This is a genomic window from Achromobacter sp. 18P8.1.1, from assembly GCF_057799415.1.
Genome location: NZ_JBYOKH010000010.1, coordinates 56,401 through 113,101 on the forward strand (window position 1 = coordinate 56,401; position 56,701 = coordinate 113,101).

General features: G+C 66.7%; 49 protein-coding genes (2 of these 49 running past the window's edge). 23 read left to right on the top strand and 26 right to left on the bottom strand.

The annotated features are described in order from the left end of the window. Positions 1 to 2,801, top strand: the 3' portion of a protein-coding gene (cydC, locus tag AC27VE_RS09115; protein ID WP_488703658.1) for a thiol reductant ABC exporter subunit CydC. It extends 814 nt beyond the left edge of the window; 2,801 of the gene's 3,615 nt are visible here — the last part of the coding sequence; the start codon falls outside the window, past its left edge; the stop codon is at positions 2,799 to 2,801. Here cydC and AC27VE_RS09120 read toward each other — a convergent pair. Further along, complete coding sequence (locus tag AC27VE_RS09120; protein WP_488703659.1) at positions 2,773 to 5,352, bottom strand: penicillin G acylase; 2,580 nt, start codon at positions 5,350 to 5,352, stop codon at positions 2,773 to 2,775. The genes cydC and AC27VE_RS09120 overlap by 29 nt on opposite strands. A 153-nt stretch (positions 5,353 to 5,505) precedes the next feature. Here AC27VE_RS09120 and AC27VE_RS09125 point away from each other — a divergent pair, with 153 nt between their 5' ends. Beyond that, on the top strand, positions 5,506 to 6,483 hold the full coding sequence (locus AC27VE_RS09125; RefSeq protein ID WP_488703660.1) for a LysR family transcriptional regulator: 978 nt from the start codon (positions 5,506 to 5,508) through the stop codon (positions 6,481 to 6,483). Here the strand turns inward: AC27VE_RS09125 and AC27VE_RS09130 are convergent. The 9 genes from AC27VE_RS09130 to AC27VE_RS09170 are packed head-to-tail and all read right to left on the bottom strand — an operon-like array spanning position 6,413 to position 14,924. After that, entirely contained in the window at positions 6,413 to 7,183 is a 771-nt protein-coding gene (locus AC27VE_RS09130) for an SDR family NAD(P)-dependent oxidoreductase (protein ID WP_035212928.1), read from the bottom strand. The two genes, AC27VE_RS09125 and AC27VE_RS09130, sit on opposite strands and share 71 nt — an antisense overlap. 1 nt (position 7,184) lies before the next feature. Continuing rightward, on the bottom strand, positions 7,185 to 7,883 hold the full coding sequence (locus tag AC27VE_RS09135) for an ABC transporter ATP-binding protein (protein WP_280029396.1): 699 nt from the start codon (positions 7,881 to 7,883) through the stop codon (positions 7,185 to 7,187). A 10-nt stretch (positions 7,884 to 7,893) separates the two neighbouring features. After that, positions 7,894 to 8,667 carry an ABC transporter ATP-binding protein gene (locus tag AC27VE_RS09140; RefSeq protein ID WP_427959372.1) on the bottom strand — a complete coding sequence of 258 codons (774 nt, stop codon included), beginning with the start codon at positions 8,665 to 8,667 and terminating at the stop codon, positions 7,894 to 7,896. Then, entirely contained in the window at positions 8,664 to 9,665 is a 1,002-nt protein-coding gene (locus AC27VE_RS09145) for a branched-chain amino acid ABC transporter permease (RefSeq protein ID WP_488703661.1), read from the bottom strand. Before AC27VE_RS09145 ends, AC27VE_RS09140 begins: the two co-directional genes overlap by 4 nt. A gap of 31 nt (positions 9,666 to 9,696) precedes the next feature. Further along, positions 9,697 to 10,617: a branched-chain amino acid ABC transporter permease gene (locus AC27VE_RS09150; protein ID WP_006224125.1), complete on the bottom strand. Its 921-nt coding sequence runs from the start codon at positions 10,615 to 10,617 to the stop codon at positions 9,697 to 9,699. A gap of 28 nt (positions 10,618 to 10,645) precedes the next feature. Beyond that, the gene (locus AC27VE_RS09155; protein ID WP_488703662.1) at positions 10,646 to 11,827 is read right to left on the bottom strand and encodes an ABC transporter substrate-binding protein; all 1,182 of its coding nucleotides are present in this window, start codon (positions 11,825 to 11,827) and stop codon (positions 10,646 to 10,648) included. Between the two features lie 60 nt (positions 11,828 to 11,887). Next, on the bottom strand, positions 11,888 to 13,342 hold the full coding sequence (locus AC27VE_RS09160; protein ID WP_088588470.1) for a 2-hydroxymuconic semialdehyde dehydrogenase: 1,455 nt from the start codon (positions 13,340 to 13,342) through the stop codon (positions 11,888 to 11,890). Then, positions 13,339 to 14,064 carry a class II aldolase/adducin family protein gene (locus AC27VE_RS09165; protein ID WP_488703663.1) on the bottom strand — a complete coding sequence of 242 codons (726 nt, stop codon included), beginning with the start codon at positions 14,062 to 14,064 and terminating at the stop codon, positions 13,339 to 13,341. Before AC27VE_RS09165 ends, AC27VE_RS09160 begins: the two co-directional genes overlap by 4 nt. Then, positions 14,061 to 14,924 carry a VOC family protein gene (locus tag AC27VE_RS09170; protein ID WP_006224129.1) on the bottom strand — a complete coding sequence of 288 codons (864 nt, stop codon included), beginning with the start codon at positions 14,922 to 14,924 and terminating at the stop codon, positions 14,061 to 14,063. Before AC27VE_RS09170 ends, AC27VE_RS09165 begins: the two co-directional genes overlap by 4 nt. A gap of 150 nt (positions 14,925 to 15,074) precedes the next feature. Between AC27VE_RS09170 and AC27VE_RS09175 the strand changes: the two genes are divergently transcribed. After that, on the top strand, positions 15,075 to 15,788 hold the full coding sequence (locus AC27VE_RS09175) for a GntR family transcriptional regulator (protein ID WP_488703664.1): 714 nt from the start codon (positions 15,075 to 15,077) through the stop codon (positions 15,786 to 15,788). Between the two features lie 394 nt (positions 15,789 to 16,182). Further along, complete coding sequence (locus AC27VE_RS09180) at positions 16,183 to 18,069, top strand: ABC transporter ATP-binding protein (RefSeq protein WP_488703665.1); 1,887 nt, start codon at positions 16,183 to 16,185, stop codon at positions 18,067 to 18,069. 86 nt (positions 18,070 to 18,155) lie between these two features. On the opposite strand, the gene AC27VE_RS09185 is transcribed toward AC27VE_RS09180, so the two are convergent. Then, entirely contained in the window at positions 18,156 to 18,824 is a 669-nt protein-coding gene (locus tag AC27VE_RS09185; RefSeq protein WP_454676602.1) for a LysE family translocator, read from the bottom strand. Between the two features lie 97 nt (positions 18,825 to 18,921). Here AC27VE_RS09185 and AC27VE_RS09190 point away from each other — a divergent pair, with 97 nt between their 5' ends. Continuing rightward, entirely contained in the window at positions 18,922 to 19,404 is a 483-nt protein-coding gene (locus tag AC27VE_RS09190) for an Lrp/AsnC family transcriptional regulator (RefSeq protein ID WP_006224133.1), read from the top strand. A 6-nt stretch (positions 19,405 to 19,410) separates the two neighbouring features. On the opposite strand, the gene AC27VE_RS09195 is transcribed toward AC27VE_RS09190, so the two are convergent. Further along, on the bottom strand, positions 19,411 to 20,085 hold the full coding sequence (locus AC27VE_RS09195; protein WP_088588473.1) for a DJ-1/PfpI family protein: 675 nt from the start codon (positions 20,083 to 20,085) through the stop codon (positions 19,411 to 19,413). A 66-nt stretch (positions 20,086 to 20,151) separates the two neighbouring features. On the opposite strand from AC27VE_RS09195, the gene AC27VE_RS09200 reads away from it, so the two are divergent. After that, a complete protein-coding gene (locus tag AC27VE_RS09200) occupies positions 20,152 to 21,069 on the top strand; it encodes a GlxA family transcriptional regulator (protein WP_427957535.1) in 918 nt (305 codons plus the stop codon). A 1-nt stretch (position 21,070) separates the two neighbouring features. Continuing rightward, the gene (locus AC27VE_RS09205) at positions 21,071 to 21,451 is read left to right on the top strand and encodes a zinc ribbon domain-containing protein (protein WP_280029413.1); all 381 of its coding nucleotides are present in this window, start codon (positions 21,071 to 21,073) and stop codon (positions 21,449 to 21,451) included. On the opposite strand, the gene AC27VE_RS09210 is transcribed toward AC27VE_RS09205, so the two are convergent. Both AC27VE_RS09210 and AC27VE_RS09215 read right to left on the bottom strand, forming a co-directional pair. Next, on the bottom strand, positions 21,448 to 22,170 hold the full coding sequence (locus AC27VE_RS09210) for an SDR family oxidoreductase (RefSeq protein WP_006224137.1): 723 nt from the start codon (positions 22,168 to 22,170) through the stop codon (positions 21,448 to 21,450). The two genes, AC27VE_RS09205 and AC27VE_RS09210, sit on opposite strands and share 4 nt — an antisense overlap. Further along, on the bottom strand, positions 22,167 to 23,162 hold the full coding sequence (locus AC27VE_RS09215) for a Bug family tripartite tricarboxylate transporter substrate binding protein (RefSeq protein ID WP_488703666.1): 996 nt from the start codon (positions 23,160 to 23,162) through the stop codon (positions 22,167 to 22,169). Before AC27VE_RS09215 ends, AC27VE_RS09210 begins: the two co-directional genes overlap by 4 nt. A 123-nt stretch (positions 23,163 to 23,285) precedes the next feature. On the opposite strand from AC27VE_RS09215, the gene AC27VE_RS09220 reads away from it, so the two are divergent. The 4 genes from AC27VE_RS09220 (at position 23,286) to AC27VE_RS09235 (ending at position 28,110) form a co-directional block, all read left to right on the top strand. Next, positions 23,286 to 24,326: a cyclase family protein gene (locus AC27VE_RS09220; RefSeq protein ID WP_488703667.1), complete on the top strand. Its 1,041-nt coding sequence runs from the start codon at positions 23,286 to 23,288 to the stop codon at positions 24,324 to 24,326. Positions 24,327 to 24,329: 3 nt separating this feature from the next. After that, the gene (locus AC27VE_RS09225; RefSeq protein WP_488703668.1) at positions 24,330 to 25,946 is read left to right on the top strand and encodes an AMP-binding protein; all 1,617 of its coding nucleotides are present in this window, start codon (positions 24,330 to 24,332) and stop codon (positions 25,944 to 25,946) included. 2 nt (positions 25,947 to 25,948) lie between these two features. Next, positions 25,949 to 26,692 carry a GntR family transcriptional regulator gene (locus AC27VE_RS09230; RefSeq protein WP_280029415.1) on the top strand — a complete coding sequence of 248 codons (744 nt, stop codon included), beginning with the start codon at positions 25,949 to 25,951 and terminating at the stop codon, positions 26,690 to 26,692. Between the two features lie 146 nt (positions 26,693 to 26,838). Continuing rightward, positions 26,839 to 28,110 (top strand): ABC transporter substrate-binding protein, encoded by a 1,272-nt coding sequence (locus AC27VE_RS09235; RefSeq protein ID WP_488703669.1) that lies wholly within the window; start codon positions 26,839 to 26,841, stop codon positions 28,108 to 28,110. Positions 28,111 to 28,165: 55 nt separating this feature from the next. On the opposite strand, the gene AC27VE_RS09240 is transcribed toward AC27VE_RS09235, so the two are convergent. From AC27VE_RS09240 to AC27VE_RS09255, 4 genes are all read right to left on the bottom strand, one after another. Further along, positions 28,166 to 28,771, bottom strand: coding sequence for a 2-hydroxychromene-2-carboxylate isomerase (locus AC27VE_RS09240; protein WP_488703670.1), 606 nt, complete (start codon positions 28,769 to 28,771; stop codon positions 28,166 to 28,168). 7 nt (positions 28,772 to 28,778) lie between these two features. Continuing rightward, on the bottom strand, positions 28,779 to 30,107 hold the full coding sequence (locus AC27VE_RS09245) for an MFS transporter (protein ID WP_280027751.1): 1,329 nt from the start codon (positions 30,105 to 30,107) through the stop codon (positions 28,779 to 28,781). Positions 30,108 to 30,149: 42 nt separating this feature from the next. Next, the gene (locus AC27VE_RS09250; RefSeq protein ID WP_006224154.1) at positions 30,150 to 30,935 is read right to left on the bottom strand and encodes an aldolase; all 786 of its coding nucleotides are present in this window, start codon (positions 30,933 to 30,935) and stop codon (positions 30,150 to 30,152) included. 162 nt (positions 30,936 to 31,097) lie between these two features. Next, on the bottom strand, positions 31,098 to 31,973 hold the full coding sequence (locus AC27VE_RS09255; protein WP_006224155.1) for a LysR family transcriptional regulator: 876 nt from the start codon (positions 31,971 to 31,973) through the stop codon (positions 31,098 to 31,100). 142 nt (positions 31,974 to 32,115) lie between these two features. Between AC27VE_RS09255 and AC27VE_RS09260 the strand changes: the two genes are divergently transcribed. Both AC27VE_RS09260 and AC27VE_RS09265 read left to right on the top strand, forming a co-directional pair. Further along, positions 32,116 to 32,553: an NUDIX hydrolase gene (locus AC27VE_RS09260; RefSeq protein WP_035212982.1), complete on the top strand. Its 438-nt coding sequence runs from the start codon at positions 32,116 to 32,118 to the stop codon at positions 32,551 to 32,553. Positions 32,554 to 32,886: 333 nt separating this feature from the next. After that, on the top strand, positions 32,887 to 33,702 hold the full coding sequence (locus tag AC27VE_RS09265) for an aminoglycoside phosphotransferase family protein (RefSeq protein WP_488703671.1): 816 nt from the start codon (positions 32,887 to 32,889) through the stop codon (positions 33,700 to 33,702). A gap of 4 nt (positions 33,703 to 33,706) precedes the next feature. Here the strand turns inward: AC27VE_RS09265 and AC27VE_RS09270 are convergent, their stop codons facing one another. After that, on the bottom strand, positions 33,707 to 34,462 hold the full coding sequence (locus AC27VE_RS09270; protein ID WP_088588556.1) for an AraC family transcriptional regulator: 756 nt from the start codon (positions 34,460 to 34,462) through the stop codon (positions 33,707 to 33,709). A 138-nt stretch (positions 34,463 to 34,600) separates the two neighbouring features. On the opposite strand from AC27VE_RS09270, the gene AC27VE_RS09275 reads away from it, so the two are divergent. Together AC27VE_RS09275 and AC27VE_RS09280 are read left to right on the top strand one after the other, a co-directional pair. Further along, positions 34,601 to 36,754, top strand: a complete 2,154-nt coding sequence (locus AC27VE_RS09275) for a TonB-dependent siderophore receptor (protein WP_488703672.1) — start codon at positions 34,601 to 34,603, stop codon at positions 36,752 to 36,754. A 77-nt stretch (positions 36,755 to 36,831) separates the two neighbouring features. Next, on the top strand, positions 36,832 to 38,226 hold the full coding sequence (locus tag AC27VE_RS09280) for a GntP family permease (protein WP_488703673.1): 1,395 nt from the start codon (positions 36,832 to 36,834) through the stop codon (positions 38,224 to 38,226). Here AC27VE_RS09280 and AC27VE_RS09285 read toward each other — a convergent pair. Next, a complete protein-coding gene (locus AC27VE_RS09285; RefSeq protein ID WP_488703674.1) occupies positions 38,205 to 39,116 on the bottom strand; it encodes a LysR family transcriptional regulator in 912 nt (303 codons plus the stop codon). The two genes, AC27VE_RS09280 and AC27VE_RS09285, sit on opposite strands and share 22 nt — an antisense overlap. A gap of 114 nt (positions 39,117 to 39,230) precedes the next feature. Between AC27VE_RS09285 and AC27VE_RS09290 the strand changes: the two genes are divergently transcribed. From AC27VE_RS09290 to AC27VE_RS09310, 5 genes are all read left to right on the top strand, one after another. After that, a complete protein-coding gene (locus AC27VE_RS09290) occupies positions 39,231 to 39,986 on the top strand; it encodes an SDR family oxidoreductase (RefSeq protein ID WP_488703675.1) in 756 nt (251 codons plus the stop codon). A gap of 140 nt (positions 39,987 to 40,126) precedes the next feature. Next, positions 40,127 to 40,921 (top strand): enoyl-CoA hydratase, encoded by a 795-nt coding sequence (locus tag AC27VE_RS09295; protein WP_427961243.1) that lies wholly within the window; start codon positions 40,127 to 40,129, stop codon positions 40,919 to 40,921. Further along, on the top strand, positions 40,918 to 42,069 hold the full coding sequence (locus AC27VE_RS09300) for a CaiB/BaiF CoA transferase family protein (RefSeq protein WP_488703676.1): 1,152 nt from the start codon (positions 40,918 to 40,920) through the stop codon (positions 42,067 to 42,069). Before AC27VE_RS09295 ends, AC27VE_RS09300 begins: the two co-directional genes overlap by 4 nt. Positions 42,070 to 42,105: 36 nt before the next feature. Continuing rightward, on the top strand, positions 42,106 to 43,062 hold the full coding sequence (locus AC27VE_RS09305) for a LysR family transcriptional regulator (RefSeq protein WP_280027743.1): 957 nt from the start codon (positions 42,106 to 42,108) through the stop codon (positions 43,060 to 43,062). A gap of 110 nt (positions 43,063 to 43,172) precedes the next feature. After that, positions 43,173 to 44,159 (top strand): Bug family tripartite tricarboxylate transporter substrate binding protein, encoded by a 987-nt coding sequence (locus tag AC27VE_RS09310; protein ID WP_488703677.1) that lies wholly within the window; start codon positions 43,173 to 43,175, stop codon positions 44,157 to 44,159. A gap of 41 nt (positions 44,160 to 44,200) precedes the next feature. Here the strand turns inward: AC27VE_RS09310 and AC27VE_RS09315 are convergent, their stop codons facing one another. Beyond that, positions 44,201 to 46,300 (bottom strand): TonB-dependent receptor, encoded by a 2,100-nt coding sequence (locus AC27VE_RS09315; protein ID WP_488703678.1) that lies wholly within the window; start codon positions 46,298 to 46,300, stop codon positions 44,201 to 44,203. 381 nt (positions 46,301 to 46,681) lie between these two features. Here AC27VE_RS09315 and AC27VE_RS09320 point away from each other — a divergent pair, with 381 nt between their 5' ends. Then, entirely contained in the window at positions 46,682 to 47,566 is an 885-nt protein-coding gene (locus tag AC27VE_RS09320; RefSeq protein ID WP_035212931.1) for a crotonase/enoyl-CoA hydratase family protein, read from the top strand. Between the two features lie 26 nt (positions 47,567 to 47,592). On the opposite strand, the gene pdeR is transcribed toward AC27VE_RS09320, so the two are convergent. Both pdeR and AC27VE_RS09330 read right to left on the bottom strand, forming a co-directional pair. Beyond that, positions 47,593 to 49,590, bottom strand: a complete 1,998-nt coding sequence (pdeR, locus tag AC27VE_RS09325; RefSeq protein ID WP_427961252.1) for a cyclic di-GMP phosphodiesterase — start codon at positions 49,588 to 49,590, stop codon at positions 47,593 to 47,595. A gap of 345 nt (positions 49,591 to 49,935) precedes the next feature. Further along, positions 49,936 to 50,931 carry a Bug family tripartite tricarboxylate transporter substrate binding protein gene (locus AC27VE_RS09330; protein ID WP_488703679.1) on the bottom strand — a complete coding sequence of 332 codons (996 nt, stop codon included), beginning with the start codon at positions 50,929 to 50,931 and terminating at the stop codon, positions 49,936 to 49,938. 221 nt (positions 50,932 to 51,152) lie between these two features. Here AC27VE_RS09330 and AC27VE_RS09335 point away from each other — a divergent pair, with 221 nt between their 5' ends. Then, a complete protein-coding gene (locus AC27VE_RS09335; RefSeq protein ID WP_006224171.1) occupies positions 51,153 to 52,928 on the top strand; it encodes an IlvD/Edd family dehydratase in 1,776 nt (591 codons plus the stop codon). Between the two features lie 9 nt (positions 52,929 to 52,937). Next, positions 52,938 to 53,621: a GntR family transcriptional regulator gene (locus AC27VE_RS09340; protein ID WP_427961254.1), complete on the top strand. Its 684-nt coding sequence runs from the start codon at positions 52,938 to 52,940 to the stop codon at positions 53,619 to 53,621. 37 nt (positions 53,622 to 53,658) lie between these two features. On the opposite strand, the gene AC27VE_RS09345 is transcribed toward AC27VE_RS09340, so the two are convergent. The 3 genes from AC27VE_RS09345 to AC27VE_RS09355 all read right to left on the bottom strand — a co-directional run. Further along, positions 53,659 to 55,314: a TRAP transporter large permease gene (locus AC27VE_RS09345; protein WP_427961255.1), complete on the bottom strand. Its 1,656-nt coding sequence runs from the start codon at positions 55,312 to 55,314 to the stop codon at positions 53,659 to 53,661. 2 nt (positions 55,315 to 55,316) lie between these two features. Next, positions 55,317 to 55,943 carry a TRAP transporter small permease subunit gene (locus tag AC27VE_RS09350; protein ID WP_088588500.1) on the bottom strand — a complete coding sequence of 209 codons (627 nt, stop codon included), beginning with the start codon at positions 55,941 to 55,943 and terminating at the stop codon, positions 55,317 to 55,319. Between the two features lie 82 nt (positions 55,944 to 56,025). Then, positions 56,026 to 56,701, bottom strand: partial view of an ABC transporter permease gene (locus AC27VE_RS09355; protein WP_088588501.1) — the 3' portion only. It continues 101 nt past the right edge of the window; the window shows 676 of its 777 coding nt (coding positions 102-777); its start codon lies beyond the right edge, outside the window; its stop codon occupies positions 56,026 to 56,028.

Below are 56,701 nucleotides of genomic sequence, written 5' to 3' on the forward strand. Positions count from 1 at the left end.
TCGAAGCGCTGCTGATCGTGCTGATGGCCGGCACCGAGATCTTCCGCCCCCTGCGCGATCTGCGTTCGGTCTTGCACCGCGGCATGCTGGGCCAATCCGCCGCAGTCAGCATCCACGCGCTGATGGATGCGCAACCGCTGACGCCGGCACCGGATACGCGCGCGGCAGGCGCCGCGCCTGCCCGCCTGGCGCCCACCATCGAGTTCGACGAGGTGGCGTTCTCGTACACGCCGGAACGTCGTGCGCATCAGGGCCTGGCGTTCAGCATCGCGGCCGGCGAACGGGTCGGCATCGTCGGCCCCAGCGGCGCAGGCAAGTCCACCATCGTGCGCCTGCTGCTGCGCGAATGCGTGCCCCAATCGGGCAGCATCCGAGTGGGCGGCCATGACGTGAACACGCTGGATACCCAGACGCTGCTGTCGCACATCGCACTGGTCAGCCAGGACATCACGCTGTTCCACGGCACGATCGACGACAACCTGCGGCTGGGACGCCCCGACGCCACGCACGAACAGGTGCGCGCCGCGGCCCGCGCGGCCAACATTGACGACTTCATCATGGCGCTGCCGGACGGCTACGGCACCCGCATCGGTGAGCGCGGCCTGCAACTGTCGGGAGGCCAGCGCCAACGCGTGGCGATTGCCCGCGCGCTGCTGCGGGATGCGCCCATCCTGATCCTGGACGAAGCGCTGTCGTCGGTGGATACCGAAAACGAGGCGCTGATCCAGCAGGCGCTGGACCGCCTGATGGCGGGCCGCACGACGCTGATCCTGGCTCACCGGCTGGCCAGCGTGATCGGCGCCGACCGCAGCCTGGTGCTGGACCAGGGCCGTGTCGTGGAAGCCGGCCCGCATGCGGAACTCATGGCGCAGCGCGGGCTGTACTACCGCCTGATGCATGAGCAGGCCGCCGCCCACCAGAACCCGTCGGCCGGATCGCCCGCGCCCGCACCGGCCGCCTTGGTGCAGCCGCAAGAGGCGCCCGCCGTTGCCTCCGACGACAAGCAAGGCCCCGCCCTGCGCTCGTTGGACCAGGACGCCGAGCAGGTCGGCTGGCGCGCCACCCTGGGCACGCTGCTGTCCGTCGTCAGGCCGTGGCGCGGCACCTTGACCGCCACCATCCTGCTGGGGGTGGCGCGCGTGGCCGCATTCATCGGCGTGGGCATCTTCAGTGCCCTGATCGTGGCCGCCATCCGGGACGGCCGGGACGTTTCCGGGCTGATCGTCGGGCTGCTGATCGCCGCCCCGCTGGCCGCGCTGTTCCACTGGCTGGAGTCCTGGCTGGCGCACGCCATGGCCTACCAATTGTTGGCCGACATGCGAGTCAATCTCTACGACAAGCTGGAACGCCTGGCGCCGGCGTATCTGCTGCAGCGCCGCTCGGGCGACCTCGTGGCGCTGGCGACGCAGGACGTGGAAATGGTGGAGTATTTCTACGCGCACACCATCGCGCCCGCCATCGTGTCGGTGTTGGTGCCGCTGTCGGTGCTGGGCTTCCTGGGCGTCTACAGCTGGCCCGTCGCGCTGGCGCTGCTGCCCTTCCTGGCCTATGCGCTGGTGTCGCCGGTGCGCGGCCGCCGCCACGTCGATGCGCTGGGCGACAAGGCCCGCCACGCCCTGGGCGAAATGAGCGCCCACACCACCGACACCATCCAGGGCCTGGCCGACCTGACCGCGTTCCAGGCCACGGGCCGCCGGCGCGAGCAGTTCCTGAAAGTCGCCGACCAGTACCGCATCCGCCGCCTGGACATCCTGCGCGACCTGTCCCGGCAGACCGCATGGTTTGAAGTGGCGATGGGCCTGGGCGGCCTGGCCGTGGCCGTCGTGGGCGCCTTGCAGGTGTCGGCCGGCGCGCTGTCGGCCAGCATGCTGCCGTTGCTGGTGCTGATTGCGCTGGCGACCTTCCTGCCTGTGTCCGAGATCTCGCAGGTCAGCCGGCAACTGGCCGACACCATCGCCGCCACACGCCGCCTGCATGTCGTTGCCAATGAGCCCGAGCCCGTCACCGACGGCCCGCTGGCGCCGCCCGTGGCCACGCACGGCCTGTCGCTGGCGTTCGAGCACGTCAGCTTTGCCTACCCCGGCAAAGACGAAGACACGTTGAAGGATCTGAGTTTCAAGGCGCCAGCCGGCGCCACGGTTGCGGTGGTGGGTGCGTCGGGCGCGGGCAAGAGCACAGTGGCCAGCCTGCTACTGCGCTTCTGGGATCCGCGCACGGGCGTGGTGAAGCTGGACGGCGTGGACGTGCGACAACTGCAATTGGACGGGCTGCGAGAGCGCGTGGCGCTGGTGACGCAAGACACCTATCTGTTCAACGACACGCTGGAAGGCAATATCCGGCTGGCTCGCCCCGAAGCCACGCCCGACGAGTTGGCCCGCGCGCTGGACCAGGCGGCGCTGACCGACTTCGTACGGACCCTGCCCGATGGCCTGGCGACCCGCGTGGGCGAACGCGGCATGCAGTTGTCAGGCGGCCAGCGTCAGCGCATTTCGATCGCTCGCGCCTTCCTGAAGAACGCGCCGGTGCTGATCCTGGACGAAGCCACCTCGCATCTGGACACCTTGTCCGAGATGCAGGTGCGCGGGGCGCTGGACACCTTGATGCGCCACCGCACCACGCTCGTGATCGCGCACCGGCTGTCCACCATTCGTGACGCCGACCTGATCCTGGTGCTGGAGCGCGGCACCCTGGCGGAAGCCGGCACGCATGACCAGTTGCTGAGAAAGCAAGGGGCCTATGCGCGCCTGGCCAGCCACCAGGGCGGCTACGCGGTCAATAACGCAGCGTCTCTACCGACGTAGCGTTGGCGCGCACTTCCGCATCCGTGAACCAGACGCGCTTGTTGCCGAAGCGGTTGTACAAGTCGAACTGGTCCCGGGTGTGGACGGACGGGGTGCCGTCCGGGGCCACAAAGCCGCTCTGCCCCGGCGCCACCACATCCACGGCGCGCACGCCCTTGCCGTCGAACACCGTCATGTTGTTTTCGGTGCCGCGGTTCTGGGTAGCGGGATAGCTCAGCACCGCCTTGTCGTCCGCCTGCGGCACGCCCAGGAAGTTCTTGGGCGCAAACACCATCGGCGGCGCAGGGATGCGCCAGGCGGCGGGGTCCTGGCCATACGCTTTCTGCAAGGTGGCCAGCGCCTCGTCCAGCGCGGCCAGGCTCACGGCTTCCGGGCGCTGCCCGTTGAAGAAATCGACCTGCTGGGGCACGCCGGCATCCGGCCCGGCCAACGCGTTGAACAGCACCTTGACGCCCACCGTCAGGTTGACCGATCCGGTCGCCGGTGCGGCCGGCGTGGGATAGCCCGTGGCGCTGTACCACTTGAAGAAGTCGGCAGGCATCTCGTCAGCCAGCGTCGCCTTCAGCATGGCGCGCAGCCACGCGTCCATCACCGCCGGCCCGGCATTGTCATAGAAGCCCGGCTGCTTATCGCTGGTGCTCATCCCGTCCCACGACTGCAGCCCCGCAACCAGTTTCACGCGGGCGTCGTCGGCCGGCAGCCCCGCCACCGCGCGTTGCAGGAACGGCAGGAAGTGGCGGCGGTTGACGTCGGCATAGCTGGTGGTGCGGATCAGGTCCCACATCTGCTGCGGACTGACCTTGCCGCCGTTGACGGTCATGGCCTTCAGGCGGGTCTCGATTTCGGCGTAGCGGTCGGCCTGGCCCCAGACGATGGCGAACAGGTCGGTGGACGGATAGCCGCGCATGGGTTGGTTGTTCCAGTTGGCGATGAAGCCCTGGCGCGGGTTGTAGACCTGGGGATTGGTGGCAAACGGCAGCATGCCGTCCCAGTCCATCTCGCCGGTGCCAGGCACGGGCAGGCGCGGGTCATGGCCGGGCTTGCGCTTGGGGTAGAAGCCCGTGTGCGCGTAGCCGATGTTGCCGCGGTCGTCGGCGTAATACCAGTTGATGGTCAGCGCATGGCGCGCGGCCTGCTGCTTCCATTGGTCCCAGTTGCGCGATTGCGCCTTGTGCGTCCAGGCCATCAGCGATTGCAGCTCGTAGCCTTCCCAGGCGCGCGCCTTGGCATAGGCCACATGTTGTTTGTCGTCGAACTTGGTGACGATGCCGTGCACGGTCCGGTAGACATCCATCAGGACGGGCGCGCCGTCCTTGACGGCGATGAGCTCGGTGCGCTTTTCCATGGTCTTCCACTCGCCGTTGTGGAAGTACCGCGTGCGGTCGGCGGGGTCGAGCTTTTCGGCGTAGATGTCCACATCGTCACCAAAGCCCGCCGTCGAGCCCCAGGTCACGTGCGCGTTGTGGCCGAACAGGATGCTGGGATAGGCAAAGGGCGTGTTGCCTACGACATCGAAACCTGCCCCATGCAGGCCGATGCCGTAGGTGTAGGCGGGGTTCCACCATCCGAACTGCGGGCCGTTCAAGAGGATGGCGCGCGCGTCCTTGGCGTGGTCGCGCCCCACGATCCACATGTTGCTGGTGGTCGGAAAGCCCGCGATCCCGGGCTGGCCGGAATCCGCGAACTGGGCCAGGAGGCGCGCGGGCACGGCCGCGGGCGCCTCGTCCAGCACCCCGCGCGTCTGCGGGTCGCGTGCCACGCGCTCCAGCATGGGCGGCGTGCCGTCGTAACGCGGCAGCGCGTAGGACAGCCTGGCCGGCGCCGTCGCCACTTGGGGCTGGTAGACGCCCTCTTCTTCGGGCACCGTCGTGGGCGCACGACTGTCGGTCATCCAGCGCAGCTGGTTGAAGATCTGCATGGCGCGCGTGTCGCCGTGCCGGTCCTTCAGCGCGGTCAGCAGCGCCAGGTTGTCGATCTCGCTGTTGGCGTCCGAAAACCGGTTAGCCATGGTGCCCACGAACACCATCGCCACATCGTAGGGTGTCCAGTCCGACGGTTGGAACTGCAAGTCGTTGAATTCCTTGGGGGTAAGGCTGTCCGGCTTGGCGCGCACCTGTGCGATCCAGGCATTCATGCCTGCCGCGTAGCCGTCCAGGATCTGGCGTTCAGCGGCCGGCAACGCCGCCAACTGGCGCTGGATGCGTTCCGGCGAAAAATTGCCGCGGATCGACTTGTCGAACGCCACCATTTTTTCGCCCAACACTTCGGCCACCTTGCCCTGGGTGCTGCGGCGCGCCATCTCCATCTGGAACAGGCGATCCTGGGCGACCGCGTAACCGTAGCCATAGAAGATGCCGTACACGGTACTGGCATAGACGTGGGGCATGCCGTATTCGTCGCGGCGGATGGTCACCTGACCGCTGGCCGGGCGCGCTGCGCGGGCGTCGGCCGCTGTGGCCGAGGCATTGGCGGCGGCGGAAGGTTGCGCGTGGGCCGCGCCCACGCCGGCGCAGGCCGCCAGGATGGCGGCCGACAACAAGTGCTGCTTCATGTGAATCTGTCTCCGTATTGATAGGCCGCGCCGCGGTGCGAGACCCGGACGCGGAGTGCGGCGCCTCTTGCGGGCACCGTCTACGAACCATGATACGAAGCGCCAAACTATAATTCCAATGCATTTATTTCATAGCTTTCATGCGCTTCCAACATGGACTTCCAGAAACTCAAGCATCTGCTGGCCGTCGTTGAATACGGCACGTTTTCACGCGCGGCGGAAAAGGTGAACCTGTCGCAGCCAGCCCTCAGCCGCAGCATCCAGGCGCTGGAAGCCGAGCTTGGCCTGCCGTTGCTGGACCGCGGCACGCGCCAGGTCCGCCTGACGCCGTACGGCGCCTGCGTGGCCGAACGGGCCCGCCGCATGCGCTTCGAAGAAACCGAGCTGCAGCGTGAACTGAAGACGCTGCACAGCGGCGAGTCCGGCACGCTGACCATCGGCCTGAGCCCCACGCCGGCCTCCCTGCTGCTTTCGCCCTTCCTGACCCACATGACGGCCAACCATCCCCAGGTGCGCGTGGGTGTGGAGCTGGGCGCCACGGCGACGTTGCTGGACATGCTGCGCGGCGAGCGCATCGACGCGATGGTCTGCGACGCGCGCATGTTGTATGACGCGGCTGACATCGACGCCCGTCCGCTCGCGCCGTTGCGCGCCGGCATGGTGTGCCGCGCGGGCCACCCCATCCTGGCGCACAAACGCGTCGGCATCGAACAGATCCGGCAGTATCCGGTGGCATCCAGCACCCTCAGCCCCGAGGTGTCGCTACGGCTGGCCGAAACGCTGGGGCCCGGTGGCGCGCCCGAAGTCATGGTGACGACGCGCTGCGAAAACCTGGATCCGCTGGTGGATCTGGCCCTGCACACCGACACGCTGCTGTTGGGCGTGATCTGCGTCACCCGCCGCGAGCAAGCGGCCGGGCGACTGGTGGAAGTGCCGATCCCGCCAGACCGGCAGCGCCAGGGCCATTACGTGCTGGCGCGCCTGGCCGGACGCACGCCCTTGACTGCGCAAGACGCGCTGTACACCTTCACGCAACAGTGCTGGGCGGACTTCGCGACGTTCACTCCGGCACGGCAACCGTATAGTTCAGCGCCAGCCGCCCCCCGTCGACGTACACCGTCTGCCCCGTGACATAGCTGGCGTCGTCTCCCGCCAGGAATACCGCCACCTTTGCCACTTCGTCCGTCTGGCCCAGGCGCTGCATCGGAATCCGGGACAGGACCGTGCGCCGGGCGGCGGGGTCGCTCGTGATGGTGGCCAGGATCTCGGTGTCAATGCTGCCCGGCCCGATCGCGTTCACCCGTATGCCATGCGGTGCCAGCGACAACGCCATCGACTTGGTCATCTGCCGCACCGCCCCCTTGCTGGCGCCGTAGGCCAGCTGGTCCGGCATCGCCAGTTCCGCCGTCATCGACGACAGCGTCACGATCGCGCCGTTCTGCCGGCCGCCCGCGACCATCGCCCGCGCCGCGGCCTGGGCCACCAGGAAGGTCCCGCGCACGTTCACATTCATGACGGCGTCCAGGTCTTCCAGCGTCAGGTCCAGGAAGTCCGCCGCGCGGATCACCCCGGCATTGCAGACGCAGATGTCCAGACCGCCCCAGCGCGCAACGCAATCGTCGGCCAGCGCCTTGGCCGCAGCCGGGTCGGTCACGTCGGCCACGAAGGCCGCCGCTCGCGCGCCCAGCCCGCGCACAGCCGCCGTCAGTTCGGCTTCCTTGCGGTCCGCCAGCAGCACGTAGGCGCCCTCGTCCACGAAACGCCGCGCAATCGCCAGCCCGATACCGCCCGCCGCGCCGGTGACCAGCGCTACCTTGTCCTGCAATCTCATTTCAGACTCCCACGTAGGCGGCCACCAGGTCGGGCCGCGCTGACAGTTCCGCTGAACTGCCGCGCCACACCGTCGCCCCCTTGTCCAGGATGACGTTGCGGTCGGACAGCCGCAGCAAGGCCGTGGTGTTCTTGTCCACCACGATCATCGACAAGCCTTCCGCTTTCAGTTGCGCCAGCACGCGCCAGATCTCGGCGCGCACGACGGGCGCCAGGCCTTCGGTGGCCTCGTCCAGCACCAGCAGGCTGGGGTTGGTCATCAGCGCGCGCCCCAGCGCCAGCATCTGCTGCTCTCCGCCCGACAGTTGCGTGCCCAGGTTCGTGCGGCGTTCCTGCAGCCGGGGAAACAGCGCATAGACACGAGGCAGCGTCCAGGCGTGGGCGCGGCCCCGTTCGCTGGCCGTGGCCACCAGGTTTTCCTCGACGGTCAGCGTGGGAAAGATCTGGCGCCCTTCCGGCACCAGCGACAGCCCCAGCCTGCCGATCCGGTATGGCGCCATGCCCCGCAACGAACGTTCGCCGTATTGGATGCTGCCCTGGCTGGCGGGCAGCAGGCCGAACAGGCACTTGATGACGGTGCTGCGGCCCATCCCGTTGCGGCCGATCAGTCCCACCACCTCCCCCTGCCCCACGTCCAGGTCCACACCGAACAGCGCCTGGCAATGGCCGTAGCCCGCCGTCAATCCGCGTATCGTCAACATGGCGGCTCCTTCATGCGTCGGCGTCGTCGCCCAGATAGGCGCGGCGCACGTCGGGGTGGTTGCGGATCGCGTCGGCGGTGCCGGTCGCGATGATCTTGCCGTAGACCAGCACGCTGATGCGGTCGGCCAGCGCGAAGACGGCGTTCATGTCGTGTTCCACCAGGACGATCGTGTAGCGGCCCTTCAGGCTTTGCAGCAAGGCGATGACGCCCGCGCTTTCCGCCGCGCTCATGCCCGCCATGGGTTCGTCCAGCAGCAGGACGGACGGTTGGCCCGCCAGCGCCATGGCAATTTCCAGTTGACGGCGCTGCCCGTAGGCCAGGCTTTCCACCGGCGCCTCGGCCACCGCGTCAAGCCGGCAGGCGCTGAGAGCCTCGCGGGCCGCGTCCACCACGTCGGCGCAATCGCGCAGCGCGGTCCAGGCCGACAGCCCGCGCCGGCGCTTGCGCAACGCCGCCAGGCAGGCGTTTTCCAGCACCGTGTAGCTGTCGAACACCGACGTCACCTGGTAGGAGCGCAACATGCCCAGCGCCACGCGTTCCTGCACGGTGGCGCGCGAGACATCCGCCGCCCCCAGCGTGACCGCGCCGCCGTCGGGCCGCAGTTCGCCCGACAACAGGTTGATCAGCGTGGTCTTGCCCGCGCCGTTCGGGCCGATCAGCGCGTGCAATTCGCCGGGCGCGACATCCAGCGACACGCCGTCGGTTGCGGCAAGCCCGCCGAAGCGGCGCACCAGATCGCGGGTAGCCAGCGCGGCGGGCGCGGCCATCGTAGCGGCCGTCATACCGACGCCTCCTTGACCTCGGCCTTGCTGGCCTGGGCCTTCTTGACCGGTGCCTGCCCCGCCGGCCACAGCCACGCCAGCGAGCGGCCGTAGCCGCCCCGGGCCAGCATTGCGATCACCACGACCACGGGCCCCATCAGCAGCATCCAATGCTGCGTCACGCTCTTGAAGGCCTCTTCCATCAGCAGATAGGCCACCGCACCGAAGATCGGACCCAGCACATTGCCCAGGCCGCCGATCACCACCATGACGATCAGCTCGCCGGACACCGGCCACGACATGTAGCTGGGCGAGGCGAAGGCCGTCAGGTTGGCCAGCAGAAGTCCGGCGATGCCGGTCAGCACGCCCGAGGCCACATAGGCCGTCAGCCGCACGCCGAACACCGAATAGCCCAGCGCGTCCACGCGGCGTGGATTGGCGTGCGTGGCGCGCAAGATCATGCCGAAGGGCGAACGCCGCAGCCGCAGCATGCCCAGGCTGGCCGCCAGCAGCAGCCCCCATGCCGCCCAATAGACCGGCTGGCTGCCGCCCAGGTCGAACAGGCCGAAGGCGCTGGCGTCGTAGATGTTCAGCCCGTCGTCGCCACCGTACTCGCGCAGGCTGACCGCCAGGAAATAGAACATCTGCGCAAAGGCCAGCGTGATCATGATGAAGCCGATGCCGGACGTGCGCAGGCATACCGTCCCGACCACCAGGGCCACCAGCGCGCACACCACGATGCACACGGCCAACTGCACCCAGCCGTTGCCGATGCCGTAGAAGCTGAGGATACCCACGGCGTAGCAACCCAGGCCCAGGAACATGGCGTGCCCAAAGCTGACCAGTCCCGCAAAGCCCAGCACCAGGTTCAGCGCCAGCGCCGCCAGCGCGTAGATCAGGATGCGTGCGCCCAGCGTCACATAAAAGGGTTCGCCCAGCCACTGCGCCGCGAACGGGACGGCGGCCAGGACCAGGAACAACAGCGGCAGCACCCAGCGCCGGTACGAAGATTCTTGCATGATGGATTGCCCTTGTTCACTGGCGCGCGGATCAGCGGCGCGCCGAAAAGACCAGGCCTTGCGGGCGGAACGCCAGCACCACGGCCATCAATACGTAGATCAGCATCGACGCCAGCGCCGGCCCCACGGCGTTGGCGACCGGCGCGTCGAACACGGCACGCAGCAGGTCCGGCAGGAAAGCGCGCCCCAACGTGTCGATCATGGCGATCAGCAGCGCGGCGATCAGCGTGCCGCGCACCGAGCCGATGCCGCCCACCACGATGACCACCAACGCCAGGATCAGTACCGGTTCGCCCATGCCCGACTGCACCGACAGGATCGGCCCCGCCAAGGCGCCGGCCACGCCGGCCAGCACGGAACCCAGCAGGAACAGCAGCGTCTTCAGCAGATCGACATTGGCGCCCAGCACGCTGGCGATGGGCGCGTTGCTGGCGCCGGCGCGGATCAGCATGCCAAAGCGCGTGCGCTGGATCAAGAACCATGCGCCTACTGCCACCAGCGCGCCGACCCCGATGATCATCAGCCGGTAGACGGGATAGTCGTTGCCGAACAGGCTGACCGCCCCTTCCAGCGTCTGGGGCACTGCCGCGTAATACGGCCGGCTGCCCCAGATGACCGAGGCCAGCTCGTTGAAGAACATCATCAGCCCGAACGTGGCCAGCACCTGGTACAGGTGGTCGTGCCGGTACAGCGGACGCGCTATCAGCCGTTCCAGCACCACGCCCACGAATCCGCTGCCCGCCACCGCGGCCAGGATGGAGAACGCGAACGAGCCGCTGGCGTTGTAGGCGGTGGCCCCCAGGAAGGCGCCGATCATGTAGAGCGAGCCATGCGCCAGGTTGATGAAGTTCATGATGCCGAAGATCAGGGTCAGCCCCGACGACATCAAGAACAGCAACGCACCCAGTTGCAGGCCATTGAGCAATTGCGACAGCAGCAGCGATCCGTTCATCGGACGTCTCCCGAGGGCGGCCGCCCCGTCACTTCAACGGGCAGTCCGCCACGTAGGCGTCCTGGTGGTCCTTCAGCACGGTGGCCAACTGCTTGACGCCCACGCCCTCGCCCTCTTTCACCACCTGGTAGGCATACAGGTTCTGCACGGGCATGTTGTTGGTGTTGAACCGGAACGTGCCGCGCACCGACGGGAAGGTGGCGCCCGCCGCTTTCACGGCCGTGGCCAGCGACTTGCTATCGCCCACTTTCCCGCCTTGCGCGCGCACGGCGGCGTCCAGCAGATAGGCCGCGTCGTAGCCGCCTACGGCGTACTCCGACGGCAGGCGGCCGTACTTGGCCTTGAAGGATTCGACGAACTTGCGGTTCTGCGGATTGTCCAGCGTGGTCGCCCACGGCGTGCCGTAGATCGCGCCCACGGCCTGCTCTTTCAGCGCGGTCAGCGTGTTGGAATCGATCAGGCTTTCCGAGAAGAACGGCAGCTTTTCCATCAGCCCGGCCTGGCGCAGCTGGCGCACGAAATTCACGCCCACGCCGCCCGTGTAGAAGGCGAACAGCGCATCGGGGCCGGCAGACTGCATGCGCGAAATCTCGGCCGAATAGTCCAGCTGCCCCAGTTGCGTATAGACCTCGTCGGACGGCGCCGCGCCATAGAAGCGCTTGAAGCCCGCCAGCTTGTCCTTGCCCGCCTGATAGTTGGCCGACATCAGGTAGGCGCGCTTGTAGCCCTGATCCTTGACGTACTTGCCCATGGCCTCCGACATGCTGTCGTTCTGCCACCCCAGCACGAAGAGATTCGACAGGCACATGCGGCCGGCGATGGGCGCGGGGCCGGCGTTGGTGGACAGCGCCACCACGCCGGATTCCTTGATGCGCCGCAGTTCGGCCATCAGCACATTCGAAAAACCCAGGCCGACGATGACGTCGACCTTGTCCTTTTCGATGAATTTCTGCACGACCTGCGCGCCCACGTCAGGCTTGAGCTGATCGTCCTCGCGGATCACCACCGCCTTCTGCCCGCCCAGGCTGCCGCCCAACTGCTCGATGCCCAGCATCAGCCCGTCGTACTGGTCCTGGCCCAGCGCCGCCTGCGGTCCGGACAGCACGCCCGTAAAGCCTATGCGGATGTCGGCACGCGCCGATTGCGGCGCAGCTACGGCCAGGGTCGCCGCCGCAGCCAGTGCGGCAAGGCCGCTTGGGATTGCTTGCATCTGATGTCTCCTTGGGGGTTGAGCGGCGGCGCCGTTCTGCGCGGCGCCTGCCTTGACGCGTCAGAGCTTCACGCAGACATTGCGCAGCTCGGTATAGAACTCCAGCGAATGCACGCCGCCCTCGCGGCCGATGCCCGATTGCTTGGCGCCGCCGAACGCCGTGCGCAGGTCGCGCAGGAACCACGAATTGATCCAGCAGATGCCCACGTCCAGCGCCGCGCCCAGGCGATGGGCCGTGCCGACGTTGCTGGTCCATACCGTCGCGGCCAGGCCGTAAGGCGTAGCGTTGGCCAGGGCAATGGCTTCCTCTTCCGTATCGAACGGCGCGATGTGGCAGCACGGTCCGAAAATTTCTTGCTGGATGACGGCGGACGATTCCGGCAGGCCCGTCCACACGGTGGGTTGGATCCAGGCGCCCGCGGCCAGCCCGTCAGGCATGTCCGGCACGCCGCCGCCCGCCACCACCGTCGCGCCCTCTTCGCGGGCGCGGGCGTAGTAGCTCAGCACCTTGTCGCGATGGCGCTGCGAAATCAGGGGCCCCAGGTTCACGCCGGGGTCCTTGGGCCGTCCCAGCTTGAAACCCCGCGCCCGCTCGCCCAGCGCCGCGACGAAGCGCTCGAAGATGGGCCGCTGCACATAGACGCGCTCGGTGCCCAGGCAGACCTGCCCCGTGTTGTCGAACGCGGCGCGGGCGATGCCCGCCACCGCGCGGTCGAAGTCGGCGTCCGCGAAGACGATGCCCGCGTTCTTACCGCCCAGCTCGAACGACACGGGCCGCACGCCTACCGCCGCCGCCTGCATGATGGCTTGGCCGGTACGGGTTTCGCCCGTGAAGGTGATGCCGTCCACCAGCGGGTGGCGGCTGAGTTTTTCGCCAGCGGAATCGGGCCCGAAGCCGTGCACCACGTTGTAGACGCCGGCCGGCACGCCGACTTCGTTCATGACTTCGCCCAACAGCGTAGCGGTGCCCGGCGTGTCTTCGGACGGCTTGACCACGACCGTGTTGCCGCAGGCCAGCGCCGGCCCGACCTTCCAGGTCATCAGCAGCAGCGGCAAGTTCCACGGGCAGATCACGCCGATGACGCCGCGCGGCACGCGCACGCCGTAGTTTAAGGCGTGGCCGCCGTCCGGCGTTTCCAGGTCGAAGGTCTCGTTGGGGACGTTGCGGATCAGGTCGGCGAAGATCTTGAAATTGGCCGCGCCGCGCGGGATGTCCAGATGGCTGGCCAGGTCGTAAGGCTTGCCGGTGTCGGCGATCTCGGCGTCGACGAAATCGTCGAAACGGCGGGTGATGCCGTCGGCCACCGCGTGCAGCAGTTCTACGCGCTGCTGCGTCTTCAGCGCGCCCCACGGGCCGCGCAGCGCCGCCTTGGCCGCCCGCACCGCGGCGTCCACTTCAGCGTCTCCGGCTTCATGCACCCGGCCGATCAGCCGGTTGTCGACCGGATCGCGGTTGTCAAAGGTCTTGCCGGTCTCGACCCAGCGGCCGTCGATGAAATTGCGGAAATCGGTCATTGCGCCCTCGGTTGTGACAGGTCGGCCAGCGCGCCTTCGGGGTCGCCGGCGGTCAGGTATTCCCACATGCGTTCATAGATGCGGCCAGTGCCTACCGCGCGGGCGGTGGCCTCTGCCGGCGACAGCACCGGCGCGCCGTCGGCCAGCCCCGCCGCGCGCAATTGCCATTCGATGCGGGCGGCGTCTTCCAGATACCAGGTCAGCACGGTGGCGTGCAGCAGCGACTCGGCGGCCACCACGGCGCCGTTGCCGCGCATCGCGATCGCGCTGGCCGTCCCCAGGGTTTCGGCCACGCCACGCGCCTGCGCATCGCTGCGCACCAGTTGCGGGTCGTCCCACAACGGCACGGCGGGCGAAAAATAAGAGCCCATGCCGTGGCGCGCGGCCGGCGTGACGCGCGCCGAAGACAGGGTCATGACGGTGGGCGGCATGGAACGGATCACGCCGCCCACGTCCGGCCGCAGCCGGTAGATGTGCTGGTGGATGCGCACTTCGCCCAGCACGCCTTCCGGCAGGTCGCCATGCACGGGAACCACCGTGCCCGCCTCGCCGGGTGCGATCAGGCCCATGGGCCGCGCCGCGCACACCAGGAAATGGTCGGCATCCAGCCGGCTGCTGCAATGCCCGTAGGCGTGGACCAGATTGGCCCGGGCCAGCGCGCGCGCGGCGACGCGCACCAGCGCCTCCTGCCCGGCGCTGGCGTCCTTGCGCGATGCGCTCATGTCTTGAACTCCGGGATATCGGGCTTGGCGCCCCACATGCAGAACGACGACGGCACGGCGGGGAAGCTGCGCGGCCGATGGGTCTTTTCCTCTTCGGCGCTGATCAGCCTGACGCCGGTGGAGTATTCGTAGATCATCCCGTCCGGGCCGTCGAAATACAGGAACATCGCGCCCGAGGTCGGATGCCGGCCGGGGCCGAAACGGATCGGCACGTTCCATTCGCGCAGCTGATACCAGGCGCGCATGATGTCGTCGATGCTTTCGACCTGATGGTTGATGTGCTGCACGCCCGGGTACGAGGACGGGAACAGCGCAATCTTGTGATGGACTTCATCGATGCGCAGCAACGGCGCCTCGCCGATGCGGTCGCTGACCCGGGCAGACAGCAGGCCCGTCCAGAAGGCCTCGTCGCGCCGCGGGTCCAGCGTGCGCAGGCCGATATGCGAGAAGCCGGTGACGCCGGCATCGCGGCCGGGAAAGTAGCGCCGCCCGCTATGTTGCGGCGCCAGCACCAGTTCGATCCGGTTGCCGGAGGGGTCGGTGAATTGCAGGAAATCGCGCACGTAGCGCTGCTCGGCATCCTCGCGCCGCCCGGCCGCGACGTGGTAGCCGCTGCGCTCGAGCACGGCGCCGGCACGCTCCAGTTCGTCGGGCGAATCCACTTCGAACGCGGCGGTGTGGTCGCGCGGATCGCCTTCGAAATAGCAGAGGGTGTGGTCGCGGGAGTCGGACTTGAAATACGCCGCCCCGTGTTCCTTGCGGGCAAGCTCCAGTCCCAGCACCGCGGTCGCGTAGCGCACCGCAGCGTCCAGATCACGGGTGCCCAGCCGGACGTACCGGATGTCATGTAGCCGTATCACTGCTTGTCTCCAGGTGCGCCTGCCGCCGGCGTCGTGCCGGGGGAATTTTTCCGCTGGATTGGCGGCGCTTTTTTCTACGATAGGCAGCGTAAATCTCGAAGTCAACAATTTTTATCGAGATTTTTTTGGCGTAGTGCTACAGTGCTCTTCATGTCTGACGGAACCCCGCTCCCCTCGCTTGCCCACACCGCCTCGGCCAACACCCTGGTGGGCACGGCCTATGTCAACCTGCGGCGCGACATCATCCAGGGCAAGCATCCGCCCGGCTCGCGCCTGCGCGTCGAACACCTGAAAGACGATTACGGTGTGGGCGCCGGCACGCTGCGCGAAGCGCTGGCGCTACTGGTGTCGGACGCGCTGGTGATCGCACAGGGGCAGCGCGGCTTTCACGTCACGCCCATTTCGCTGGAAGACTTCCGCGACATCACCGAAAACCGCGTGCTGCTGGAAACCGAAGCGTTGCGCCAGTCGATCGCGGTGGGCGACGACACCTGGGAAAGTGCCGTGCTGGCCGCCTTCCACCGGTTGAGCAAGGCCGAGCAGCGCCTGGCCGCGGATCCGGAAGCCCGCTTCGAGGAATGGGAGCAGCGCAACCGCGAGTTCCACCGCGAACTGATCAGCGCCTGTCCGTCGCGCTGGATGCATCATTTCCTGGGCATTCTGTATCAGCAGGCCGAGCGCTACCGCCGCCTGACCGTCACGCGCAAGCCCATCGCGCGCGACTTGCAGGATGAACACCAGGGCATCCTGGACGCCACGCTGACGCGCGACGCCGACCGCGCCTGTGCGCTGCTTGCCGCGCACATCCGCCTGACTTACGACGCGGTCGCGCAATTGCCTGCGGACTTGTTCACGTCGGCGTGATGGCCAGCAGGGCTGTGCCGCCGGCCGGCGCCCGAGTTGAAAAAAACCCACACTCGACGCGCCGCACGCCCTGCCCCCGTTGATTCGCCTACATCACTTCTATAGAATCAGCAATACGGGCCTTTGCCCATTTCCTTTTTCGTCCACTCAAATCACCGACAGGGAGGCTGCATGATGACTCACCCCATGCCCAACGCCGTCCCGCGCGTGTCCCCGCGACGCCATTAAGTCGTCGCCCGCGCGGAGCCATCGCTAGACCGTTACCTAGCGACCGGTCCTCCGTGCCCGCTCCAAACCCCTGAACGCAGTCGCCGGTGCCCTTGGCATCTGGCTTGTTATCCCCTCTTTCCTCACAAGGACATCCTGGCGTGTCTTGTGCCGCCAGGCCATTGTTATGGCTAGAAAAAAAATAGACTTTCGAGGACAGGCCTTTAAGGATGTCCTGGGCTTTACCTTCCGCCACTGGGGCCTGCAACCCTGGCGCACGCTCGTCATCGTGGTGCTGGCGTTGTTGTCGGCCGTGGCCGATATCCTGACCCCGATGTACGCGGGCCGACTGGTCGACGCCGTCGCGTCCGGTTCAACGGGCGACGCTCTGGCCTGGAGCGCCGCCCTCACGGCCTTCTGGCTGCTGGTGGCGCTGGGCGTGGGCGGCACCTTGCTGCGCCAGGCCGTGTTCCAGAACATCATCACCTTCACGTTGAAGATGATGAACGGCATCGTGTCCAACGCCTTTTACCGGGTGCAGCGCTTTTCCACCGACTGGCACGCCAACAGCTTCGCCGGCTCGACGGTGCGCAAGATCACGCGCGGCATGTGGGCCGTCGACATCCTGAACGACACGCTGCTGGTCGCGCTGCTGCCGTCCGTCGTGATGCTGGTGGGCGCTACGGCCTTGCTGGGCGCGCACTGGCCGCTGATGGGGCTGGTGGTGGGCCTGGGTTCCGTGCTGTACATCGCCGTCACCGCGGCGCTGTCGCTGGGCTTCGTGGCGCCCGCCGCGCGTCTGGGCAATGCCTGGGACACGCGCATGGGCGGCGCGTTGGCGGATGCCGTCAGCTGCAACGCGGTCGTCAAGGCCTTCGGGGCGGAGACCCGCGAAGAAGTCCGGCTGGACCGCGTGGTCAACAAGTGGCGCAACCGCACCCGCCGTACCTGGGTGCGCGCCACGCTGAACGGCGGCATCCAGGGCGCGATGCTGGTGGTGATGCAGGCCGCCATCCTGGGCGCGTCGCTGCTGCTGTGGTCGCGCAACCAGGCGACGGTGGGCGACATCACCTTCACGCTGACGATGTTCTTCGTGCTGCAAGGCTATTTGCGCGACGTGGGCATGCACATCCGCAACCTGCAACGTTCGGTCAACGACATGGAGGAACTGGTGGCGATGGAACGCCAGCCTCTGGGCGTGACCGACCGCGCCGGCGCGGGTGCGATCAAGATCACCGAAGGCGAAATCCGCTTCGAGGACGTGACGTTCCGCTATGGCTCGCACAACACCGCGCTGTACGATAAATTCTCCGCGCGCATCGCGCCCGGGGAACGCGTCGGCCTGGTGGGGCACTCGGGCTCGGGCAAGACCACGTTCATCAAGCTGATCCAGCGCCTGTATGACGTGAACGACGGCCGCATCACCATCGACGGGCAGGACATCGCCCAGGTGAAGCAGGCGTCGCTACGCAGCCAGATCGCCATCGTGCAGCAGGACCCGGTGCTGTTTCACCGCACCCTGGCGGAGAACATCGCCTACGCCAGGCCCGGCGCCACCCAGGCCGATATTGAGCAGGCCGCCCGGCTGGCCAGCGCGCATGATTTCATCATGTCGCTGCCCAAGGGCTACGACACGCTGGTGGGCGAACGCGGCGTGAAGCTCTCGGGCGGTGAGCGCCAGCGCGTGGCGATCGCGCGGGCGTTCCTGGCGGACTCGCCCATTCTGATCCTGGACGAGGCCACCTCCAGCCTGGACAGCGAAAGCGAAGTGCTGATCCAGCAGGCGATGGACCGGCTGATGGAAGGCCGCACCACGCTGGTGGTCGCGCACCGCCTGTCGACCGTGCGCGCCCTGGACCGCCTGCTGGTGATGGACCATGGCCGCATCATCGAAGAAGGCAGCCACGATGCGCTGATCCGTTTGAAGGGCGGCCTGTACCGGCGCCTGTTCGAGCGCCAGGCCCTGGAACTGACCAAGGGCATGACGGCGGCGGAACTGTTGCAGGACGGCGCCACGGCGCCTGCCGCCAAAGAGGAAGACGTGGACGAAGACGCCTACGCCTTCGGCAAGTAACCGGCGCTGAAGTGAAAGAAAAAGGGCCTGGCGCAGCAATGCGTCAGGCCCTTTGTCTATCTGGCCCCGCCTTGTCGCGATGCGTTTCAGGCCGGGCGTTGCGCGAACGTCAGCCGCAAGCCGAAACCGATCAGCGCGGTACCGAAGATCACGCTCTGCACCTTCTGCGCGCGCGGACTGGACGACATCCAGCGCCCCACCGCCCCGCCCGCCAGCGCGCACACCACGTCGAACGCCAAGCCGAGACTGACCAGGATGACGCCCAGCAGCGCGAATTGCGGACCGATTGGCCCATGGTCCGGCGACACGAACTGCGGCAGCAGCACCGAGCAGAACAGCAGGGCCTTGGGATTGAGCACATTGGTCAGCACGCCGGCCATCAACGCGCCACCCAGGCCCGAGCCGCGCGGCGGCGTCTGGCCGGCAGCGTCAAGCACCACGGGCCCGGCCCGCAGCAGCCTCACGCCCAGCCACATCAGATAGATGCCGCCCACGGTGCGCGCGGCATCGAACGCCCACGGGTGGGTCTTGAACAGGGCTGCCAGGCCCAATGCCGCCAATGTCACGTGGGCGGCGCGCGCAATGGCCAGACCGACGGCGACCGCCAACGCCTGCCCCCGGCCCCGCAATACTCCCGTTTCCAACAACAGGATCATGTCGGGCCCAGGCACCACGTACACAATCAACAAGGCCCCAAGAAACATCGCCATATCGGCCATCACCGCGCTCTCCCACGCATTCTTCAAGGCGATCATTCTAGGAAAATCGGGCTGGCATGTGCTTGCGATTCATGCCAATCCGATTACCATGATTGGCATATTCATCTTCTTCATCAATCCATTTATTAAATCTATGCCAAAACGCGACCTGGATGCTTACGACCGGCGCATTCTCGAGGCCTTGCAGCAGAACGGCCGCCTGACCAATGTGGAGCTTGCCGAACAGATCGGCCTGTCGCCCTCGCCCTGCCTGCGCCGCGTGCGCATGCTGGAAGAAGCGGGTGTGATCCAGGGCTACGAGGCCCGGCTGGCGCCGGACGAGGTCGGCCTGGGCCTGACCGTGTTCGTCGGCGTCAAGGTGGAGCGGCACCACGAACGCGATGCCGAACAGTTCCGCAAGGAAGTCAGTGCGCTGCCGGAAGTCATCGCCGCGCACCTGGTATCCGGCGAATCCGACTTCCTGCTGCAGGTCGTAGTGCCCGACCTGCGCGGTTACGAGCGCTTCCTGCTGGGCACACTGCTGAAGCTGCCGGGCGTAAAGGACATCCGCAGCAACTTCGCCATCCAGACGGTCAAACCGCAAAGCCCGCTGCCGCTGGACCATCTGGGCAAGTAACCCGCCCTAGGGCATGGCCGCCGCCGCCCGGTCCACCGCGGCGCGCCGCCGATCGAACCGCGCCTGCGACATCTCCAGGTAACGCTGGACCACCGCCGGCTCGGACGTCTTGGGCGTGCCGCCGGGAAACGGCGGCTTGGGGTCGTATTCGATCTGCAGCTGAATGAGCTTGGCGACGTCGTCGCCGCAAAGCGCCGCCACGACCTTCAGGCCCATGTCGATGCCCGAGGTCACGCCGCCGGCGGTGTAGGTGTTGCCGTCCACGCACAGGCGCTCGTCAGTAGGGATGGCGCCGAAGCGCGACAACAGTTCGCGCGCCCGCCAATGGCTGGACGCCCGCTTGCCGCGCAACAGCCCGGCCGCCCCCAGCAGCAGCGACCCCGTGCAAATACCAAACAGATATTGCGCGTCCTGCCCCTGCTTGCGCGTGAATGCCACCCAATCCGGGTCAACAATGGCATCATCCGTGCCCGGCCCGCCCGGCACGACCAGCAGATCGCAGGGCGGCGCGGACGCCAGCGTCTGAGTGGGCACGAATTGCAATCCGCGATCGCACCGTACCGGATCCCGCGTTTTTGCGACAAAATCCACGGTGAAGCCCGGCGCGTTCGCCAGGACCTCATAGGGGCCGGTCATATCCAGCTGGGTCAGCCCTTCGAATAAGAGAATATTCACATGCATGACGATGCTCCTTCAAGAACGCCAACGCCCAGCATAGGCGGACGCGCCCAGCCCGTTGCGCCACAAATGGCGGAAAACGCGCCACAACGCGTGCTGTTCGTCCTGTTCGACGGCTTTCAGCCGCTGGACCTGGCAGGCCCTTGGCAGGCATTCAGTTCGGCAAACGAAGAGGCGGGAAAGGCGCTGTACCAGTTGAACACGATTGCCGCCGAACGCGTCGTCAGCACCTGGGAGCAAGGGCTGCGCATGCAGGTGGACGGCACCTTCGAAGAAGACGGCGACGCACCGGTCGACATGCTGCTGGTGCCAGGCGGCCCCGGCGTCGACCGCGCCAGCGCGCACGCGGAAACGCGCGCCTGGCTACGCCGCCGCGACGCCGGCGCCGCGCGCACGTGCAGCGTCTGTACCGGTGCGTTCGTCCTGGCCGCGGCGGACCTGCTCAACGGCTTGGCCGTCACCACGCACTGGCGCTCGGCGGACCGGCTGCGCCAGATGTACCCCGCGCTGCGCGTGCAGGACGACCGCATCTTCATCGAAAGCGGCAAGTACTGGACCTCTGCCGGCGTCACCGCAGGCATCGACCTGGCGCTGGCCCTGATCGAACGCGACCATGGCGCGGCACTGTCGCAGCAGGTGGCGCGCCGGCTGGTCGTCTTCATGCGGCGCGACGGCGACCAGCGCCAGTACAGCCAGAGCCTGCGCCTGCAAGACCGGGTCGCCGCACCGTTCCGCGACCTGGTCGAAAAGATTGAAGCGCACTTGTCGGCGCGCTGGTCGGTGGACGACATGGCGGACGCCTGCCATATGTCGCGGCGCACCTTCCAGCGCAAATTCGCGGCGCACTTCGGTGTGGCGCCCACCGAAGTGCTGCGGCGCCTGCGCGAAGAACGGGCCAGCGCGCTGCAAAGCACCGGCAAAATGCCGCGCAAGACCGTCGAGCAGCATGTGGGACCATTACATAAAAGGCCGGAACGGCTTTCCTGACATGCCGATCACCGACAGCCCCTGCCCCGAATGCGGCCATCCCCAAGCCACGCGCACGCAGGGCATGAGCCTGATTGCGGAATGCGCGCATTGCGGCTGGATGGTGGCCACGACCAATCCCAACCACCCCTTCCATGACCGCACGCCCTACACAGTGCGCGCGCGTGCGCAAGGCATCGCGCGCGGCACCGCCATCGCCCGCCTGTCGGCAACCTTGGGCACCGGCGTCCCCGCCGCGCGCGCCATCCTCGACCAGGGCCTGCCCGTGGCGGAAAACGTCTATGCGTACGAGGTGATCCGGCTGCACAAGCTGCTCTGGCCGCAAGGCCTGTCGCTGCAAGTCACGCCGGAATTCACCTGGGAACTGGACGACAGCCTTTAGCCCGCCAGCCCCACGGACATGCCGCCGCACACGTACAGCAGCTGCCCCGTGATGAAGCCCGCGCGCCGGTCCAGGAACAGGGCGACGCTGTGCGCCACCTCTTCCGGCTGCCCGACCCGGCCCACGGGGATGGAGGCTTCCAACGCCAGCGTCTTCGGCTGGCCGGGCGGGTTCGACTGGTTGAACAATTCGGTCGCGATCGGGCCTGGCGCAACGGTGTTCACGGTGATGCCGTCGGCGGCCAGCTCCAGCGCCCAGGTGCGCGTCATGCCGGCCAACCCCGCCTTGGACGCGCCGTACACCGTTCGCCCGCCCTTGCCCAGCGCGGCGCGGCTGCCGATGTTGACCACGCGTCCGTAGCCCGCCTGGCGCATGCCCGGCAACAACGCCTGCAACAGCAGCACGGGCGCCGTGACATTCAAGGCCATCGTGCGCAGCAGGTCTTCCTCGGACACGTCCTCGATGTTGGCGACCTGGATCATCCCCGCGTTGTTGACCAGGTGCAGCACCGGCCGCTCGGCCGCCAGCTCGCGCGCAGCCTCGCGGGTGGCCGCCGCATCGCCCAGGTCGACCGAGCGGAAGGTCTCGCCAGGGAGCAGTTGGTCGGGCGCTCGGCGGCTGAAATTGACGACCTGATAGCCGTCCTGCACCAGGCGTGCCACGATGGCGCGGCCGATGCCCCGGCTGCCGCCGGTGACAAGTGCGATGGGGGTGTTCATTGCGCTGTGATTCCTTTGTCTTTGATGAGTCCGCCCCATTTCTTGCGCTCGTCGCGCTCGAAGGCCGCCAGGTCGTCGCCGAAAAGCGTACCGGGTTTGGCGCCCATGGTGGCGAAATTGGTGGCGATGGCCTGGCTTTGCAGGCCGCTGCGCGCGGCATCGATCAATTGCTTGACCACGGGCGCCGGCGTGTTGCGCGGCGCGTACAGCGCGAACCACGCCGTGACGTCGAACCCGGGCAGACCCGACTCCGCAACGGTGGGCAGGTTCGGCACCGACGGATCGCGCTCGCCGGATGTGACGGCCACCCCGCGCACCAGATTGCCGTCCTTAATCTGCGCCAATGCCCCCGGCAGGTTGTCGAACAGCAGGTCCACCTGGCCGCCCGCCACGGCCGGCAAGGATGCGGACGTGCCCTTGAACGGCACATGCAGCATCGTCACCCCCGCCATCGATTCGAAATACGCGCCCGTCAGATGGACCGACGATCCGATGCCGGGCGAGGCATAGGTCAGCTTCTTGTCGGGCGATTGCTTGGCCGCCTTGATGACGTCGGCCACGGTCTTGTACGGCGATTTGGCGCTGACGGCGATCACGTTGGGGGTCGTGGATACCAGCGCGATCGGTACCAGATCGCGTTCGGGATCGAACGTCATGTTGCTGTAGAGAAACTGGTTGATGGTCTGCGTGCCGATGGTGCCCAGGCCCAGCGTGTAGCCGTCCGCCTTCGCGCGGGCCACGTACGCCATGCCGATGTTGCCGCCCGCGCCCGGCTTGTTTTCCACCAGCACGGTCTGCTTCAAACCCGGTTGCAGCGCATTGGCGATGGCGCGGCCGAAGATGTCCGCGCCGCCGCCCGGCGGATACGGCACGACGACGGTGACGGGGTGTTCGGGATAGCCGGCGGCCTGGGCCGCGGGTAGCGCCACAGCCGCCAGGGCGGCGGCGGTCAGCCAGCGCCGCGCGGCGCGCGGATGCACGAATTGCGTCATGAATTTTGTCTCCTATCGAACTCGCTTATTGCGGGTTTCTTCTTAAGGCTTTCGCGGATACTCAAAGTACGTAAATACGTACTATAGTTATAAAAACATAGAAAACGGATAGGAGACAAGCAAATGAAACGCTGGACGCAACGCCCGGAAGGATCCACCTGGGGCGACTTCGGGCCGGACGACGAACTGGGCCGGCTGAACCTGCTGACGGAAGAAAAGGTGTTGCAGGGGGTGCACGAAGTGCGCGCGGGCAAGGTGTTCTGCCTGTCGCTGCCGCTGGACCTGCCCGGCGGCAACGTGCTGAATCCGCGCCGCCATGCACCCACGCTCAAGCCCACGTTCCGCGAAGGCACGCCCTACCTGAATTTCGCGATGTCGCAGGTGCAGCCCGAGGCGGTCGACGTGCTGTCGGATGACCAGGTCACGCTGTCCATGCAGTACTCCACGCAGTGGGACGGCCTGTGCCACGTAGGCGCCCTCTTCGACATCCAGGGCGACGGCCAGGCCCGCCGCGTCTATTACAACGGCTACGCGGCCGGCGTCGACGTGTTCGGCGGCGCCGATCCCGACACGTCGGGCGACGCTTGCTGCCCGCCAGGCGGCTCGTATGCCCGCAAGCTGAGCATCAGCCGCTACGCCGAAAAAGGCATGCAGGGACGCGGCGTGCTGGTGGACCTGGCGCGCGCGTTCGGCCCCGGCCGCACATTGGTGGGCCACGAACAACTGCAGCGCGCCATGCGCGACCAGAACGTCGTCGTCGAGCCGGGCGACATGCTGGTGCTGCGCACGGGTTTCGCCGAACGCTTGGTGGACATGAACGGCCAGCCCGATCCGCACGTGCTGGAACAGACCGGCGCCGTGCTGGACGGCGCCGACGCGGCGCTGCTGGACTGGATCACCGCCAGCGGGGTCGCCGCCCTGTGCGCGGACAACTACGCCGTGGAGTCCTATCCCGCGCGCACATCCGGCCCCGGCCATTCGATCCTGCCGCTGCATCACCATTGCCTGTTCAAGCTGGGCGTGCCGCTGGCGGAACTCTGGTACCTGAAAGACCTGGCCGATTGGCTGCACTCGCAGGGCCGCAACCGCTTCCTGCTGACCGCTCCGCCCTTGCGCATGCCGGGCGCGGTGGGCTCCCCCGTGACGCCGATCGCCACGGTGTAAGCCATGTTCGTACCGACTTCGACGTTTTCCGGCCACCTCGACGCGCTGGCCGCGCGCCGCCCCGAGGCAAGCCTGCTGATCGACCAGGACCAGCGGATCAGCGCCGCGCAGTTGCGCGCGCAAAGCCGGGCACTGGCCGCGGGGCTCGCCCGCATCGGCGTGCGGCCTGGCCACCGCGTGGCCGTCTGGCTCCCCAACTGCGCGGCCTGGGTGGAATCTTTCCTGGCCTGCGCGCACCTGGGCGCGGTGGTGCTGGCCGTCAACACGCGCTTTCGCGCGCTGGAAGTGGCCGACATCCTGGGCCGCGGGCAAGCGGACTGGCTGGTGTTCTGGCCGGGCTTCAAGGGCATCGACTTCCAGGGCATTCTTGACGGCGTCGACCCCGCTCAATTGACGCGCCTGCAAGGCGTGGTGGCGCTGACCGGGGCAGACGAAGCCACCCCGGCCGCCGTCCCCGGCATACCGGTGCACCGCTATGCGGACCTGCTGGCCGCCGACACCCCGCCGCCCGCCCCGCACGGCAACGCCGGCGTGCTGTGCTTCACCACATCGGGCACCACGTCCAAACCCAAGTTCGTCCTGCATGACCAGCAGACCTTATTGCGCCACGGCGCGGCGGTCGCGCAGGCCTTCGGCTACGACGACGACAGCTGCGTGCTGGCCAGCGCGCCGTTTTGCGGCGCATTCGGCTTTGCGACGCTGGTGGGCGGCCTGGCGCAAGGCGTGCCTGTGGTCTGCGCGCCGGTGTTCAACGCCGCGGAATCGGCCCAGGCCGTCGCCCGCCATGCGGTCACCCATACGTACGCCAACAACGAGGCGCTGGTCGGCATGATGCAGGCCGCCCCGCTTGGCGCCTTCGCCTCGGCGCGCCTGTTCGGCTTCGCCAGTTTCACGCCCGCGCTGGACAACATGCTGGACCTGGCCCGCGAGGCCGGCGTGCCACTGACCGGCCTGTACGGGTCCAGCGAACTGATCGCGCTGGTGGCGGGCCAGCCGCGCGATCCGGCAGACGGCGATGTCTCGGCGCGCCATCAGCCCGGGGGCACGCTGATCTATCCCGACGCCCGCGTACGCGCCCGCGACCCCGAATCCGGGCAGGTGCTGCCGCACGGCCAATCCGGTGAAATCGAAATCCTGTCGCCCAGCCTGATGCAAGGCTATCTGGACAACCCCGAAGCCACGCGCCACGCCGTCACGGACGACGGCTATTTCAAGACGGGCGACCTGGGCTACACGCTGACGCCGCGCCAGTTCGTCTTTCAGACGCGCATGGGCGATTCCCTGCGGCTGTCGGGCTTTCTGGTGAACCCGGTTGAAATCGAGCAAGTGGTCGAGACCCTGCCCGGCGTGCGCGCCTGCCAGGTCGTAGGCGCCACGCGCCAGGGCAAGATCGTGCCATACGCCTTCGTGCTGCTGCACGAGGGCGCCACGGCCGATCCCGACGGCTGGACGGCCGCCTGCAAAGCTGCGATGGCGGGCTTCAAGGCGCCCGCGGGCTTCACCGTGCTGGACGCCTTCCCATCGGTCGAGAGCGCCAACTCGGTCAAGATCCAGAAGCACCGGCTGCGCGACATGGCAGACGCTATGCTCTCGGATCCTTCATCGCCGCCCGCCCCCTGACCATGTCCGCCCGCAAGCTCTTTTCGCACAGCCCCCAGCCGCTTTACCTGCAAGCGGCGGCGCTGTTCCGCAGCCATATCCAGAACCGCACCTGGCGGCCGGGCCAGCAGATCCCGCCGCTGGAATCGCTGATGGAAACCTATGGTATTTCGCGGGCGACCATCCGCCAGGCGTTCGGCCTGCTGGAGCAGGACGGGCTGATCCGGCGCTCGCGCGGGTCGGGCACGTTCGTCAACGCCGAACTGCCGGAAACGCCTACGCTGCTGATCCCCAAGACCTGGGCCGAAACCGTGGAACTGAGCAATCAGCTGGGCACGGTGTCGCTGGTGGAATCCAGCGCCGACTCGCCGCTGCCCGACACGCTGGGCATGCCCTGCGGGGCCGACCGCAGCGGCAGCTTCCAATACCTGCGCCGCGTGCACACCACGGAGGCGGGCCCCTTCTGCTATAGCGAGGTCTTCCTGGAAAGCGGCCTGTTCCGCAAGCATCGCGCCCGCATCCAGAAAAGCACCGTCGCGCCGGTGCTGGACCAGTTCTACGGCGCCCGCATCACCGAGGCCCGCCAGGTGCTGAACGTGATCGAGGCCGGCCAGGAGTCCGCGGAATCCTTGCAGATTCCGGTGTCGTCGCCCGTGGCCGAGTTGCGCCGCTATGCCTGCATCGATGGCCGCGTGGTGTATTTCGCGCGGCTGGAATTCCCGTTCCGCAAAGTGCGGATGGAATTCGACCTGCTGACCCAGCGTTGATCCCCCCGACCCCGACCGCCCAAGGAGCCTACCCCGCCACCACGCCCCCCGTTTCGCGGCCCGACCCAGACCCACATAGAGCGCGGCATCACGCCAATCAAGCGCCAGCAGGTTCCAGACAGATCCGGCACAAGAGGAGACAAACCATGGCTCACGCCAACACGCCCCGGATTTCATCGCATTGCCGCAGCACGCTTACCCGTTTGTTCACCACCACCGCCATTGCCGCGGGCATCGCCGCCGCCCTGGCCGCGCCTGCGCACGCGCAACCTGCCGCCGTCTCTGACGACGTCGTCCGGCTGGGCCTGATCCTGGACATGAGCGGCGTCTACGCCGACGTGACGGGCAAAGGCAGCGCCACCGCCGCCGAAATGGCGATCGCCGACTTCGGCGGCACGGTGCTGGGCAAGAAGATCGACCTGATGGTGGTGGACCACCAGAACAAGGCCGACATCGCCGCCGCCAAGGCGCGCGAATGGTACGACACCCAGAAGGTGGACGCGATCATGGACGTGGCGGGCTCGGCGCCCGCGCTCGCCGTGCTGGAAGTGGCCCGCGAAAAGAAGAAGATCGTCGTCTTCAGCGGCCCCGGCACCGAACGCATCACGAACGATTTGTGCTCGCCCTATTCCGTGCACTACACCTACGACACCTGGTCGCTGGCCAACACCACCGCGCGCGCCACCGTGGAGAAAGGCGGCAAGACCTGGTACTTCCTGACGGCGGACTACGCTTTCGGCCACACGCTGCAGGCCTCCGCCACCGAAGTCGTCAAGGCCAATGGCGGCACCGTGCTCGGCGCCTCGCGCCATCCGCTGGGATCCAGCGATTTCGCGTCCTACCTGCTTCAGGCCCAGGCCAGCAAAGCCCAAGTCGTCGGGCTGGCGAACGCGGGCGGCGACACCGTGAACGCCATCAAGGCCGCCAGCGAATTCGGCCTGACCAAGGGCGGCCAGAAAATGGCCGGCTTGCTCTTGTACATCAACGACATCCACGCCATCGGCCTGGAAGCCGCCGCCGGCCTGACCCTGACCGAGGCCTTCTACTGGGACATGAACGACCAGACCCGCGCCTGGTCGCAGCGCTACTACGACAAGCTCAAGAAGATGCCCAACATGAGCCAGGCGGGCACGTATTCGTCGGTGATGCACTACCTGAAGGCCGTGCAGGCAGCCGGCACCGACGAACCCGTGGCCGTCATGAAGCAGATGAAGTCCCTGCCCATCAACGACTTCTTCGCCACCAACGGCCGCATCCGCGAAGACGGCCGCATGGTGCACGACATGTACCTGTTCGAAGTCAAGCAGCCGTCTGAATCCAAACGGCCGTGGGACTACTACAAGCTGGTGGCGACGCTACCCGGCGACCAGGCGTTCATGCCCCTGTCGAAGTCTACCTGCCCGCTGGTGAAGAAGTAGGCGGCAGGCCAAGTGCGGGCGGTCGTGACCGCCCGCACCCTTCCTACGCCCCCGCCTACTCGTCCGAAGACGCCGCAATGGCTTCCTCCAGCATTTCCAGCCGGTCCTGGCCCCAGAACACCTCGCCCCGATACACGTAGGACGGCGAGCCGAACACGCCGGCCTGGACCGCTTCATCCGTGTTGCGGCGATACGTGGCCTCAATGTCCGGTGCGTCGGCTGCCGCCAGCAGGCTTGCGGCAGCCAGTCCCAGGTTCTCCATGACCCCGCGCAGAACGACGGGGTCGGAGATGTCCTGATCGTCCACCCATTCCGCCTTCAGGATCGCCTTGTATAGCGCCAGCACCGGCATGCGGGCACGATCGGCCGCGATGACGATGCGCGAGGCCAGCGACGCATCCGGGCACATGTGCGCCGGTTGCGGATTGACGTGGATGCCGAGCTTGGCGCACCAGCGCGCCAGCTCCGCCACGCGATAGGCCTGGCGCTCGGGCGAGCGCTGCCCAAGCAGCACGCCGCCGGTGCGCGCATAGACGTCGGGCAAGTCCACGGGCAGGTATCGGATCGCCGCTTGCTGGCGGGACGCCAGTGCTTCAAGCCGGTCGGCGCCCAGGTAGGCCCAGTCGGAATTCATCCAGAAGTAATAGTCGATTGTCTTCATGGGAGCCTCAGGTTCTTGCTGCCGCGGGCACGCGCAGGGCGGCAGGCGTGGCGGCCTCACCCTGCATGCGCCAGGCGCTGAAGAAAGCAACCACGCCCAGCGCGCTCAGGTACCAGACCACGTACTTCGGGTCGCCCCCGCCCTTGGCCAGCAGCCAGGTCGCCACGATCGGCGCCAGCCCGCCGCCGATGGCGCCCGACACCTGCACCGCCAGCGAAATGCCGGTGTACCGCACATGCGCGGGAAACTGGCTGGAGAACAAGGTGCCTTCGGGTCCGTACAAGCAAGCGTATACCAGCCCCACCGCCAGGCAAACCGCCACGATGATCCAGGCTTTATCGCCCGAGCCCAGCAGGTTGAAGAAGACCGGCGCGCAGATCAGGATGCCCACCGTGCCCGCCATGAACACCCACTTGTGGCCGATCTTGTCGCCCAGCACCCCGAACAGCGGCATCGTGAACAGGGCTAGCGCCGCCCCCCAGATCGTGGCGTCCAGCATGACGGAGCGCGGGATACCCAGCGTGCCGGTGGCGTAGGCCAGCGAAAACGTCACGACCGTGTAGAACCACGTCACCTCGGCCAGACGCGCGCCGACCACCACCAGCAACGCGCGCCGGTGGTGCTTGAGCACTTCGGCCACCGGCACCTCAACCTTGGCGCCTTTTTCCCGCATCTGCTCGAAGTCGGGCGACTCGGCCACCTTGACGCGGATGAACCAACCCACCAGCAACAGCACCACGCTGGCCAGGAACGGCAGGCGCCAGCCCCAGGACAGCATGTCCTCTTCGGGCAGCGCGGCCACGGCGCCCATCGCCAGCGACGACAGGATCAGCCCGGGCGCCACGCCGGCCTGCGGCAGGCTGCCGAAAAAGCCCTTCTTGCCTTCGGGCGCATGCTCCACCGCCATCAGCACTGCGCCGCCCCATTCGCCGCCCACTGCAATGCCTTGCAGAAAGCGCATGAGCACCAGCAGCACGGCGGCCCAATAGCCGATCTGCTCATACGAAGGGATCAGCCCGATGAGGATGGTGGGCACGCCCATCAGCAGCAAGGTGATCAGCAGCATGGACTTGCGGCCGATCTTGTCTCCATAGTGGCCGAAAATCACGCCGCCCAATGGCCGCGCGAAGAACCCCACGGAATACGTGGCAAACGCCGCCAGCGTGCCTGTCAGCGGGTCGAAGGCGGGAAAGAAGATCTTGTTGAAGATCAGTGCGGCAGCCGTGCCGTACAGGAAAAAGTCGTACCACTCGATCGTGGTGCCCATCATGCTGGCAAGGCCAGCCGTCACATAATCGCGGCGCGAGCGCGCAGCAGCAGGCTTGGTCGTCATCATCGTGACTCCCCTTGAAAAGGTCGTGATCGGATGCCAGCGAAATCAGGCTTGGGGCAGCGGCAGCGGCGCGATGCCGTGCGTTTGCCGGGCCCAGTAGTCGAAGGTCGCGCGCACGATCGAAGGCTTCAGCAGGTAGTCGTGCGCCTCGCGCGCCAGGGCGTCGTCTACCGGCGTCAACGGCCCGAACGCCTGGGCGCGGATCTGCATGCGCGCCGCACGCTCCAGATAGACCGACAGATACGTCGCTTCCTCGCAGGAGCCACCCGCCGTCAGATAACCGTGGTGCGCCAGGATGATGGCGCGCTTGCGTCCCAGCGCCTCGGAAATGATCACGCCCTCCTGGTCCGCGATCGGCACCCCCGGCCATTCACCCAGGAAGGCACAGTCGTCGTGCAGGGGTGTCATGTCCATCTGTGAAATGACCAGCGGCTGGCGCGCGGCGGCCAGCGCCGAGGCCCACGGCGAATGCGTGTGGATGATGGATTGCACGTCCGGGCGCGCTTCGTACACCCACAGATGGAAGCGCGTGGCCGGGTTGGGCATGCCGTCGCCCGTCAGGGTGTGCAGGTCGCGGTCGACTTCGATGAAGTCCGCCGGCGTCGCCTCGTCAAAGCCCAGGCCGAAGCGCAGGGTCCAGTACGCGCCCGGGCGCGCCGAGCGCACGCTGATCTGTCCCGCCAAGCCGGCTTCCTGCTCGGTCATCGCCAGGATGCGGCAGGCGTAGGCCATGGTTTCCTGGATGCTGCGCGGCACGGCCTGCAGATGGCGCGCCATTTCCTGCGTGGCACGAGTGTCGAAATACGATTTCTCTCGCAATGCGGTATTCATGGGTTCCCCTTGATGTCCTTGGCTTGCGGCGTCGAAGGACGCCTTGCAAGGTCAGGACAGTATGAAAACCACCGCGCAAACTAGCCATGCAGCCAGGCTCATAGCAGCTATTCGGAAGGCGGAACGGGGCGCCGGGGGTGCTGGGGTTGCTGGGGTTGGGCGTTACGCCGCCGCGATGCGGTGCGCGCACGCCAACAGTTCGGCCACCAGCGGCAAGGGCTGGCGCTGGGCCGGCGTGATCGCCACCACGCGGCGGCGCAGCACCGGGCTGCGGATGCCGACCTTGCGCAAGCCGTAGTCGGTCAGCAACTTTTCGGGGATGCGCGACGGCAGGATACAGGCGCCCACCCCCGAGGAAACCAGCTTGAGCATGGCGTCGATGGTCTCGGCCTCGGCCATGAACTCGGGCTGCAGCCCTGCGCTGTGGATCATCTTGCGCAAGGCGTAATGGGGCGGAAAGCCCACCAGCCGCAACGGCATGCCGCCCAGATCCACCGCGTCCGCCAGCGGCACGTCCCGGCGCACGATCAGGCACATCTCGTCGTCGAACAACGGGGTGGACGTCAGATTGTCCGAGGCCACCGCCGCGTCGTAGACAAAACCTACGTCGGCCTTGCCGCTTTCCACCAGAGCCACCACGTCGGGCGAACTGCGCCCCATCACGGACAGGTTCACGTGTTCGTGGCTGCTGACGAAGCTGGCCACGACGTCGGCCATGAAGTAGTAGCTGAGCGTGTGCACGGTGGCAAGGCGCACCGTGCCGTGGGTTACGCCTTCCTGCTGGCGCACGGCGTCAAGGACGCGGTCGATGTTCTGGTAGGCGGGCTGAATGCCCTCCAGCAGGCGGCTGCCCGCTACGGTCAGTTCCACGCCCCGGCCGGTACGCGTGAACAAGGGTTTGCCGACGTGTGCTTCCAGCGCCGCCAGTTGCCGGCTCAGGCCGGATTGCGTCTGGTCCAGGTCCTCGGCGGCGCGTGATAAGGACTTCAGCTCCGCGATCCGCAAGAAATAACGCAACTGCCGGTCCGGCGTGTCCATGGTGCTGCCCCTTGATTCTGGTCTGACGCGCTCGATTCGGCGCGGCTACAGTGTGCCCAAGGATGCCGTCCGGCACCACGGGGATTTGCGCTAAGGGCCTGAAAGCGTACCCTTGCAGCTTGCCTCTATGCCGGAAATCCGAATGTCCACCCCGATTGCCCGCCCCATTCCCGCCACCATCGCCGCCGTCGTCCGCGACGGCCACGTACTACTGGTGCGCCGCGCCAACCCGCCCGACGAGAACTGCTGGGCCTTTCCCGGCGGCAAGATCGACGCGGGCGAACGCATCGAGGCCGCCACGGCGCGCGAACTGCTGGAAGAAACCGGCGTGGTCGCCGAGCCGCTGCACGTATTCGATGCGGTAGACGTCTTCGACCGCGACGAAGCCGGCGCCCTGCGCCGCCACTTTATCCTGATCGCCGTGCTGTGCCGCTGGCAATCCGGCGAACCGGTCGCGGGCGACGATGCGCGCGACGCCCGCTGGATTGCCCTGGCGGACCTGGAAGGGCATGAACTGGCGACCAGCTTCGGCGTCGCCAGGCTGGCGCGCAAGGCGGCGGCACTGATGGCGGCGGTTTAAGCGGGTCGGGCAACCCGCGACCGTCTACACCCCACCCGCCATGGGCTTGGCCTTGATCCACAAAAACATCGGCAGCCGGGTCCATTGCTGCAGTTGCGCCGTCGGGGCGGCGTCCGGCCCGCGAAATGCATGCTCATGCCGTTGAGGGCGTCATGGCCCGGGGTGCTGGCCCACGAGATCCATTGATCGGCCACGGCGCGCCAATGCGCCTGGTCCGGTTGCGGGTCGCTCATGCGTGTTTCTCCACGATGCCCGACGATTGCCGGACTAAGGGTTAAGGCCTAAGGACAGGCCCTACTATATACAGCCCGGCAACCTCCTCCCCCCTGCCCCATGTTCGATGCTTACCTGTCCCGCTGGAACCTCGTGCCCGACGGCGCCCCCATCGTGACCCATGCCGCGCAACTGCTGCCCGTCACGCGCGACGGCGCGCCGGCCATGTTGAAGGTGTCAGTGGAAGAAGACGAACGCCAGGGCGGCGTGCTGATGACGTGGTGGGACGGTCAGGGCGCGGCCCGCGTGCTGGCGCACGACGACTGCGCCATCCTGCTGGAACGCGCCACCGGCACGCGCTCGCTGGCGGCCTACGCCCGCACGGGCCGCGACGACGAGGCCACGCGCATCCTTTGCCGCGTGCTCAAGGCGCTGCACGCCCCCCGCTCCAAACCGCTGCCGCCGCTGCGCAGCCTGGAGGAATGGTTCGTGGAATTGTGGCCCATGGCCCAGGCGCAAGGCGGCATCCTGGCGCACAGCGCCCGCCATGCCCGCGCGCTGCTGGACGATCCGCGCGACCTCGCGGTGCTGCATGGCGACGTCCACCACGACAATGTGCTGGACTTCGGCGCACGCGGCTGGCTGGTCATCGACCCCAAGCGGCTCTACGGCGAACGCGCGTTCGACTATGCCAACATCTTCTGCAACCCCGACCTGTCGGACCCCGTGCCCCCCGTAGCTATCGTGCCCGGCTGCTTCGAGCGGCGCCTGGACCTCATCGTGGCCGAGTCCGGCCTGGACCGCCGCCGCCTGCTGCAATGGATCGTGGCTTGGTGCGGGCTGTCGGCCGTCTGGTACCTGGGCGACGGCGACGATGCTGCGATCGACCTGAACATCGCACGCCAGGCGCAGGGGCTGCTGGACGCGGGCGCCTGAGGCCCTATGCCGCCGTGATCTGTTCGACATACCGCGTCGGCGACACCCCCGTCAGATTACGGAACATGTAGACGAATGCGCTGGCGCTGGCATAGCCCAGCGCGCGCGCCACGTTCACCACGGACTGCCCTTGCAGCAGCCGGCAGATCCCTTCGTCGATCCGCACCTGCAGGCGCCAATGGTGAAAGCTCATGCCGGTTTCGTCCTTCATGCGCCGCGCCAGCGTACGCGCGCTGGCGCCGATGCGCTCTCCCCATTGCTCCAGCGTGTCGTCGTTGCCCGGGGCCTGCAAGACCGCATCGCACACCTTGCGCAGCCGCCGGTCAAAAGGCAGCGGCAACTGGCGGTGCTGGCGTTCGGTATCGGCCAGCAGATTCAGCAGCAGCTCCGAACTGAGCCGCTGCACGGGCCCTTTGCGGGGCGGACCGTTCAGCGTCAGGATCAGCTCGCGCATCAGGGGGTTCACGTCCAGCGCGCAGGTCTCCTTCCAGAGCCATGGCGCCGCATCCGGCATGATGAACGCGGAACGCATGCTGACGCTGCCCACCATCTTCACCTCGTGGGTGACGCCGGCCGGAATCCATAGCGCGCGCATCGGCGCCAGCATCCAGGCGCCGTCCTCGGTCATGACGCGCATGATGCCCGTGGGGGAATACATCAGCTGGATACGCTCGTGCGAATGCGGCTGCTGGCGGGCGCCATTTTCGTAGTTGAACGACCGCGCGACCACGGCAGGCGCATCCTGGGGAAATTCACGCATTGGCAGGTTTTCGATATCAATGGGAAGGAAGTCGCCCATCCTGACAGTTATGTCCGTTTTTCGACATTTTCTGTCCAGCCGGAAGGGAACTTGCTTTTTATCATTAATGCAAATGATTCCCATTGTTTTCAATAAAAAATGAACGCCTCTGCGCTTGCTCCCGTCGCATTTCACCCACGCCTGCCCCGTTTGACGCTTGCCGCCGCGCTGCTGGCGCAAGCCTGCCTGGGCGCGGCCGCCCACGCCGATGACGCGCCGGTGCCGCAGTTGAGTCCCGTGCGGGTCAGCGGCACCGCCGATTCGCTGTCGGACCCCGGCCAGACGGAGGGTTCGCAGTCCTACACCGCCAACACCGTCACGCTTGGCAAGGGCGCGACGAACGTGCGCGACATTCCCAACTCGGTCTCGGTGGTGACGCGCCAGCGCATGGACGACCAGAACATGACCACCGTGCAGGACGCCCTGCGCGAGACGACCGGCGTCAGCGCCATGAGCTACGGCGACGGCACCGCGTACTTCACCGCGCGCGGCTACGAAACCGATGTCCAGTTCGACGGCGTGCCCGCCAACGGCGCGCTGCAATACCTGCCACAGTTCGATTTGGCGCTGTATGACCGGATAGAAGTGCTGCGCGGCCCAGCGGGCCTGTTGCAAGGCTTCGGCAGCCCGGCCGGCACCGTCAACCTGGTGCGCAAGCGCCCGTTGGACGCCTTCAGCCTGACCGGCAGCGTCATGGCCGGGTCCTGGAACAATTACCGCACCGAACTGGACGTGACCGGCCCCGTGACCGCCGACGGCCGGGTCCGCGCCCGGGCCGGCTTGGCCGCCCAGGACCGCGACTACTCGATGGACGAAGCCCATACGCGCCAGGGCCTGGTCTACGGTTCGCTGGAATTCGACCTGACCGCCAACACCTTGCTGACCCTGTCGGCGGCTTATCAGAAAACGCGCATGGCGCCCTTCGACTACGGCCTGTCGACCTATTCCAACGGCAAGTTCGTCGACGGCCCCCGCTCCGGCTTCTACGGCGTGGACTGGGCGCGCGGCGACACCGACCTGTCCGAGGTCTACGCGGAACTAAGCCACCGCTTCGCCAACGGCTGGACGGGCCAGGTGTCGATGAATTACCGGGCCACCGACCTGGACAGCAAGTACGGCTACGTTGACGGCCCGGTCGACCCCGCCACGGACCAAGCGGCCTATTGGCTGCAATTCCAGAAGGACCGCATCCGCTGGATGGGCCTGGACACGCACGCCTCCGGTCCCTTCACGCTGTTCGGCCGCACGCACACGGCGATGGTCGGCGCCAACTACGCAGAACGCAGACAGGACAGCCGATCGTCAGGCACGGGCATCGACAGCATCGATATCCACCACATCGATGTGCCGGAAGTGGATATCCCGTTCACGTCGGGCAACAACTCCAAATCCAGCCAGATGGGCGTGTATGGCCAGCTTAGTTTCAACGTGGCCGACCCGCTGACCCTGATCGCCGGCGGCCGCCAAAGCTGGTACCGCAACGCGACGCAGCCGGTACTGCCCGAGGCCGGCGACACCCGGCGCGACCCCGAGGTGCGCAAGTTCGTCCCCTACTTCGGCGCCGTGGCCCAGTTGAATTCGTGGCTGTCGGCGTATGCCAGCTACTCGGACGTATTCGCGTTTTCGGAAGCCTGGCAGATGACGGCCGACGGCAAACCCCTGGCCCCGCGCACCGGCAAGCAATACGAGATCGGCCTGAAAGGCCAGTTCCTGGACGGGGCCGCCAACGCGTCCCTGGCCTTGTTCCGGATCCGCGACAAGAACCGAGCCGTGCCCGACGACGCCAATCCCGGGCGGTATGTCGCCCAGGGCGAAGCGCAGAGCCAGGGCGTCGAAGCCGAAGTCACCGGCCGCCTGCTGCCCAACTGGGATGTATACGCCGGCTACACCTACCTGCAGACCCGCTACCTGTCTGACCCGACGCAGGAAGACCAGATCGTGAACCCGGAGTCGCCCAAGCACCTGTTCAAGGTCTGGACCACCTACCGCTTCACGCCCGACGTGTTGCCGGGCTGGCGCGTGGGCGCAGGCGCACGGGTGCAGAGCCGCACCAGCCGCAACAACACGTCGTGGCAGGGCGGCTATGCCGTGGTGGACGCGCAGGTCGGCTACCGCGTCAACCGCAACCTGGACGCGTCGATCACCGTGAACAACCTGTTCGACCGCAACTACTACAGCCGGGTGCCGTCCAGCTATTACAGCGTCTACGGCGAACCCCGCAATGTGATGCTGACCTTGCGCGCCACGTACTGACCGTCATTCAGGCTCCCGAAAGGATGAGGTAAGGTGTAGCCCCTTCACCCCTTATCTCTTCATTCCTGGAGTATCGAATGACCGGATTGTTCATCGTGGTGGCGGCGCTGGCATTTCTGATGCTGGCGGCGTATCGGGGCTACAGCGTGATCCTGTGCGCGCCCATCGCAGCCATGGGCGCGGTATTGCTGACGGATCCTTCCGCGCTGGCCCCCGTGTTTTCAGGCATTTTCATGGAGCGCATGGCCGGTTTCGCCAAGCTCTACTTCCCCGTGTTCTTGCTGGGCGCCGTGTTCGGCAAGTTGATCGAACTGTCGGGTTTTTCCCGCGCGATCGTGCAGGCGGTACTGCGCATGATCGGCGCGGAACGCGCCATTGTCGCCATCGTGCTGGTGTGCGCCGTGTTGACCTACGGCGGCGTATCGCTCTTCGTGGTGGTGTTCGCGGTGTATCCATTCGCCGCCGAGATGTTCCGCCAGGGCGGCATTCCGAAGCGGCTGATGCCGGGCGCCATCGCGCTCGGTGCGTTCACGTTCACGATGACGGCGCTGCCCGGCACGCCGCAGATCCAGAACATCATCCCCACGACCTTCTTCGAAACGACCACGTGGGCCGCGCCCTGGCTGGGCCTGATCGGCGCGGCGTTCACGCTGACGGCGGGTATCGCCTACCTGGAGTGGCGGCGCAAGCGCGCGGCGGCGGCCGGCGAGACCTACGGGACCGAACTGCGCAATGAACCGACGACGCCGCCCAGCGAACGCGACCACCACCCGCTCGTCGCCTTGCTGCCGCTGGTGGTGGTGGGCGTGGCCAACTTCCTGCTGACGCGCTGGATACCCGGCTGGTATCCCGCAGGCGCCGAGGTGAACCTGCCCGGCCTGCCCAAGCCGATGCCCGTGAACGCCGCCGACCAGGTCGCGCTGTGGGCGGTGATGGGCGCGTTGATCGCCGGCATCTTCACCATCCTGCTGTTCTCGTTTCGCAGCATCAAGGCGCACTTCGCCGAAGGCAGCAAAAGCGCCGTGTCGGGCGCGCTGCTGGCTTCCATGAACACTGCGGCCGAATACGGGTTCGGCGGCGTCATCGCGGCGTTGCCGGGCTTTCTGCTGGTGGCCGAGGCGCTGAAATCGATCCCCGACCCGCTGGTGGGCGAAGCCATCGCCGTGACCTCGTTGGCGGGCATCACCGGATCCGCCTCGGGCGGCATGAGCATCGCGTTGGCCGCCATGGCGCAGACCTTCATCGACGGCGCCGTTGCAGCAGGCATCCCGATGGACGTACTGCACCGGATCGCCGCCATGGCCAGCGGCGGCATGGACACGCTGCCGCACAACGGCGCGGTGATCACGCTGCTGGCCGTCACCGGCCTGACGCACCGTCAGTCCTACGGCGACATCTTCGCCATCACGTTGATATCGACCCTGTCGGTGTTCGTCGTGATCGCGGTGTACTACCTGACCGGCATCGTCTGATCGAAGGCCGTGGCGAACACGTCGGCCAGCCACTGCGTGAAGACGCGCACGCGGGCCGACACCTGCCGGTTTTGCGGGTATAGCACCGACACCGGCATGGGCGCGGGCGGCGCCTTGGGCAGCACGATCCGGAGGTGCCCCGCCGCCAGCTCGCGTTCCACCCGGTAGCGCGGCACCTGGGCCAGCCCCAGCCCCGCCAGCGCCGCGCCGGTGTAAAGCTCGGCCCCCGTCACGCTGATGACCGAGCCGGGACGCACCAGCACGTTGCGCCCGTCGACCATGAAGTCCAGCGCAATGCTGCGGCCGGTGGCGCTGGACAAGTAATCCACGGCGCGGTGGCCCGTCAGGTCGTCCACGCTGGCGGGCGTGCCGAAACGCGCCAGGTAGGCGGGGCTGGCCACCGTTACCTGCGGCATCAGGGCAATCTGCCGGCCCACCAGCGACGAATCCTGCAAGGCGCCCGCCCGCAGCACACAGTCCACGCCCTCGCGCACCATATCCACCAGGCGGTCGTCTTCGCCCAGGTGCAGGACGATGTCGGGATAGCGCTCGAGGAAACCCGGCAGCCCCGGCATTACGAAATACTTGGCCAGCGTGCCCTGGGCGTTGACGCGCAGCAGCCCCTTGGGCGCGGTATTCAGGAACGCGCCGTCGGCCTCTTCCAGGTCGGCCAACAGGCGCACGCAGCGCTGGTAATAGGCCTCGCCATCATGCGTCAGCCGCACCTGGCGCGTCGTACGTTCCAGCAAGCGCGCACCCAGGCGCTTTTCCATGCGTTTGATCAGGTTGGTGACCGTCGCGCGGGGAATCTGCAGGTCTTCGGCCGCCTGGGAAAAACTGCCGCGCTCCGCGATGCGGACAAACACCTGCATTTCCTGAAAACGATCCATGCCGATCCGCCAATTATTAATGTAAATGGAATTATGTTAGCGAATATAGGGTAATTATCTTCGGTTTGGAATAGTCCATTATGCGTCTCACCCCTTCCCTATCGGAGATCGCGCATGAACACCCAAGCTTCTCAATCGACCGCGCAACGCGTCGCCCTGGTCACGGGCGGATCCCGCGGCATCGGCGCCGCCATCGTGCGCCGCCTGGCCCGCGACGGCTTTGCGGTCGGCATCAACTACGCATCCAGCTCGGCCCACGCCGACGCGCTGGCCAACGAAATCTGGCAGGCCGGCGGCCGCGCCGTCGCGGTGCAAGCCGACGTGTCCAAGGCGGCCGATGTGCGCGCCCTGTTCGACAAGGTCGAATCCGAACTGGGCCGCATCAGCGCGCTGGTCAACAGCGCCGGCGTCCTGAAGGTGCAGCCGCTGGCCGACACCTCCGACGAGGACTACGCGCAGACCTTCGACATCAATACGCGCGGCACCTTCAACACCCTGCGCGAAGCCGCCACCCGGCTGGCCGATGGCGGCAGCATCGTCAACGTGTCCAGCACGACGATTGCGCTGAACCTGCCGGGCTATGCGGTCTACATCGCCAGCAAGGCTGCCGTGGAGAGCTTCACGCACGTGTTTTCCAAGGAACTGCGCGGCCGCCGGATCACCGTGAACGCCGTGGCCCCCGGCCCCGTCGCCACCGAGCTGTTCTTGAAGGGCAAGAGCCCCGAACTGATCGAGCACTTCGCCAAGATGCCGCCGCTGGAACGGCTGGGGCAGCCCGACGACATCGCGGGCGTGGTGTCGTTCCTGACGGGGCCGGACAGCGGCTGGGTCAATGGCCAGATCCTACGCGCCAACGGCGGCGTTGCCTGAACGGCCACGGCCCCCGGGGGGTTGGGCGCCCCGCCGATTTATTCCCGACTGGACTTATTCCATGAAAAAACCTTGTTTGTCGGGATGAACCGAACCCTCTAGGATGGCTTGCAACCCTGCCATTACGGAGACAAGCCCCCATGCACGCCCCGATCCCCGACTTTCCCCACAGCCGCATCGAACGCGACGAGCGCGGCGTCTACACCCTGCGTATCCACGACGCCAAAAGCCTGAACATCCTGGCCACGCCCGTGACGTTGGGACTGACGCAAGCGGTGCAGTGGATCGCCGCGCAGGCCGATGCGCGGGCGCTCGTCATTCGCGGCACCGGCGACCGCGCCTTTATCGGCGGCGCCAACATCTATGAAATGGCCGAATTGGATCCCGCCGGCGGCCGCGCATTCATCACCCGCTTGCGCGAGCTGTGCGAAGCCGTGCGCAACGTGCCGGTTCCCACCATTGCCCGCATTCCCGGCTTCTGCCTGGGCGCCGGCATGGAGCTGGCTGCCGCCTGCGACATCCGCCTGGGTTCGCGCGATGGCGTGTTCGGCATGCCCGAGGTGCGCGTCGGCATTCCGTCGGTGATCCATGCCGTGCTGCTACCTGCGCTGATCGGCCCCGGCGCGACCAATTGGCTGTTGCTGACCGGTGAAAATGTCGACGCCGAGCAAGCCCTGCGCTGGGGCTTCCTGCAGTTCCTGTGCGACGCCGGCGAACTGGACGCGCTGGTGGAGCGCACGGTTGGCCCCATCGCCGCCAGCGGCCCGCGCGCCGTGGCCTCGCAGAAGGCGCTGCTGCGCTACTGGGAAACGTCGACGGTCGAAGCCGGCCTGGACCGCAGCGTCGACGCCTTCGGCGCCGCTTTCACCACCGACGAACCCCGCCAATACATGGCGCCGTTCCTGGCCCGCAAGCACAAGCGGGACGGCCAATGAGTCCGGCGCAAGCAAGCGGTCCGCTGACCGGCGTGCGGGTCATCGACATGACCTCGGTCGGCATGGGGCCCTACGCCACGCAGATCCTGGGCGACATGGGCGCGGACATCATCAAGGTGGAAGCGCCCGAAGGGGACGTCTTTCGCGCATCCGCGCCTGCCGCCTCGCCCGGCATGGGCGCGGTCTACCTGAACCTGAACCGCAACAAGCGCAGCATCACCCTGAACGCCAAAGACCCGGCTGACCTGCAGCGGCTGCTGGCGCTGGCGGATGGCGCCGACGTATTCATCTCGAACGTGCGGCCCCGCGCGCTGGCGCGTGCCGGTCTTGACGCGGCCACGCTGTGCGCTCGCAATCCCCGCCTGATCTATTGTTCGGCGGTGGGCTTCGGCCAAGACGGCCCTTACGCCGCCAAGCCCGCCTTCGACGACATCATCCAGGCCATGAGCGGCCTGGCCGATCTGCAGGGCCGCAACACCGGCGCCCCCGCCTACATCAACACCATCCTGGCCGACAAGGTGGCGGGCCTGACGCTGGCCTACGCCATCCCCATGGCCCTGTACGAACGCGAAAAGTCCGGCCGCGGCCAGGCGATCGAAGTGCCGATGTTCGAGACGCTGGTGTCCTTCACGCTGATCGAGCACATGGGCGGGCGCACCTTCGACCCGGCGCTTGGCGAGATGGGCTACAGCCGGGTGTTGTCGTCTGAACGCAGGCCCTACCGCACGCTGGACGGCTACATCGCGCTGTTGCCCTATACCGATGCGCAATGGCAGCGCTTCTTCAGCCTGTCGGGGCGCGGCGATCTGGCGGCCGACCCGCGCTATCTCAGCCCGCAAACCCGCGGCCGCAACTTCGATACGCTGTATCAGCACCTGGCCGGCATCGTGGCGCTGCGCAGCACCGCCGACTGGCTGGCGCTGCTGGCCGACGCCGACATCCCGCATTCCCCCGTGAACACGCCTGAAGCCCTGTTCGACGACCCTCATCTGGCGGCCACCGGCTTCTTCCAGCGCGTGGAGCATCCGACGGAAGGAACGTTGACCGCCACCTCGATCCCGGTGCGGTTCTCGCGCACGCCGGGCGCGTTGCGCCGGCCGGCGCCACGGCAGGACGCGGATCGGGATATGCTCGACGCTGGCGGCTAAGCCCACCCCGGGCGGCCGCGCCCTGCCCGCCCGACCATGAACATCACTCTCAAGCAGCTGCGCGTGTTCTGCGCGCTTTATGAACTGCGCAGCTTCACCGCCGCGGCGCGCGCCGCCTTCGTCACCCAGTCCGCCGTCAGCAAGCTGTGCGCCGAGCTCGAGGCCGAAGTGGGCCAGCCGCTTTTCGAACGGTCCACCCGCAACGTGACGCCCTGCGAAGGCGCCGCCGACTTCTACGCCTACGCCCAGGAGATCCTGGGCACGGTGCGCGCGGCGGAACGCAGCATGTCCGGCCTGCGCACGCTGGAGCGCGGAGTGGTGGGCGTGGCCAGTTCGCCGATGATGATGGTGGGCCTGCTGGGCGACGTGATCACGCGCTATCACCGCCTGCACGCCGGCGTGAAGCTCGAACTCTACGAGCTGAATACGGACGACACGCTGGAACACGTCCGCCATGGCCGCGCCGATTTCGGCATCGTGTCGACGCAGGCGCACGGCGAAGGGCTGGAGGCGCGCGTCATCTACCGCGATTCCATGTACGCCGTATGCGCCCCGTCCCACCCGCTGGCGCGGCGCGCCCGCGTGCGCTGGGCCGACCTGGCGGCGCATGACCACATCACGCTGCGCAATGTCTACAGCGTGCGCCGCGCCGTCGACCACATCAGCGGCGAACTCGACTTGGAATTCCATTCCGGCATCGAAGCCGGCATGCTGACTTCCGTGCTGAACCTGGTGCGCGCCGGGCTGGGCATCACCATCGTGCCGGGCTACGTGTGCGCATTCGCGCGGCTGCTCGGCCTGCATGCGGTGGCCATCCAGGACGGCCCCCAGCGCCGCCATGAGCTGTCGCTGATCCAGCGCCGCAGCACCCGGCTGTCGCTGGCCGCCAAGACCTTCCTGGACGAACTGGAAGCCACGCTCCACGCCCGCGAAGCTTCGCCCGACCCCACCGCTTTCCTGGACGACAGGCCGATTCATCCGGATACGGAATAGGTCTATGAAAATTAGTCCCTTGTTGAGATAAGCCGGCCAGACGCATCATGCCGCATGGCCCAGACGCCGCGTGCCGTGGCGTCTGGGCAAGAACAAGACAGGAGACTTCAATGACCCGAATTCCGCACCCGGTGCGCCGGCGCTTGCTGGCAGCCGCCTGCGCAGGCTTCACCCTGGCGGCAAGCGGCACGGCCGTCCACGCCGCCGATGCCTATCCCAACAAGCCCATCACGATCGTGGTGCCGTTTTCGCCCGGCAGCGCCACCGACACCAGCGCCCGCATCCTGTCGGAAAAGCTGGGTCCGCGCCTGGGCGTGCCCATCGTCATCGAAAACAAGCCCGGCGCCTCCGGCACGATCGGTTCCGTTACAGCCGCCCGCGCGCCCGCAGACGGCTATACGCTGGTGCTGACCAGCAGTTCGACGCATTCGGCCACGCCCGCGCTGTTCCGCAAGCTGCCCTATGACCCGACCGGGGATTTCATCCACGTGATCCGGATCGCGACGATTCCGATGATGCTGGTGGTGCGCGCGGATTCCCCCTACACCTCGGTCACCAAGCTGGTCCAGGCAACCCAGGGACGCCCACTGAACTATGCCTACGGGTCGCCCACCAGCCAGATCGCGGGCGCCACCTTCAACACCGTGGCCGGCGCTGCCGCCAATGGCGTGCCCTACAAGAGCCAGCCGCCCGCCGTGACGGACCTGCTGGGCGGGCATGTGGACTATCTGTTTGCCGACCAGTCCGTCGTGACGGCCTTCATGCACAGCGGCAAGCTGACGGGCATTGCCTTCACCGGCCAAAGCCGCGCCAAGGACTTTCCGAATGTGCCGACGCTGGCCGAAGCGGGCTACAAGAATTTCGACCTGGTGGTGTGGGTCGGCGTGGCCGCGCCCGCGGGTACCCCGGCCCCCGTGGTTGAACGGTTGAACGGCGAAATCGCCCGCATCCTGAGCGAGCCCGACACCGTGGCGAAATTCGACGCGCTGGGCATGCAGGTCGCGCCCAATTCCGCGGCCGAGCACAAGGCGTTCGCTGAATCGCAACGCCAGATCTGGACGCAACGCGCCATCGACGCCAAGATCGAACCGCAGTAAGCCTTGCGCGGGCGCCCCTCCCCGGGCGCCCCCCTGTCACGTCAGAATCGGTATTGCGCCGTGGCCACCACGGTGCGCGGTTCACCCACCTGGATCTGGCCGGCGCTGGTGGCCGACCCGTAATAGGTCTTGTCGGTGATGTTGCGCACGGCCAGGCGCCAATCCCAATGGCCCATGCGGTAGCCCAGCATCGCGTCCCAGCGGGCGTAGCCCGGCAGCGTCGTCAGGTTGGTGTTGTCGGCGTAGCGCTCGCCCACGAAGGTCAGGCCGGTTTCGCCGTACAGCCCTTCAGCCGGCTTGTAGGTCAGGAAGACGCTGCCGTTGCGCCGCGCCACGTTGCTGACCCGGTTGCCGGCCAGACCGTTGTTGTCTTCCACGATAGACGCGTTCTGCAAGCCCACGCCGCCGCGCAGATACCAATTGCCCGTCAGGCGGCCTGCCGCCGTCAGCTCGATCCCGCGCGAACGTTGTTTGCCAGTCAGCAGCACGATGGTCGGATCGTTGGGATCCGTCGTGCGGCGGTTGTAGAGCTCCAGCTGATACAGCGCCAGGGTGGTGCTGAGCTGCCCGTCCAGCCAATCGCTCTTGACCCCCACTTCCGTCTGGCGCGTGTGCTCCGGGTCCAGGTCGTTGGTGTTGCCGCGCGCGTTCGGCGTGATGCCGATCGTGCCGCCGCCGGTGGGCGAAAACGTCTTGCTGTACGACGCATACAGGGAATGGTCGCGCACGGGCGTCCACACCACCCCCACCCGCGGACTGACGCCGCTGCTGTCATGCGAGGCCGACGCGTCCAGCAGGCGGTTGGTGGAGTCGATGCTGAAGCGGTCCATCCGCACGCCCATCAGCACTTGCCAGGCGTCGTTCAGCTTGATCTGGTCCTGCACGTAGTAGCCCTGGCTCTTCACCTTGTGGCGCGCATCGCTGTTGATCGCCATCCGGCCGTTGTGCTGCTGGGACAGGTCGGGGTCGTACAGGTCCAGCGACGGCACGGGCTGCGCCCCCGGACCGCTGGTGGCGGCCGAATACAAGGTGGGCGACCGGTCCTGATGCGCAAGTTCAATGCCGAACAACACCCGGTGCTCGATGCCGCCCGTGCGGAACAGGCCTTCCGTTTCCAGGTTATTGGTGATGTTGCGCGTCGTCAGGTCCTGCTGCCAGCGCGTGCGCACGACCTTGCCGGTTGCGGCGTTGTAACCCGTCAGGTAGGTGTTGTCGAAGTCGCTGTCCAGCTTGAAGACGCCCAGCGTGTAGCGCAACTGCCAGTCGGGCGCCAGCGTATACGCCAGGCGCGAGCGGAAGGACTGCGCGCGGTCGTCGATGTAGTCGCGGTCCGGGTCGCCGTAGACGGTGCTGCGGCCCACGTCTGCGGGCCGGCCGTTCACGCTGGGGATGCCGCGGTCGGGCGTGCGGTCATAGCGGCTGTATTCGTACTGCACCAGCCAGTCCAGGTTCGGCGTGATGCGCCAGTTGATGGCGGGCGCCACCAGTTGGCGGGTGCCGCCGATCTTGTGGCGAAAGCTGTTGGTGTCTTCCTGCCCCACGTTCAGCCGCACGCTGACGTTGTCCGACGGGTCGGCGCTCAGGTCGCCGTAGACGCTGCGCAAGTCCCAGCTTCCCGTTTGTGCCTGGATGGAGGATTCGCGGCCGGGCTGTGGCGCCTTGCTGACGCGGTTGACGATGCCGCCCTGGCTGCCCCGCCCGTACAGCACGGCGGCGGGGCCCTTCAGCACTTCGATGCGTTCGATGTTGTGCAGGTCGCGCACGTACTGGCTGTCGTCTCGGATCCCGTCCAGATAGAAGTCGTTGCTGGCGTCGAAGCCGCGGATGCGCACCGAGTCGAAACGGGTGTCTTGCGCGCTGGACACGTTGGGCATGCCGGACAGCGCGTCGCTGATGGTCGTGACGCCGTAAGTCTGCACGTTCTCGACCTTGACCGTGTCGATGGTCTGGGGCACGTAGCGGGCCGGCGTCTGGGTGCGCGTGGCGGTGGTCACCTCCAGTACGCGGGGGTCATCGGCGCTGACGCCTTCGACACTGATCGCGGGCAGCTGGGCGGTCTGGGCCATCGCCTGCGGGATCGCGGACGACAGGGCTAGCGCGACGCCCAGGGACAGGGAGCGCGGGACAAACGGGGACAACATCGCAACGCCTTATTCAGATAAATGAAAGGCGCGATGCTATCGAGAACCAATCCTATTTACAAATGAGAATTGTTATACGTTGCCGGCACGCAACACCGTCATCCGAACGCATGAGCGCGGGCCGCCCCCTCGTCGTTTCGCGCATCGCCCCGATCCTCGCGAATTTGCGTGGGTCCTCATCCGTTGCGCCGATGCGCCCCTCGCCCGAGCGGCCGATCCGGCGCCTCAATCCGCAAGACTTTTGCATTGTTCGCTCGCGCTTTTGACTTACGGACAAGTCTGGCCACTCGAACGAGGTTTGCATGAGACGACAGCCGGAAGCTCTGTATTAGGCTGACCCGGCAGTACTCCGACTCACCTTGATCGATTGGACGAAAGCACATGAATCAACTCATTCATCCAGACTGCCACCCCTTTACCGCAGCGGGCAACATGAAGCAGATTTCAGCGTTTTACGAGGAGGGACGTCGTGTCATGTGGATGATGCTCCGGGCGCAGCCCCGGCCCTGCTTTAACCACGAACTCATCGACGAAATCATGACCCTGGCGCGGGCCGCCAAGGATTCGGGCCTGCCCATCGACTTCTGGGTGACGGGCTCGCTGGTGCCCCAGATCTACAACGTGGGCGGCGACCTCAACTTCTTCGCCGAGGCGATCCGGACCGGCAAGCGCGAAGCCTTGCGGGCCTATGCGCGGGCATGCGTGGATTGCGTGCATGCGGCCTCACGCGGGTTCGATACGGGCGCCATATCGCTGGCCATGATCGAGGGCACGGCGTTGGGCGGCGGCTTCGAGGCCGCCCTGGCCCACCACTTTGTGCTGGCGCAGAACAACGCCCGCATGGGCTTCCCGGAAATGGCGTTCAACCTGTTTCCCGGCATGGGCGGCTATTCGCTGGTGGCGCGCCGCTCCGGCATGAAGCTGGCCGAAGACCTGATCAGCACGGGCGAATCGCATACCGCCGAATGGTTCCACGGCAAGGGGCTGGTCGACGCGCTGTTCGAGCCGGGCGACGCCTACCGCGCCACGCGCACCTTTATCGACGTGATGCGCCCCAAGCTCAACGGCATGCGGGCCATGCTGCGCGCGCGCCAGCGGGTGCTGAACCTGTCGCGCTCTGAACTGATGGACATCACCGAGGACTGGGTCGAAGCCGCTTTCGCGATCGATCCGAAGGACCGCGCCTACATGGAACGCCTGGTCATGGCGCAGAACCGGCGCACGGCCTCCAGCGCCGACGCAACGCAGGAAGCCACCATGCACTGATCCGCCACGGGCGGACGCCGGCTGTATCAGGCGATCAGATGCAGTCGGCGGCGCTGGGCCAGCCAGGTCGAAAACTCGCTCGCGGGCATGGGCTTGGCATACAGGTAGCCTTGCTTGGCATCCACGCCCAGCGTGTCCAGGAACGCGGTTTCTTCCGACGTTTCCACCCCTTCGGCGATCACCTTCAGTTCCAGCGTGCGCGCCACGGCCACGATGGCCCGCGCCAGCGCCTGCGACACCGGGTTCTCGTTCACGCCGCGCACGAAGCTGGCGTCCAGTTTGATGGCATCCAACGGAATGCGGGCCAGCTGCGACAGCGACGAATAGCCGGTGCCGAAATCGTCCAGATGCACGCGCGCGCCCAATTGGCGGAACTGCTTGATCAGGTCGATAGCCGCGACTTCGTCTTCGATCAGGCAGCTTTCCGTCAGCTCGATGTCCAGCAGGCACGGGTCCAGGTCGGCGTCGCCGATGGCGCTCATGAAGTCGCTGACCACGCCCTTGTCGTCCAATTGCCGCGCCGACATGTTGATCGCGATCCGGATGTTCAGGCCTTCGCGCTTCCAGGCGGCCGCCTGGCGGGCGGCCTCGCGCATCACCCACACGCCCAGCGGCGAGATCAGGCCGGATTCCTCGGCGTACGGGATGAAGACGCTGGGGCAGACCATGCCGCGTTCCGGCGAACGCCAGCGCAGCAGGGCTTCCACGCCGTCGACCTCACCGGTCCGCCCGACGAGCTTGGGCTGGTAGTACAGCATGAGGTGGTTCTCGGCCAGCGCCTTGCGCAGGTTCGTGTCCAGCCACACGTAGTCCGCATTGCGGCGGTCCATGTCGGGCTGGAATACGCGGTAGGTATGGCGCCCCGCTTCCTTGGCCACATACATGGCAATGTCGGCGCTGCGCACCACGCTATCCAGGTCGGCGCCGTGGTCCGGGTACATTGCGATGCCGATCGAGCAACTGGTGTAGACCTCGATAAGCCCCTGGCGGAAAGGTTCGCGCAGGCGTTCGATGATGCGCTCGGCGGTGGCTTCCAGCTCCCAGGCCTGCGCCTGTTCCTGCAGCACGATGAATTCGTCGCCGCCCAGCCGGGCCAGCGTCTGGCCTTCGGACAGGCAGGTCGAGATTGCCACCGACACGGCCTTGAGCAGGCGGTCGCCGAAGCCGTGGCCGTAGTGGTCGTTGATGCGCTTGAAATTGTCCAGGTCCAGGAACAGGACGCCGCCCCGCCCTTCCTTGCCGGCCGCCAGCGCCGCCTTCAGCCGCGACGTGATGGCGTGGCGGTTGGGCAGGTTGGTCAGCATGTCGGTATTGGCCAGCACGCGCAGGCGCTCCTGCGCCTGGCGTTCTTCGGTGATGTCGGTGCCCGAGCAGATCAGGTACACGCGCTTTTCGCCGCTGCCGCTGGTGACGAACTTATTGCGGAACAGGAATAGCCGGGGGCCCTTGACCGTATTGATCAGCCGTTCGGCCTCATAGGACTGCCCGCGTTTGTAGAATTCCGCGATATTGCGGCGCGAGGCCATGGCTTCTTCGCGCGTCATGAACATCTCGAACACGCTGCGGCCGACGATGTCCTGTTCGCGCTTGCCGGTGTATTCCTCGCTCAATTTGTTAAAGCGCTGCACGCGGCCGTTCTGGTCCACGATGACGATTACCGAGTTGGCTTCGGACACTACGGTTTCGGCAAACGACAGGCCTTCGACCAGGTCCTTGGCGACGGATTCGGTGTCGGAATGCGCCGATGCGGTGCCGGCCCATTCGTTGGGGTTGATCTTGCGGCCCACCAGATGCAGCCGCAGCAGATCCCCGTATAGCGAGATATCGATGCGCATGCTGGACGTGATGCCCGTCAGCGACCGGATGGCGTCGGCCTGCTCCGGACGCAGCGCCATTGCGATATTGGTCGCTCCTTTGACGGCGGAAAGCTCAAAGGCGTCGCTATCGGCGGCTAGCCGCCAATATGGGCTGTGCGTACCGAAATGCGTATGCAGGATCGACTTTTCGTCCTGATTCTCTGTCATCGTGGTATCCCCCCACTGTCCTAAGGCCTGCCACACTAAAAGTAGGCGCCTTTAGTATGACCAGTCGTAGCTGGACCGAAAAGTACATTACGGCCTAGCCTGGGGCGGGGTCAACACCTATGTGCGGCGCGTCAAACGCTGTATTGCGGATTGTTTCACCGACTATCACGGGCGTGTGGGAAACCTTATCCCTTTCAACACCTTTAATGCGCCGCCACGTCCCAGCGCGCATGCCTTGTTGCGCCGGATGGCATCGCAACGCACAAACAAAATCGCCGAAGATTCCATGAAGAAATCTTCGGCGTGTCGCGTAAAAGGCGCAACCCGGCGGATCAACCCGACGGATCAGTCCCCCTTCACCCCGGCTTCGTCGATCACCTTGGTCCAGCGGGCCAGTTCGGCCGACACGCGGGCGCTGGCGTCGGCAGGCGTGGTCCAGGTGGCGATGGCGCCCTGGTTCAGCAGCGATGCCTTCACTTCCGGCTTGGCCAGGATCTTCTTGAGTTCACCGTTCAGGCGGTCGATGACCGGCGCCGGCGTATTGGCGGGCGCCACGATGCCGAACATCGAGCTGACCTCGAAGTCCTTCAGGCCCGCCTCGGCGGCGGTCGGCACGTCCGGCAGCGCGTCCACGCGCACCGGCGAGGTCACCGCCAGCGCGCGCAACTTGCCCGCCTTGATATTGCCCTGCGCGGCCGGCACGGTTTCGATCATGCTGAGCACTTGGCCGCCCATCAGGTCGGTCATGGCTGGGCCACTGCCCTTGTAGGGCACGTGCAGGATGTCAACGCCCGCCGTGCGCTTGAACATTTCGCCGGCCAGATGCTGGGGCGAGCCGTTGCCGGCCGAGGCCATGGTCATGTAGCCCGGCTTGGACTTGGCCAGCGCGATGAATTCCGACAGCGTCTTGGCCTGCACCGACGGGTTCACGACGAACACCAGCGGCACCGAGCCCACGATGGACACCGGCGCAAAGCTCTTTTCCACGTCATAGGTGACGCGGCCGCGGTACAGGGCGGCGTTGATGGAATGGCTGGTCAGCGCGCCCATCAACAAGGTGTAGCCGTCGGGCTGCGCCTTGGCGACCTGGTCCGCGCCGATGTTGCCGGCAGCGCCCGCACGGTTCTCCACGATCACCGACTGGCCCAGTGCGCCCGTCAGTTCCTGCGCCAGCACGCGGCCGATCACGTCGGTCGCGCCTCCGGGCGGATACGGGACGATCAGGCGGATGGGCTTGTCCGGGTACGCGTCGGCCGACAGCGCCGGGGCGGAAACGCCGGCACAGAGGGCCAGCAGGGAAAGCAGGACGGCACGGCGCGGCCGCAGACGCAGGTCTGACATTGAGGTCTCTCCAGCCGGGATGAGTATAGGAATGGACGGACGCCCGGCTCGTCAACGGCGCCAGTGTAGGAGTCCGAACTTGATAGAAGAATCAGAATTTTTCTATCGACTGATCTGAAATACAGATCAATATATCGGCGCGCATAAAGCGCTTGCGGGATGCTTCAATGGGTAGCTATGATCTTGACCCTGGATTATCAATAATATTATCGGGACTGAAAATGACGGACGAGACGAAAGGCGGCAAGCCCGCAGCGGGGCCTTTTGACAGCGACAGCGCCACCGCGCAGGGCGTGGCCCGCGGGCTGACGAACTACGGCGACAAGGGTTTCTCGCTGTTCCTGCGCAAGGCCTTCATCAAGGGAGCCGGTCTTTCCGACGACGCACTGGCCCGTCCGATCATCGGCATCGTCAACACGGGCAGCAGCTACAACCCGTGCCACGGCAACGCGCCCCAGCTGATCGAAGCGGTCAAGCGCGGCGTGATGCTGGCCGGCGGCCTGCCGATGGACTTCCCGACCATCTCGGTGCACGAAAGCTTCTCGCAGCCGACCAGCATGTACCTGCGCAACCTCATGTCCATGGACACCGAAGAGATGATCCGCGCGCAGCCCATGGACGCCGTGGTGCTGATCGGCGGCTGCGACAAGACCGTGCCGGCCCAGTTGATGGGCGCCGCCTCGGCCGGCGTGCCCGCCATCCAGCTGGTCACGGGCTCGATGCTGACCGGATCGCACCGCGGCGAACGCGTCGGCGCCTGCACCGATTGCCGCCGTTACTGGGGCCGTTACCGCGCCGACGAAATCGACGCGCCCGAAATCGCCGACGTGAACAACCAGCTGGTCGCCAGCGTGGGCACCTGTTCCGTGATGGGCACGGCCAGCACCATGGCCTGCATCACCGAAGCGCTGGGCATGATGGTGGCGGGCGGCGCATCCGCCCCGGCCGTCACTGCCGACCGCGTACGCGTGGCCGAACGGACCGGCGCCACGGCGGTCGCCATGGCCGCGTCCCGGCTGACGCCCGACCAGATCATCAATGGCAAGTCCATCGAAAACGCCTTGCGCGTGCTGCTGTCGATCGGCGGGTCCACCAACGGCATCGTCCACCTGACCGCCATCGCCGGCCGCCTCGGCATCGATATCGACCTGGCGGGCCTGGACCGCATCAGCCGCGAAACCCCCGTGCTGGTCGACCTGAAACCGTCGGGCCAGCACTATATGGAAGATTTCCACGACGCCGGCGGCATGCTCGCGCTGCTGCGCGAACTGCGGCCCTACCTGCACCTGGACGTCATGACCGTGTCCGGCCGCACGCTGGGCCAGGAATTGGACGACGCCCCCGCGCCCTTCACGCAGGACGTGATCCGCACTGCCGCGTCGCCCATCTACCCCGTGGGCGGCCTGGCCGTGCTGCGCGGGAACCTGGCCCCGGGCGGCGCCATCATCAAGCAATCCGCCGCCAACCCCAAGCTGATGGAGCACGAGGGCCGCGCGGTGGTGTTCGAAGACGCCGAAGACATGGCGCGGCGCATCGACGACGACGCGCTGGACGTGACCGCCGACGACATCCTGGTGCTCAAGCGCATCGGCCCGACCGGCGCGCCCGGCATGCCGGAAGCCGGCTACATGCCGATCCCGAAAAAACTGGCGCGCGCGGGCGTCAAGGACATGGTGCGTATTTCGGACGGCCGCATGAGCGGCACGGCGGCAGGCACCATCGTGCTGCACGTCACGCCCGAGGCCGCCATTGGCGGGCCGCTGGCTTACGTGCAAAATGGCGACCGCATCCGCTTGTCGGTGGCCCAGCGTGAAATCGCGCTGCTGGTGGACGATGCCGAACTGGCGCGCCGCGCCGCGGCCCAGCCCATCACCCGGCCCACCGCCGATCGCGGCTACCGCAAGCTGTTCCTGCAAACCGTGACGCAGGCCGACCAGGGCGTCGATTTCGACTTCCTGCGCGCCGGCGTCACCCATGACACCGTGCCGAAGAAGTAACGCTGCCCCATGAACGCCATCACGCCCGACGCCCTGCAAGCAGAGGCCCCTGACGCCACGCAGACCGCGGTGGCCGCCCTGGAAGAAGATATCGTCTTCGGCCGGCTGCACCCGCGCGAACGCCTGACCGAGGACGAGCTGATGGCGCGCTTCGCCATGAAGCGCCATGCCGTGCGGCAGGTGCTGGCGGAGCTGGAACTCTTGGGCGTGGTCGAGAAAAAGCGCAATATCGGCGCCGTCGTGCGGGCGTTTTCCACCCGCGAAGTGATGGAGCTGTATGCGCTGCGCGAGGTCCTGGAGGTGCATGCCGCCAGCCAGATGCCGCTGCCCGTGCCCGAAGCGCGGCTGGCGGCACTGGTGGCGGTGCAGCGCGAGCACGATGCGGCGGTGGCCGATGGCGACGCGCGCCGCGTGTTTCGCAGCAACCAGCGGTTCCACCGCGAGTTCTTCGGGCTGCTGGACAACGCCGTGCTGGGCCAGGCCATCGAGGAATACGCCCGGCGCACCCACCCCATCCGCTTCGGCACGCTGGTGGCCGCCGGCTACCGCGAGCGCGCCCGCCAGGAACATTGGGCCATGATCCAGGCGCTGCGTGACGGCGACCGGGCGGCCCTGATGACGGTGTGCCGCGACCACCTGCTGCCATCGCGCGACGCCTACCTGGCCTCGGAACAGGTGCGGCCGGCGCGCTAGCCCGGCACGCCGCTACCGCTGCGCCGCCCTGCCCGTCCTATTTGAACGGATTGGAATCGGCCCCGTAGGCGCCGGCACCCGCGCCCCCGCCCACTTCCAGCGATACCGAACTGGGGTCGACTGTCGGCGCGTCGCTCTTGTAGTGCATCACCATGCCCGGGAACGCCATGACCGCGGCGACCATCAGCAACTGGATCACGATGAACGGCACCGAGCCCCAATAGATCTGCCCCGTGGTGACGGGTTCGATCATCTTTCCCGTGACCCGGTCCTTGTAGCGGTCCCGCGGCGCCACGGACCGCAGGTAGAACAGCGCGAAGCCGAACGGCGGATGCATGAACGACGTCTGCATGTTGACGGCCAGGATCACGCCGAACCAGATCAGGTCGATACCCAGCTTGTCGGCCACCGGCCCAAGCAGGGGCACGATGATGAACGCCAGTTCGAAGAAGTCCAGGAAGAAGGCCAGCACGAAAGTCAGGATGCTGACGACGATCAAAAAGCCCCACTGTCCGCCGGGCAAGCCGGTCAACAGATGTTCGACCCAGAGGTCGCCGTTGACGGCGCGGAAGGTCAGGCCGAACACGGTGGACCCCACCAGGATGAACACCACGAAGCAGGACAGCTTGGTCGTCGTGTCCATCGCCTGCTTGAGCAGGTCCAGCGACAGGCGGCGGCGTATCAGCGCCATCAGGATCGCGCCTACCGCGCCCATGGCGCCGCCTTCGGTCGGCGTGGCCACGCCGATGAAGATCGTGCCCAGCACCAGGAAGATCAGCGCCAGCGGCGGAATCATCACGAACGTCACCCGCTCGGCCAGCGCCGACAGCAGGCCCAGCCCCAGCGTCTTGTTGATCAACGCGATGACGAAGGCCGTGGCGCCCCAGAACAGCAGCGCCACCACGATGCGTTCGTCGATCGGCGCGGTGTTGTTCTCGACCCAGAGGCCCAGGAAGTAGGCCGACACGGCCGAAATCGTCATCAACACCAGCAGCGACCGCCCGCCGCGCGTGCCGTTCGGCTCCTGGAAGCGGCGCGCCTCTTCGGGCAGCGCCGGCGCCGACGCCGGCTTCAGCAGGCTCATGATGACGATGTAGACGATGTACAGCCCGGCCAGCACAAAGCCCGGCACCATCGCCGCCCGGTAGATGTCGCCGATGGAACGGCCCAGCTGGTCGGCCAGGATGATCAGCACCAGCGACGGCGGGATGATCTGCGACAGCGTGCCCGATGCGGCGATCACGCCGCTGGCCAGCTTGCGGTCATAGCCGTTGCGCAGCATGATCGGCAGCGATATCAGCCCCATCGAAATGACCGAAGCCGACACCACGCCCGTGGTCGCGGCCAGCATCGCACCCACGAACACCACCGCAATGGCCAGCCCGCCGCGCACCGCGCCGAACAGCTGGCCGATCGTCTCAAGCAGGTCCTCGGCCATGCCCGAACGCTCAAGCACCAGCCCCATCAGCGTAAAGAACGGCACCGCCAGCAGCGTATCGTTGGAAATGATGCCGAACACCCGTTGCGGCAGCGCCTGGAACAGCGAGGAATTGAGCAGGCCCAGTTCCATGCCCACCAGACCGAACAGGATGCCGTTGGCCGCCAGGGCGAACGCCACGGGAAAGCCCAGCAACAGGAAGATGATCAGCGTCGCGAACATGATCGGCGCCAGATTGGCAATGAAGAACTCCATGATCAGCGACCCTTGTTATCCAGTTCACGCACAGCGGCCGCTTCGCGCGCTTGCGCTTCACGGGCGATTTCTTCGGCCAGTTCCTCTTCGGCACTCTTGGCGCCCTCGCGTTCGCGCGGGTCGCGGCAGCGCCCCATCAGGAAGCCGATGCATTTGATCAAGTGCGACAGGCCGGCAAGCACCAGCAGCGCAAACCCCACGGGGATCAACAGCTTGACCGGCCAGCGGATCAGGCCGCCGGAGTTGGACGAATGCTCGTTGCTCAGGTACGAATCCATGAACACCGGCCAGGACAGGTACATGATCAAGAGGCAGGCCGGCAGCAAGAAGAACAGCACGCCGAAGATCTCGATCCCCACCTGGGCGCGGCGCGACAGCCGCGACGCGATGATGTCCACGCGTACGTGGTCGTTCTTCAAGAGCGTGTAGCCCGCCGTCAGCAGGAACATCGCGCCAAACATGTACCACTGCATTTCCAGCCAGGCGTTGGAGCTGAAGTGGAAGAACTTGCGCACGATGGCGTTGCCGGCGCTGACCAGGACGACCAGCAGCGTCACCCAGGACACGATCCGGCCCATCCGCAGGTTGATCGCGTCTATGCCGCGCGACAAGGCGAGTAGTGCTTGCATCTGTTTTCCCCAGAATTGTTTCTAATCACACGTTTGCCCAAACCCGACGCCGCGGTCTGCCGCCGCGGACACGGAAACCTTCTCAACCGTCTTCCCGGTGGTGCCGCAGCCACGGCGTCGAGCGGCGTTCCAGCCACACCAGCAGCGCGAACAGCACCATGCCCATCAGCGCCAGCACGAAGATCGCGGCAAACACCCGCACCGTGTCGAACGTGCCCTGGGCGCTCATGATCACGTAGCCCAGGCCGCGCTGCGACGACACGAATTCACCGACGATGGCACCCACCAGCGCCAGCGATATCGACACTTTCATGCCCGCCAGAATCGAGGGCAGCGCGCTAGGCAGCCGCACCTTGAAGAAAAAGTCGCGGCGCGAGCCCTTCAGCACCCGCCCCAGGTCCAGCACGTCCTGCGGGACTGATCGCAGGCCATGGACGGTGTCGACGATGATCGCGAACACGGCGATCAGGAAGGCGATGGCGATCTTGGGTTCGGCGCCCGTGCCCATCCAGATCACGAACAAAGGTGCGATGGCGACCTTCGGCACGCTGTTCAAGGCCACGATCAGGGGATAGATGAATCGCTCGAACCAGCGCGACCCCACCAGCATGATGGCGATCGCCACGCCGCCGGCCACCGCCAGCGCAAAGCCGGCCAGCGTGGTCATCAGGGTGTAGGCGGCGTGGCCGGCGTACCAGCTCCATTCGGACGCCAGTTCCAGCACCACCTGCCCCGGCAGCGGCAACATGATGGCGCGT

Coding starts and splice junctions, on each gene's coding strand:
- AC27VE_RS09120 (WP_488703659.1), bottom strand. CDS start 5,352: ATGAAGCAGCACTTGTTGTCGGCCGCCATCCTGGCGGCCTGCGCCGGC.
- AC27VE_RS09125 (WP_488703660.1), top strand. CDS start 5,506: ATGGACTTCCAGAAACTCAAGCATCTGCTGGCCGTCGTTGAATACGGC.
- AC27VE_RS09130 (WP_035212928.1), bottom strand. CDS start 7,183: ATGAGATTGCAGGACAAGGTAGCGCTGGTCACCGGCGCGGCGGGCGGT.
- AC27VE_RS09135 (WP_280029396.1), bottom strand. CDS start 7,883: ATGTTGACGATACGCGGATTGACGGCGGGCTACGGCCATTGCCAGGCG.
- AC27VE_RS09140 (WP_427959372.1), bottom strand. CDS start 8,667: ATGACGGCCGCTACGATGGCCGCGCCCGCCGCGCTGGCTACCCGCGAT.
- AC27VE_RS09145 (WP_488703661.1), bottom strand. CDS start 9,665: ATGCAAGAATCTTCGTACCGGCGCTGGGTGCTGCCGCTGTTGTTCCTG.
- AC27VE_RS09150 (WP_006224125.1), bottom strand. CDS start 10,617: ATGAACGGATCGCTGCTGCTGTCGCAATTGCTCAATGGCCTGCAACTG.
- AC27VE_RS09155 (WP_488703662.1), bottom strand. CDS start 11,827: ATGCAAGCAATCCCAAGCGGCCTTGCCGCACTGGCTGCGGCGGCGACC.
- AC27VE_RS09160 (WP_088588470.1), bottom strand. CDS start 13,342: ATGACCGATTTCCGCAATTTCATCGACGGCCGCTGGGTCGAGACCGGC.
- AC27VE_RS09165 (WP_488703663.1), bottom strand. CDS start 14,064: ATGAGCGCATCGCGCAAGGACGCCAGCGCCGGGCAGGAGGCGCTGGTG.
- AC27VE_RS09175 (WP_488703664.1), top strand. CDS start 15,075: ATGTCTGACGGAACCCCGCTCCCCTCGCTTGCCCACACCGCCTCGGCC.
- AC27VE_RS09180 (WP_488703665.1), top strand. CDS start 16,183: ATGGCTAGAAAAAAAATAGACTTTCGAGGACAGGCCTTTAAGGATGTC.
- AC27VE_RS09185 (WP_454676602.1), bottom strand. CDS start 18,824: ATGATCGCCTTGAAGAATGCGTGGGAGAGCGCGGTGATGGCCGATATG.
- AC27VE_RS09190 (WP_006224133.1), top strand. CDS start 18,922: ATGCCAAAACGCGACCTGGATGCTTACGACCGGCGCATTCTCGAGGCC.
- AC27VE_RS09195 (WP_088588473.1), bottom strand. CDS start 20,085: ATGCATGTGAATATTCTCTTATTCGAAGGGCTGACCCAGCTGGATATG.
- AC27VE_RS09200 (WP_427957535.1), top strand. CDS start 20,152: ATGGCGGAAAACGCGCCACAACGCGTGCTGTTCGTCCTGTTCGACGGC.
- AC27VE_RS09205 (WP_280029413.1), top strand. CDS start 21,071: ATGCCGATCACCGACAGCCCCTGCCCCGAATGCGGCCATCCCCAAGCC.
- AC27VE_RS09210 (WP_006224137.1), bottom strand. CDS start 22,170: ATGAACACCCCCATCGCACTTGTCACCGGCGGCAGCCGGGGCATCGGC.
- AC27VE_RS09215 (WP_488703666.1), bottom strand. CDS start 23,162: ATGACGCAATTCGTGCATCCGCGCGCCGCGCGGCGCTGGCTGACCGCC.
- AC27VE_RS09220 (WP_488703667.1), top strand. CDS start 23,286: ATGAAACGCTGGACGCAACGCCCGGAAGGATCCACCTGGGGCGACTTC.
- AC27VE_RS09225 (WP_488703668.1), top strand. CDS start 24,330: ATGTTCGTACCGACTTCGACGTTTTCCGGCCACCTCGACGCGCTGGCC.
- AC27VE_RS09230 (WP_280029415.1), top strand. CDS start 25,949: ATGTCCGCCCGCAAGCTCTTTTCGCACAGCCCCCAGCCGCTTTACCTG.
- AC27VE_RS09235 (WP_488703669.1), top strand. CDS start 26,839: ATGGCTCACGCCAACACGCCCCGGATTTCATCGCATTGCCGCAGCACG.
- AC27VE_RS09240 (WP_488703670.1), bottom strand. CDS start 28,771: ATGAAGACAATCGACTATTACTTCTGGATGAATTCCGACTGGGCCTAC.
- AC27VE_RS09245 (WP_280027751.1), bottom strand. CDS start 30,107: ATGATGACGACCAAGCCTGCTGCTGCGCGCTCGCGCCGCGATTATGTG.
- AC27VE_RS09250 (WP_006224154.1), bottom strand. CDS start 30,935: ATGAATACCGCATTGCGAGAGAAATCGTATTTCGACACTCGTGCCACG.
- AC27VE_RS09255 (WP_006224155.1), bottom strand. CDS start 31,973: ATGGACACGCCGGACCGGCAGTTGCGTTATTTCTTGCGGATCGCGGAG.
- AC27VE_RS09260 (WP_035212982.1), top strand. CDS start 32,116: ATGTCCACCCCGATTGCCCGCCCCATTCCCGCCACCATCGCCGCCGTC.
- AC27VE_RS09265 (WP_488703671.1), top strand. CDS start 32,887: ATGTTCGATGCTTACCTGTCCCGCTGGAACCTCGTGCCCGACGGCGCC.
- AC27VE_RS09270 (WP_088588556.1), bottom strand. CDS start 34,462: ATGCGTGAATTTCCCCAGGATGCGCCTGCCGTGGTCGCGCGGTCGTTC.
- AC27VE_RS09275 (WP_488703672.1), top strand. CDS start 34,601: ATGAACGCCTCTGCGCTTGCTCCCGTCGCATTTCACCCACGCCTGCCC.
- AC27VE_RS09280 (WP_488703673.1), top strand. CDS start 36,832: ATGACCGGATTGTTCATCGTGGTGGCGGCGCTGGCATTTCTGATGCTG.
- AC27VE_RS09285 (WP_488703674.1), bottom strand. CDS start 39,116: ATGGATCGTTTTCAGGAAATGCAGGTGTTTGTCCGCATCGCGGAGCGC.
- AC27VE_RS09290 (WP_488703675.1), top strand. CDS start 39,231: ATGAACACCCAAGCTTCTCAATCGACCGCGCAACGCGTCGCCCTGGTC.
- AC27VE_RS09295 (WP_427961243.1), top strand. CDS start 40,127: ATGCACGCCCCGATCCCCGACTTTCCCCACAGCCGCATCGAACGCGAC.
- AC27VE_RS09300 (WP_488703676.1), top strand. CDS start 40,918: ATGAGTCCGGCGCAAGCAAGCGGTCCGCTGACCGGCGTGCGGGTCATC.
- AC27VE_RS09305 (WP_280027743.1), top strand. CDS start 42,106: ATGAACATCACTCTCAAGCAGCTGCGCGTGTTCTGCGCGCTTTATGAA.
- AC27VE_RS09310 (WP_488703677.1), top strand. CDS start 43,173: ATGACCCGAATTCCGCACCCGGTGCGCCGGCGCTTGCTGGCAGCCGCC.
- AC27VE_RS09315 (WP_488703678.1), bottom strand. CDS start 46,300: ATGTTGTCCCCGTTTGTCCCGCGCTCCCTGTCCCTGGGCGTCGCGCTA.
- AC27VE_RS09320 (WP_035212931.1), top strand. CDS start 46,682: ATGAATCAACTCATTCATCCAGACTGCCACCCCTTTACCGCAGCGGGC.
- pdeR (WP_427961252.1), bottom strand. CDS start 49,590: ATGACAGAGAATCAGGACGAAAAGTCGATCCTGCATACGCATTTCGGT.
- AC27VE_RS09330 (WP_488703679.1), bottom strand. CDS start 50,931: ATGTCAGACCTGCGTCTGCGGCCGCGCCGTGCCGTCCTGCTTTCCCTG.
- AC27VE_RS09335 (WP_006224171.1), top strand. CDS start 51,153: ATGACGGACGAGACGAAAGGCGGCAAGCCCGCAGCGGGGCCTTTTGAC.
- AC27VE_RS09340 (WP_427961254.1), top strand. CDS start 52,938: ATGAACGCCATCACGCCCGACGCCCTGCAAGCAGAGGCCCCTGACGCC.
- AC27VE_RS09345 (WP_427961255.1), bottom strand. CDS start 55,314: ATGGAGTTCTTCATTGCCAATCTGGCGCCGATCATGTTCGCGACGCTG.
- AC27VE_RS09350 (WP_088588500.1), bottom strand. CDS start 55,943: ATGCAAGCACTACTCGCCTTGTCGCGCGGCATAGACGCGATCAACCTG.